Raw genomic sequence first — 57,671 nt, 5'->3', positions numbered from 1 at the left:
GTTGGCATAAGGGGCTCGCACGGTTTTGGTCGTGTTGATGCTCACGACCGACTGGGCTGCGCGTTGTGCAGCCGCTCTCAGGCTTGCAGGTGCATGGCTATGGTCGGCGGTGTCCGATTGCAAAGACGTATTCGCGTCAGCGAGTGCCAAAGCTGCTATGTGCGGCTTAAGCCATTGCGGTTGTAGCGTCGCAACGACAAAATAGATGGCCAATACCACGGTGACGGTTTGTGAAAAAAGTAGCCAATATCGACGCATAGGATTGAAGGTGCAGAGGCTGGGCGTTGTGCCTGCCATTCATGCCATTGTGACTCGGAATTGGACGTCGAGAGTCGACACTGTATATGCAAGCCAGCTGAGAGGGGGCAGAGTCGTTGCGCGGATTGTATGGAATTGGAGTATCTTGCTGCACAGCGCTTCAGGTGCGTCAAGTACAGGAGGGGAGGCAAGGAGGCTATTGTCAGGGTTTACCTAAGACCTGCATGCTTTTTTTTGCTCAAAAGGTAAAATGATTTCACACTTTTCAGTAATCTGGAGTGCAGTGCCTTTGGTTGTGAAAGCATCTCCAGCATCTTGTAGTCCGGTGTATTTCTTTGTTTGGAGCCCGTTCATCATATCGACGCAGCCGTGTTGGAGTCCAAAAGCTGCAATGCGTGGCAAAAACCGCAGCCGGGCTCACTGCCTGGAGAGGTTTTTAACAAAGCAGTGCGCCTTTGGGGCTTCAGCACTATGGTCAAGGCACTAAAAAGTGCATTGCGTCGTTGCCCGTTGTGCCCATGCAGAGGTATGGGCGGCAACAAGCGCCTTGCACTGCTTGGTTTTTGTGCTTTGCGCGACTGCGTGAAGATTTTTAACAGGCGCTTAGAAAACTTGGCACATGTTTGTGGATGGCTTGGCGCAGACTATTCCTAGACCACGCTGATGCACTCTGCAGTGTATTGGCACCGCTTACCTAGCTACTACCTTGGACTATCCAATTATGAACGATCCGCTGTCACCCTTGACGCGCCAGTTTGTCTCCCACTTTGGTGAGATGGGCAGCCGCTGGGGTATTAACCGCACGGTTGGACAAATATATGCATTGTTGTTCCTCTCAGAGAAACCTTTGAATGCTGAAGAAATCACCTTCAAGCTGGAGTTCTCGCGCTCCAATGTCAGCATGGGGCTCAAAGAGTTGCAATCCTGGCGTCTGGTGCAATTGCGCCATCAGCCAGGTGACCGCAGAGAGTATTTTCAGGCGCCCGAGGATGTCTGGGAAATTTTTCGGGTTTTGGCTGAGGAGCGCCGCCGGCGCGAGATTGAGCCGACGACCTCAATGCTCCGGGGGGCGTTGCTCGAAGAGGCGGTCAGTGATGAAGACCGCTACGCCCAGGAGCGCATGAAGCAAATGTACGAGTTGATCAACCACTTGATGAAGTGGTTTGACGATATCCAGCACCTGAAACCAGAGACTGCAATGCAATTGATGGGCATGGGAGCAACAGTGACCAAACTGCTCTCCCTCAAGGACAAAATCACCGGGGGAGGTAAGAAGGCATGAGCAATGGATCCGATGTGTCAGTTTCTCGCAGTGCACTGCTGCAGGCGTTTGATGCGCTGCTGTTGCCTGCGGAATTTGAGGACTATGGTCCCAATGGCTTGCAGGTCGAAGGCAAGGCTCAGATCCGCCGCTTGATCAGCGGAGTCACCGCCAGCGAAGCGCTCATTGATGCGGCCATTGAGGCGAGTGCCGATGCCATCATCGTCCATCACGGGCTGTTTTGGCGCGGTATGGACGGCACCTTAACCGGCTGGATGAAACGCCGGGTTCAAAAGTTGCTGGCACATGATATCAATTTGCTGGCCTACCATTTACCGCTTGATGCGCACCCTAGTTTGGGCAATAACGCCCAACTTGGGGTGCATATGGGGTGGGGCATGGGGCAGCCACTCAAGGAGCGCTCGTTGATTTTTCATGCCGAGGTGAACTATGCCTCTGGCCAACAGCTGGCAGCAGACCTTGCTGTCAAACTGGGGCGTGAGCCGTTGCTAATTGATGGCGGCAGGCCTATTCAACAATTGCACTGGTGCACAGGCGGAGCCCAAAGCTATTTTCAAAAAGCCATTGACGCTGGCGCAGATGCCTTTGTGACAGGCGAGATTTCTGAGCCGCAAGCGCATTTGGCCAAAGAGTGTGGTGTGACTTTCATTGCCGCAGGCCATCACGCAACCGAACGCTATGGTGCGCCCTGTGTGGCTGCGCGCGTAGCCGATAATTTAGGTTTGGAACACCGTTTCATTGAAATTGACAATCCGGCCTGATGCCAGATGGTGTCCCATAAAAAAACTGCTCTAAGGAGCAGTTTTTTTATGCGTGTGCAAGTGTCAAGTCCGACTCAGTCGGTTGTGCCTCACTTGCGCAGATTGTCGCGGATTTCGCGCAGCAGCAGGACTTCTTCAGGGGTTGCTGGAGGCTCTGCAGGAGGCGCTGCGCGCTTGAGCTTGTTGACTTGCTTGATCATCAAGAAAATGATGAACGCCAGAATAATGAAGTTCAGCGCGATTGTGATAAAGCTCCCATACGCGAAGACAGGCACTCCGGCATCCCGGTAGGCTTGCAGCGTATCCGCTGTCCCAGCAGGTGCTGTACCCAAGGCGAGAAATAGGTTGGAGAAATCCAGCTTGCCGAAAAAGAGACCAACGACCGGCATGATCAGGTCTTTGACGACCGAATCGACGATCTTGCCAAACGCGCCCCCAATGATCACACCCACAGCCAAATCAATCACATTGCCTTTGACTGCAAACTCACGAAACTCTTTCATAATGCCCATAGTGAAAGCCTTTTGGATGAAGAAAATAAGAAATATTCAATCAGTATCTATTGTGCTTGATAATCGCGCGCTGTGCTGCGCGATTCAGCTGGTTATGCATCAGATTTCTTGTTTCAATATCGAGTCATCATCTATGGTTTGATCATTGAGATAATGGGGCGATCAATGGTTTCCTGCCTGGCTTTCTGAGAGCTTTCATTGATGTTCCACTGGAAAATAGGCGTAGAAATGGCTTTGCGCACTGCATCTATCGAGATGCATCTGGCCACCAAACAGTAGTGAACCCTTGGCTTGTATCCAGCTAACGGCTGCAGATGGGTTCGAGTTGCTGATACTGCCCAACAAACTGAAGGCTTGCGCTAGGCGGCTAGGCGCATAGCCGCGGGCAGTATCACGCGCAGGAGACGGCGCATTTTCGACGTCTCAAGGACGCGTGACTCAGATGGCTTTGCTGGCGGCCCTTCAGGGTTAAGCACCAGGCCGACGCCAATCAGCTGTGCTGCTTGGTGTCGGCTGGCCTCAGGCCAAGCTTGCCAGCACTGTGCTGCCAAGCGTACATCGGTCTCGGTATTAATTTCTAAAGAGATCCATGATTCTGGCGCGCTCTTCACTCGATGGCGCTGTCACAGTGCCCGTCGCCTCGCCATACAAGCTCTCCATGCCCAGGCTGGCAATACCGCGGCCGCCCGAGTTCTCGGTGTAGGTCCAATCGCCGTCGGCGCGGGTAACGCCTGCTGGCGGTTTGATTTCGGCAATCGGAATGTCCTTGAGCGCATGCCGCATGAAGTCCACCCAAATTGGCAGGGCCAAACCACCGCCTGTTTCTCGGCTGCCCAAGTCTCTGGGGTTGTCATAGCCAACCCAGGCGACTGCAGTCAGTGATGGCTGAAAGCCTGCAAACCAGGCATCGTAGGCGTCATTGGTTGTGCCAGTTTTGCCATACAGATCGGGGCGTTTGAGTGCATTGCGCGCGCGCGCGCCAGTGCCCGCACGCACAACCTCTTGCAGCAAACTGCTGGTAATAAAGGCATTGCGCGGATCAATCGATTGAGGCATTTGCTCGATTGGCTTGGCTTTGGTTTCCGAAAGTACCCGACCACGGTAGTCGGTCACCCGCTCAATCAACCATGGATCAACGCGGTGGCCGCCATTGGCAAAAACTGCAAAGGCGGTGGCCATTTGCAAAGGCGTGGCTTCGCCAGAACCCAGTGCCATTGGCAGTACCGGAATAATGCGGCTGGCATCAAAACCGAATCTGGTCGCCCACTCTTGGGCTTTTTTAGGGCCTATGGCCTGCGTCAAGCGAACCGACGCAATGTTCTTAGAGCGTGCCAGTGAGGTGCGCATACTCAAAGGGCCGTCAAATTTGCGGTCGTAGTTGCGTGGCTCCCAGGCTTTGCTGCCGGTGACTGCTGCACTGAAAACAATCGGTGCGTCAGCAATGATCGTAGCTGGGCTGAAGCCTTCTTCAAGCGCTGCAGAGTAGATGAAGGGCTTGAAGGCCGAGCCTGTTTGGCGTACGGCTTGTGTCACATGGTTGAACTTGTTTTTGTTAAAGTCAAAACCACCTACGAGCGCACGAATCGCACCTGTGTCGGACTCCAGGGCAACAAACGCGCCTTCCACTTCAGGCAACTGAGTCAACTCCCAATCGTCTTTGGATGTTTTGAGAATCCGCACAATGGCGCCACGGCGAATTTTGATGTTGGCAGTGGCTTTGTCAGCCAGTCCAGATTGCACAGGTTTCAAGCCATCGCCAGTGATGGTAATGGTGGTGCCGTCTGCACGAATGACGGTGACCTTTTGGCGACTGGCTTCAAGCACTACAGCTGACAGCAACTGGCCATTGTCTGGGTGTGCAGCCAGCGCTTTGTCAATGACTTCTTCTTGCTCGGTCGCATCGTCAGGCAAATTGACGAAGTTTTCAGGCCCGCGGTAGTGCTGGCGCTTTTCATAATTCATGATGCCTGTACGCAGCGCCTGGTAAGCCGCTTCTTGGTCGGACAGCTGAATGGTGGTGTAGACATTCAGGCCACGCGTATTGGCTTCCTCACCATAACGCTCAACCATTGCTTGACGCACCATTTCTGCGACAAATTCGGCGCGCACAGGGAAGGTGCTGCCTGCGCGCCGCACATAAGGCTTGTCAGCATCTGCGCGGGCTTGTTGGGCTTGCTCGGCCGTGATGTAGCCATTCTCCAGCATGCGGTTGATGATGTGCAGCTGGCGAATACGCGCGCGTTCTGGCCTGCGAATGGGGTTGTACAGCGATGGTGCAACCGGCAGGCCTGCCAGCATGGCTGCTTCGGCAACGGTGATTTCTTCTAGAGGTTTGCCAAAATAGACTTCAGATGCTGCAGAGAAGCCGTGGGCACGGTTGCCCAGGAAAATCTGGTTCATGTAAATTTCAAGGATTTCATCCTTGGAGAGCAAATGCTCCATCTTGAATGTGAGCAGCACCTCATAGAGCTTGCGTGTGAAAGTTCGCTCAGACGACAGGTACATATTGCGTGCCACCTGCATCGAGATGGTGGAGGCACCTTGGCTGCGGAAGTCTTTGAGGTTCATCAGTGCTGCGCGCGCCAGACCTCGGTAGTCAATGCCACTGTGCTCATAGAAACGAGAGTCTTCGGCTGACAGCAGCGCATCCTTCATCACTTTTGGGATGTCTTCGATAGGCGTGAGCTTGCGGCGCTCTTCGCCAAACTCGCCGATCAAGGCACCTTCAGCGGAATACACCCGCAGCGGCAGTTTGGGGCGGTAGTCGGCCAGATCCGAGACGTCAGGTAATTGCGGATAGATGGTGGCTACTGCAACGACAACCACGGCTGCGGCAATCGCTGCACCAGCAGCGACCAAGCCAACAAGCCAGAATACGGCGCGAATCAGCCAATGTTTTTTTGGGGGAGATTCACCGCGCCTGGATGTGCGTGATGAACTGGAGCGCTGCGCGCCCCTGTTGCGTGGCGATTCAGAGGTCATGTTTCAAAAAAAGCGATCAAACGCACTTTGTTAATTTGTAGATTGTGCGACGTTTGATGAGATTGAATTGACTAGGATACATCACAATCGTTTCCTTCCAGAATAAACTTATGCGCGTCGGCTTTTGACAACAAGGCTGAAACTCATGCGGTAACTTATTCTTTTCATTCAGTTGGCATGCTGATACGATGCGCGCTAAAGTGTACATTTTGTTGCTCTATTTAACGAGTATCTAGGGAGGTAGAGTGGTTTCTCCGAAATCATTGTTCGGTTCAAAGCAGCAGCCATTGCTTGGAATTGATATCAGTGCATCCAGCTTGAAGCTTGTTGAGCTCAGTGGTGCGCGAGATGGGAAAATCACCGTGGAACGAGTCGCCATTGAGCGGCTGGAGAAGGGCTGGTTCAACGAAGGCAACATTGATAACTTTGACGAAGTGGCTGAAGCCATGCGCAGGCTTGTCAAAAAAAGTGGCAGCAAAACCAAGCAGGCGGCTTTTGCGTTGCCCTCGTCGGCAGTTATCACGCGCAAAATTGTTCTGCCTGCAGGTTTGTCTGAGGAAGAGCTTGAGATTCAGGTGGAGTCTGAGGCCAGCCATTACATTCCATTCTCGCTCGATGAGGTCAGCTTAGACTTTTGTGTCATAGGACCGTCAAAAAATTCCAGTGACGATGTGGAAATATTGATTGCAGCATCTCGCAAAGACAAAGTCCAAGACCGCCAAGGCTTGGCCGAAGCTGCTGGTTTAACAGCGGTGGTGCTGGATATCGAGTCGTTTGCGGCGCACCTGGCCGTCAACCAAATTGCCAAAGCCTGGCCTAAAACAGCTGAAGCGCCGCTAGTAGCCTTGATCGAAATTGGTGCCAATAGCAGCAGCTTGCTGGTGACGCAAGGCGACGAAGCCTTGTTTGAGCGTGAGCAGTCATTTGGTGGTTCGCAATTGACTCAGTCGATCGCCAGACATTACGGAATTTCGGCGGAAGAGGCCGAAAACAAAAAACGCGCTGGTGAATTGCCGGATGACTACGCAAGCGTTCTGCTGCGCCCCTATATCAGCAATATCACTCAAGAGATTGTGCGCGCTTTGCAATTGTTCTATACCAGCTCGCAATTCAATGCTGTCGATCGCATTTTGCTCGCGGGGGGCGGAAGTTCAGTGGCCGGTCTGGCTGCTTCGGTAACTCAGGCCACTGAGACAGCATGCCAGGTTGTCAGTCCGTTTGAGGGCCTTGAAGTGGCAGGCAGTGTGCGCATGCGCAACGCCAGCAAGGAAGCGCCTAGTTACTTGACCGCTTTTGGCCTGGCTCTGCGGAGGTTTGATTGATGATCAGAATTAACTTGCTACCGCACCGGGAAGAGGCGAAGAAGCTCAAGAAGAAAACCTTCATATCGACCCTTGTTTTGTCTGCACTGGTGGGGGTGATGATTATTGGGTTTGGGTATTTGTACTTTCAGTTTTTAATTGCCGATCAAAACAGTGCTAATAATATAATCAAAGCTGAAAATGCAAAGCTGAAAGAGAAGATTAAAGAGGTTGATTCCATTGAGAAAGAAATTGCGGCCTTAAAGGCTAGGCAGAAGGCTGTTGAGGATTTGCAGTCCGAACGCAATCTTCCTGTGGATTTGATGAATGAGGTGATCGGAAAAATTCCAAATGGAAGCTATATAACCTCCTTGAAGAAGACTGCGAATAAGGTAGCCTTGCTAGGTGTGGCTCAATCCAATCAAACGGTTTCAGATATGCTGAAGGTGGTTTCGGATGACATGCCATGGGAAACGAAGCCGCAGCTCGTCGAAACAAAATCCAAGGTGATGGATTTTGGCGGGGGAAGAAATGGTCGAGTTTATGATTTTTCAATAAATTTCTTGTTAAACCCGATTGAGAAAAAAGACAAGTAGATCGCGGTTTGATCTAATGAGTGGTTATTAAATGAAAAACTGGGCTTCACAATTTCAGCAAACAAGTGGCCGAGATCCTTGGTTATGGCCAATTGTTCCTCGTGTTGTTGTTTATATTCTTACGGCAATTTTTGTTGCTGTACTGCTTTGGTTTTTATGGTTGTCTGGCTTCGAGGAGGAGTTGGAGGCATCGCGCGCAACAGAAAAAACATTGCGAGATGACTTTAGTCGTGATTATAAGAAGGCGGTCAATCTTGAGTCCCTTTTGAAGCAAAAGGAGCAAGCTCAGGAATATGTGAATCTGCTGGAGAAGCAACTGCCCAATGAGGCGGAAATGGCAGCACTGCTCTCTGATATCAACCAGGCTGGTATTGGCCGTGGTTTGCAGTTTGATGTGTTCAAGCCTGGCGCTCCTCAGGTGAAGCAGTATTATGCAGAGCAGCCGATTGAGATCGTCGTTTCCGGTAGTTATGATGCGATCGCGCAATTTGTTTCGGATATAGCCAATCTCTCTAGAATTGTAACTATTGGCGATATTGATTTGAATAAAGCGCAATCCGGTAGTGATTCTTTAAGCATGCGTGCAGCAGTTAAAACTTACCGCTATCTGAGTTTGGAAGAGCAGCAGCAGAGAGCTGCGCAGCAAAAAGGGCAGCAAAGAAAGCGATAAATAAAGATTGATGTAACGAAAGTAAATTAGAGAATGGTTGTTATGAATAATTCTTTATTTCAGTCGGTGATTCTGCTGGTGATTGCGATTGGGGTTGCTGGTTGCATGGACTCGCGAGAGAGTGGTGTTGCTGAATGGATGGCCAGAGAAAAAAGTCAGGCGGCTCCAAAGGTTCAGCCTTTGGCTGCGCCAATTGTTTTTGTTCCAGCTTCTTATACGCCTACTGGTGCAGAGGACCCTTTTTCAGTTAATAAGCTGGCGCGAGTGTTCACACAAAACACAAAGAAAAACAATTCAAGCTTGATTGCAGCGCATGCCGACAGGCGCAAGGAAGCATTGGAGGCCTATCCACTGGATTCTATTAAGATGGTCGGTTTTTTGCAAAAAGAAGGCCGGCCTACGGCATTATTAGAGGTTGAGCAGCATCTGTATCAAGCCCATGAAGGGCAGTATTTGGGGCAAAATTACGGCCGAATTGACAAAATATCAGAGACCCAGTTGCAATTGCAAGAGATTGTGCAAGATGCGACAGGTGATTGGATGGAGCGATCTGCCACGATCGAGTTGCAAGAATAAAGGAAATGGAAAATGTGTGAAGCAACCAAGAAAACCAGCAGGCTTGCTACTCGAGTAGCATTGCTTGCAAGTGCAGCATTTTCTTTTTTGAATGCTTCGGCTGCCGATATTGTCTCGGTGACTGGAGCGCAAAGAAATGGACAGGAAATTGTTCAAATTGAATTGGATGAATCCATTGACTTTAGTCCTTCGGCATTCGTAGTCCAGTCGCCTGCTCGTATTTCTTTGGATTTTCCTTCTGTAGGGGTTAAGTCTGGAAGGCAAAATGTCGAGGTGAATCAGGGCAATTTGCGCTCAATTAATGTAGTTGAAGCAGGCGACCGCTCCAGGGTCGTGCTCAACCTTCGGGAGGCGACGGCATACCAAATCCAGCGTTCGGGCTCTTTGTTTACCGTTGTATTGAATCCAGTAATTCAAACGAGCGCCACAATTGATCGAAGCCATATAGGTAAGATCGATGGACATTCTTCAACTCCTGCGCAACAAGCCAGTGCTGCCAGTGGCTTGAAAAACATCGATTTTAGAAAAGGGGTGGATGGTGCTGGCCGGATCATCCTGTCCATGCCTAACGGGGTGGCTGAAGTCGATTTGCGTCAGGAAGGGCGTAAAATCGTTTTGGAAATTCCCAATGCAGCTTTATCCCCTGCACTCAGGAATCGTTTGGATGTGATGGACTTCGGCACACCAGTCCAGTTTATTCAGGCACGCCAGGTTGGCAATTCCACACTGGTCGAAGTGGAAACCGTTGGTGAATGGTCTCAAAGTGCTTATCAAGCGGATGGGCAATATGTACTGGAGCTGCGGGAAGTTGTTCCTGATCCAACTAAATTAACGCAAGGGCTTGGTTTCACTGGTGAGAAACTGTCCTTGAATTTCCAAAACATTGAGATCAGATCTCTATTGCAAGTCATTGCCGATTTCACCAACTTTAATATTGTGACGTCTGACTCTGTGCAAGGCTCTTTAACCTTGCGTTTGCAGGATGTGCCATGGGATCAGGCATTTCAAATCATTTTGGATTCCAAGGGGCTTGGCTACGAAAAGAATGGCAATGTCTTGTGGGTTGCTCCAAAACAAGAGCTAGATGCGCGTAGGCAACAGGACTACGAAGCGCAATTGGCGCTGCAGAAGTTAGAGCCATTGCGTACACAAATATTTCAGCTTAACTATGCCAAGGCGGACTATATTGCGCAGCAGTTAACCGGCTCAGGCAGCGGCGGCGGCGCGGATGTGAATAGCAACCGCTTTCTAACTGCGCGTGGATCGGCGATTGCTGAGAAGCGTACCAACCAATTATTTGTCACAGATACACCTTCTCGCCTGGAGGATGTTGCGCGCTTGATTGCAAGCTGGGATATTCCGGTGCGACAAGTATTGATCGAAGCCCGCATCGTTGAAGCAACAGATAACTTTGGACGCAATCTTGGTGTGCGTTTGGGGGCCAGTGATTTGCGCGCTGAGCGTGGCGGTGAAGGTGGTTACAACATTGGTGGAGGCAATAATGTTGTGTTTGGCGGCAGTTATGGCAACGTGTTGACTAGCTCTGGCGCTACAGGTGGAAGCAGTGCCAATGGGCAGTTTTTCAATTTTGGTGCTGGAGCAATCGGTGGTACTTCTGCTGCTACTTTTGCATTGTCGATCTTCAATTCTGCGGCCAATCGATTTTTGAATTTGGAGCTGTCGGCTTTGGAAGCCACAGGCCAAGGTCGCGTAATTTCAAGTCCGCGCATTGTGACTGCGGATCAGGTTGAAGCGTTTATTGAACAAGGTACCGAAATCCCTTATGCAACCACTTCGCCCAACGGCGCCTCAACTGTGGAGTTCAAAAAGGCGGTGATGCGCTTGGGCGTGACTCCTCAGATCACGCCGGAAGGTAATGTGATTCTGGATTTGGAAGTCAATAAAGACAGCCCAACGGTTTCAGCAGGCGCGGTAGCGGTGGATACCAAAAAAGTGACAACCCAAGTCTTGGTAGAAAATGGCGGCACTGTAGTCATAGGCGGTATTTTTGAGCTGATTGAGTCCACTGGCGAAACAAAAGTACCGTTCTTGGGTGACTTGCCAATTGCTGGGCATTTGTTTAAAAGCACGACCCGCAGCGTGACTAAAAGCGAGTTGATGGTGTTTATTACACCGAAAATTGTGACTGATCAAAATTCTATGCGCCGTTGATGCATAGTTGATCGCTGAAGTTTTTTTAGGAGTTTTGAATGAATTTTTTTGCAATGAAACGAGGCTGCACGATTGGTGCGGTGGCCTTGGTTGCTGCAGTGGTTGCCGCCTGTGGCGGTGGTGGTGGTAGTGCGGGCGAAAATCCCAATGCGCCTTATGACTTGCGGCTCACAGCCAATGCAGGTGGTGATGGTGTTCCTAAAACCGAATTGCCGTTGAATTTGAATAATGTTCCGCCTTCAATTGGCGGCCCTTACACGACAACTTTGGTGATCGATGCGGTTGCCAGCAATCGCCCGATTCCAACAGAGGACTTTGCTTGCTCTTTGAATGGTGGGGTGGACGTCGGCGGCTTGTATAAGTTGGATGGCACTGACGAGGAAGATGAGGACGGATCTCCGAAGCCAAGCCGCAGCATTGTGCTGGGCTCCAACTCAGGTATGGCGACCTTCCATTTTCATGCAGGAAGCCTGGCTGGTGATGCGATTATCCGCTGCACGATGGTGAACAACCAAAACCGTACAGCTGAGATCTCCATCAAAGTGGGAGACTATGGCGGCACTCCGTCTGGCGCCTATATCGCCACCACGACCACTGGCAATCGCGGTTTTGTGATTACTCAGAACGTTGTTGGCGGCACTGTAGGGCCGCTCAAGCAGTTGACCATGCAAGCTGCTGTTTTTGACGATTTTGGTCAACCTGTTGCGAAGCCCGCGGGTAACAACTTGCGTGTGAGCATTTTGCCCAATAGCCCTTCTAACGCACTGGCTGCTCAAGATGCTGAATTGCGCGCTGGAGGCAATACCTCTGGCAACAAAGTGTTGTCGGTACCCACTGTGAATGGTCTGGCTACTTTTACTATTGTGAGTGGTAATGCGACTGGTGCGATTGCATTGGAGCTGGTGGCGGATCGTTCAGACAACAACGTCGATAACGGCATTCAAGATCCTGTAAGCAATATCGCCGTTGTTTACGCCGTCACTGAAATTCCAAGCTCCGAAGCGCCAACACCATTGGTTTCGGAAAGCGCGAGCTTCACAGCGCCAATTGGCCGCGAATTCTTCCAAGCGCTGACTGCTTCTGGTGGTGTTCCAGGCTATACATGGTCGATTGTGTCGGGGGCACTTCCGAGCGGTTTGACGCTCAGCAGCAACGGCGTTATTTCTGGCACGCCTACTGCCTTGGGGAGCAGGACGGTGCAATTGCTGGTGCAAGATTCTGCTGCTTCTGCTTTGCCTCCTTCTGCTACACAAAGCGTACGCACCAGCGTCACTATTAATGTTCAAGCCATCAATAGTGGTTTAGGTATTGTGTGCTCGGGCACCACTATTTCGGCCAACGCATGCGATATCACCAATGCAACGGTAGGCTTGGGTTATAGCCATGCATTCAGTGCTCAAGGTGGTACTGGTACCTACGCTTGGGCCTTGCCCGATTTACCAGATTTCCTGACGTTTGACGCTACTAATCTGAATGTTTTGCAGGTTCGCTCCAATCGTTCGCTCACTTGCAATGATTTGAATGTCACCACCACTACTGAGGAGATCAAGGATGATCAAGGTGTCGTAATTGGCACGGAGACCAAGAGGACTTACAGCCCGCGCACATACGGCTTCCTCGTTTCCTTGACCTCAGGGGACGAGACAGTGGTGACTTTGGCGCGCATGACCGTTAGCCAAGGCAATGCAGTGTGCAATTGATCTAGTAACATCAATGCTGCCAAAAGTGGCTACCAGATGAGAAAAACCGGCAGAAATCGTTCTTGCCGGTTTTTTTTTGAACGGGCTTTCAGAGTGTCAACACATTTTTGAAAATTAGGCCACTCCTGGCTCAATACCCCCTCTGAAATGCTTCAAGCTGCATTTGTTTGCGAGGATCTTCGTGGCTTTTCGTAAAATACCCTCTTTCCAGACCATGGTTACTGCTGCAGGCAGCGCAGACCGTGGCATTGAGCTTTCCCACTCTCCCTTCTATTAGGCAAGTACGTGTCTTTGTCCATCACCCTGCTTGAAGGCGGCAATGCCTTAAGTGCATTCCGTATCCAGAAACTCCTGCCTTTGCTGCAGGCCATTCACCCTAAAATTGAACAAGTGCAGGCACGTTATCTGCATTTTGTCGTCACCGACGGGGCTGCAGAGGCGAGCACCATCGAGCAAGCCACGCAGCTGTTGCACTATGGTGAGCCGTTTACAGAGGCCGTCTTGCCGCTCGCACATTCAGCGCTGGTGCTGGTCACCCCGCGTGTGGGTACGGTCAGCCCCTGGGCCTCGAAAGCCACTGATATTGCGCACAACTGCGGTTTAGCGATCAAACGCATTGAGCGCGGCGTGGAATACCGCATTGGCCTGAAAAAAGGCCTGCTGGGTAAAAGCGAGCCGCTCACAGAAGCACAATGGCAAGCGGTGGCGGCCTTGTTGCACGACCGCATGACCGAGTCGGCCTTGCACAGCCGCGAGCAAACGCAGGTCTTGTTTGACAGCCTGCCGGCTGCGCCGATCGAGACCGTCGATGTGCTCGGTGGTGGCCATGCGGCACTGGAGGCGGCCAACCGCGAGTGGGGCTTGGCGCTGGCCGAAGACGAAATCGAGTATTTGCTGCAAGCGTTCACGCAACTGGGCCGCAACCCGACCGATGTCGAGTTGATGATGTTTGCGCAGGCCAATAGCGAGCACTGCCGCCACAAAATCTTCAATGCGAATTTCACCATCGATGGCCAAGCGCAGGACAAGAGCTTGTTTGCGATGATTCGCAACACCCACCAGCTGCGCCCCGAATTCACGGTGGTGGCTTACTCAGACAACTCCTCCATCATGGAAGGCAATCTGATTGAGCGTTTCACTGCACGTGCCGACAGCGGCGACACACCGCGCCAGTACAGCCGCGATCAAGCCTTGCACCATATTTTGATGAAGGTGGAAACGCACAACCACCCCACTGCGATTTCGCCTTTCCCTGGTGCATCCACTGGCGCAGGTGGCGAGATCCGCGACGAAGGTGCAACCGGCCGTGGCTCCAAGCCCAAAGCTGGCTTGACCGGTTTTACCGTGTCCAAACTGTGGGGCGGTTTGTCTGACCAAGCAGGCGGTAAACCTGAACACATTGCCAGCCCGCTGCAGATCATGGTCGAGGGCCCCTTGGGCGGCGCGGCATTCAACAACGAGTTTGGCCGCCCGAACCTGGCTGGCTATTTCCGCGAGTACGAGCAAGTCGTTGATGGTGTGCAGCGCGGCTTCCATAAGCCGATCATGATTGCCGGTGGTTTGGGGCAAATTGATGCCACGCAAACCAAAAAAATCGAGTTCCCGGCTGGCACCTTGCTGGTGCAATTGGGCGGCCCAGGCATGCGCATTGGCATGGGGGGCAGTGCCGCCTCGTCATTGGCTACAGGCACGAATGCAGCCAATCTCGATTTTGACTCTGTGCAACGCGGCAACCCAGAGATTGAGCGCCGCGCGCAAGAAGTCATCAACCAGTGCTGGCAGTTGGGTGCAGACAACCCGATCCTGGCCATCCACGACGTGGGGGCAGGTGGCTTGTCCAACGCATTTCCTGAGCTGACCAATGACGCAGGCCGTGGTGCACGCTTTGATTTGCGTAAAGTGCAACTGGAAGAATCTGGCCTGTCACCCAAAGAAATTTGGAGCAATGAAAGCCAAGAGCGTTATGTGATGGCGATTGCCGCCGACGCGATTGAGCGTTTTGACGCCTTGTGCCAGCGTGAACGCAGCCCCTATGCGGTAATTGGCGTGGCCACTGAGCAACGCCAGCTGGAATTGGTCGATGGTTTGAATCCTGACGCGCCGCAACCCGTTGATATGCCAATGGAGGTGCTGCTGGGCAAGCCCCCGAAAATGCACCGCGACGTAAAAACCGTGCAGCGCCAGTTCGAGCCGATTGACCTCAATGGCGTGGACTTGCAAAAGTCGGTGATCGACATCCTCAGCAACCCGACAGTCGCCAGCAAGCGCTTTTTGATCACCATTGGTGACCGCGCTGTTGGTGGACTGACCCACCGCGATCAAATGGTGGGTCCTTGGCAGGTGCCGGTGGCCGATGTGGCGGTGACCTTGGCGGACTTCAAGGGCTTGGCTGGTGAGGCGATGGCGATGGGCGAGCGCAGCCCTGTCGCCGCGATCAACGCCCCTGCCTCTGGCCGCTTGGCGATTGCCGAGGCGATCACCAACTTGTTGGCTGCACCGATTGAATTGGGCCGGGTCAAGCTCTCGGCCAACTGGATGGCCGCTTGCGGTGAGGCCGGTGAAGATGCCGATTTGTATGCGACCGTCAAAGCCGTTGGCATGGAGTTGTGCCCGGCCCTGGGCGTGTCTATTCCCGTCGGCAAAGACAGTTTGTCGATGCGCTCGGTCTGGCAACACGATGGCCAGCAACATAAAGTGACCTCACCAGTCACACTGATTGCCAGTGCCTTCTGCACCTTGCCAGACGTCACAGGTACGTTGACACCACAACTCAATACGGAAGAAGCCGACACCACCTTGGTCCTGGTCGATTTGGGCAAAGGCCAGCACCGCATGGGCGGCAGTATGCTCGCACAGGTGTTGGGCCAAAGCGGTGGTGACACACCGGATTTGGACGATGCACAAGACCTGGTGCGTTTGGTTGACGCCGTCAATGCCTTGCGCAAGCAAGGCCAGCTGCTGGCCTACCATGACCGCAGCGATGGCGGTCTGCTCGCTGCCGTGGCCGAAATGGCCTTTGCTGGCCACGTCGGTGTGGCATTGAACGTCGATATGCTGATCACCGAAGGGGATGGCATTTCCGATAGCCGCGCCGAATATGGTGACGCCAAAAACTGGGCGCAGCAAATCAGCGCACGCCGCGAAGAGCTGACACTCAAAGCCCTGTTTACCGAAGAATTGGGGGTGGTGTTGCAAGTGCGCACCGCTGAGCGCAATGCCGTGATGCAAACCTTGCGAGAATTTGGCTTGTCCAAGCACAGCCACTTTGTTGGCAAGACCCGTCCGCTGCAAGCGCCGCTGGACGACGGCAAAGGCCAGCTGCAAATTTGGCGCGATACGAAAAACGTCTTCTCGGCCGATTTGTATGACCTGTTCCAGGTCTGGGACAGCGTCAGCTGGAAAATCGCCCGTGAGCGTGACAACGCCGAATGTGCGGACCAAGAACATGCCGCCGCTGGTTTGCTCAGCGATCCAGGCCTGTCGGTCAAGCTCAGCTTTGATCCTAGCGATAACATCGCCGCACCTTACATTGGCAAATCCCAGCCCAAAGTGGCGATTCTGCGCGAGCAGGGCGTCAACTCCCATGTCGAGATGGCCTACGCGTTCAGCGAAGCCGGCTTTGACGCGGTCGACGTTCACATGACCGACTTGCAGACCGGCCGCGAAGCGCTGTCCGGTTTCCAAGGTGTGGTCGCTTGTGGTGGCTTCAGCTATGGCGATACCCTGGGCGCTGGTGTGGGATGGGCCCGCTCGATCACCTTCAACGCACGTGTGGCCGAGCAGTTTGCACAATTCTTTGCGCGCGGCGATACCTTCGGCCTGGGGGTGTGCAACGGTTGCCAAATGTTTGCTGAGCTGGCCTCGATCATTCCAGGAGCTGAGGCATGGCCACGCTTTACCACCAACCGCAGCGAGCGCTTTGAAGCGCGCCTGTCAATGGTTGAAATCTTGCAGTCGCCAAGCCTGTTCCTGCAAGGCATGGCTGGCAGCCAATTGCCAGTCGTGGTCGCGCACGGTGAAGGCTATGCCAACTTTGCCCGCCAAGGCAATCCGCAAGAGGTGATTGCCGCCATGCGCTATGTGGACAACCATGGCCAGGCCACCGAGCAGTACCCATTCAACCCGAATGGCAGCCCAGGCGGCTTGACCAGCGTGACGACTGCTGACGGGCGCTTCACCGCGATGATGCCGCACCCTGAACGCGTGTTCCGCAATGCGCAAATGAGCTGGACCGACCTGGCTGCCACCGGCGGTCTGGCGGCCAAGAGCCCATGGATGCGCGTGTGGCGCAATGCCCGCAAATGGGTTGGCTAATCGGCCGCTAGCTGGGCCTAGGGCGCTTTCTGCAAGCCTGCGCATGCACTGCTAGGCTTGTGGTTGGCGGGCCATCCTGATATGCCTTGTGCATGCTTCGATGGCTTTGATTTTTCCATGCAGTGGGCACAAGCCGACTGCTTTTATGACAGCAAAGGAATGCCACTATGAATACCGCAGAGCCACGCATGAGCAATCTGTTCAAGCAACTGGGTTTGGATGACAGCGACCAGGCCATTGCAGACTTTATTCTCAAGCACCAATTGCCCGCCGAGGTGGAGATTGCCGATGCGCCTTTCTGGGAGGATGCGCAGCGCCAGTTCATTTGCGAGCAAATCAAAGCCGATGCGCCTTGGGCTTTGATCGTGGACCAGCTCAATGAGTCCTTGCACGAAGACGCAACCAAAGCCAAAGCAGGGCATTGAGTGCCATTGAGGAACACTGAGCGGCAGTGTGGCCGCTTTGGCAGGCGAGTGCTTGCATGTCCAAGGGGATTTGTCAAATCCTGCACAATGGGTTGATGAACGTGTCTATTGTCACCAATGGTTCTTGGTTAAGTCATCAAGGTGTCATAAAGTTGTCGTTAAATTCTGGTATTCGGGCTGCTAGAGTGCCGCCCTTCCGTAATTGATAACAGACCTACAATGCCCATCAAAAAAGCCGCCGGTTCAGACTCCCCGTCCCAGCATGTCGCCACGCCCAGCACGACAGGTGTTCAAAAGACAGCAGCGGTCAAATCAGTGGCTTCAAAAGCAAAATCTGCCGTGAAAACGGCTGCCTCGCACACCGCCTCGGTGCAAGAAAATGCAGGCACGCACAAGCCCAAAGCCAAATCGCCAGCACAGCCGCCCAGCACCACCAATTCGACCAGCAAAAGCGCACCCAGCAGCGCCACTGCCTTGGTGCCTGCCAGAGCCAATGCCGTGCTGCTCAGCCGCTCGGATGCAGACAGTATGAAGAACGCGATGAAAACTGCCAAAGCGTTGCAAGCGGCCACCGGCTCCATTTGGAGCGTGAACCGCAAGCAAATCGAAGCCGAGAGCGAATTGATCATGCATTTGGCAAGGCCCTCGGACATTGCCTGGCTTGATCGGGACCACAGCATTCTGGCTTTTAATGAACGTGTGTTTGATTGGGCCTTGCGCCCGGAAGTGCCGCTGCTCGAACGCCTGCGTTATCTGTGCATTGTCTCGTCTAACCTCGATGAGTTTTTTGAAGTACGTGTGGCTGACCACATCGAAGCTGCCCGCGATGGGGTCGAGGACGATGAATTGTCTGTGCAAAGCTTGCGCCGCCTGGCCGACACCGCGCACACACTGGTGCAGCGCCAGTACGAGCTCTACAACAAGGTGCTGCTGCCGGCCTTGCTCGATCAGGGCATTCAAATCGTCTCGCATGGCAAACGCAATGCAGGCCAGCGTCGCTGGGTTAAGGAATACTTTGACCGTGAAGTGCGTCCATTGCTCACGCCTGTGGCCCTCGATCCTGCCCACCCATTCCCGCAGGTGGCCAATAAATCGCTGAACTTCATTGTCCGTCTGGAGGGGGAAGATGCATTTGGCAACAGCAATGAGATTGCGATTGTCAAAGTGCCGCGTGTCTTGCCGCGTTTTGTGCGCCTGCCTGACTCGCTCTCGGGCGGCAAGGGCAAGATTGGTGTGGTGAGCCTCTCCAGCATGATCCGCGCCCATTTGGCCGAAATGTTCATCGGTCGCCAAGTGCTGGAGTTCTTCCAGTTTCGCGTCACGCGCCATTCTGACTTGGCCGTGACCGAAGGCGAAATGCAAAATTTGCGCACGGCGCTGCGCAAGGGTTTGCAGCACCGCCATTTTGGCAAAGCCACACGCATTGAGGTCTCCAGCGGCACCTCGGAGCCAATTGCCAAATTGCTGTTGGCCGAATTCAATTTGCCGCCAGAGGCGATGTTCCGGGTTGAAGGCCCAGTGAACCTGGTGCGCTTGAACCAGGTGGTCGATTTGGTCGGTGATAACCGACCGCAGCTGCTGTTTCCTCGCTGGATTCCACAATGGCCGCGTTCTTTGAAAAACAGCGATAACCTGTTTGCGCGCATCCGCCAAAAAGACGTGGTGATCCACCAGCCGTTTGAGAGTTTTGATGCTGTGGTGGAGTTTTTGCGCCAGGCCGTTAAAGACCCTGACGTGCTGGCCATCAAACAAACGGTGTACCGCACCGGGCCAGATTCGGTCATGATGGAATTGCTGCGTGAGGCCGTGCGCAAAGGCAAGGAAGTAACCGCCGTGGTTGAGCTCAAAGCGCGCTTCGATGAGGAGGCCAATATCAACTGGGCCGAAACCCTGGAGTCGATTGGCGTGCAGGTGGTCTACGGCATTGTGGGGCTGAAAACCCACGGCAAAATGCTGCTGGTCACGCGCCGTGAAACGCGTGGTCTCAAGCGCTATGGCCATTTGTCCACCGGTAACTACAACCCCAAAACAGCCAAAATCTATACCGATTTGAGCTATCTGACGGCCAATGAGGCGCTGACGGCCGATATGGATGCGGTCTTCACCTTGCTGGCCAGCCAGGCACAACTGCCGCGACTCAACCGCCTGCTGGTGGCGCCGTTCTCTCTGCAAAGCACGATGATGGCCCATATCGCTGGCGCGCAAGCAGCGGCCCAGGCAGGGCACAGCGCCCGCATCGTGGTCAAGACCAATGCGCTGACCGATTGGAAACTGGCCGAGGCCTTGCACCGCGCAGCGCAAGAAGGCGTGCAAGTGGATTTGATCATCCGCGCCGCCTGTGTGTTGCCAGCCGTCAATGAGACCGCCAAGGGCGGGGCGATTCGCATCCGCTCCATCGTTGGGCGCTTTCTCGAGCATACGCGGGTCTTTTTCTTCAAATACGGTGAAGAAGAGCACTTATACCTCTCCAGCGCAGACTGGATGAACCGCAATATGACGCGCCGCATTGAGTTGGGCTGGCCGGTGACCGATCCTAGCTTGCGCCAGCGCATCATCGATGAGTGCCTGGTGTCGTATTTGATGGACGATCAAGATGCATGGGTGCTGCTGGAAAATGGCACTTACCGCCGCTTGGACGGTGACAATGTCGGCGCCAGTGCGCAGCAAATGCTGGCGCATTACTACTCCGCCCAGCCCACGACCCGCCAGGCGCCGCGTTCCAAAAACTCCGTGGCGAAAATCATCAAAAGCACGACCTCCAAGCGCAAATAAGCCCTGCACTCAGCCAGACGCAGCCAATAAAAACGCAGCCTGGGCTGCGTTTTTATTCATCGCCTTGTGCGGGATCTGGCCTGCACTTCAGGCCCGCAAAGTGGCGCCACCATCCACGTACAAATCACTCATCGCGATGTGGCCAGCTTGCTCTGACAACATGAACATCACGGCATGTGCAATGTCCTCGGGGGTGGCCAGCTTGCGCAGCGGAATGCCGGCTTTGTACTGCTCTGGCAGGCCAGCAATCACCCGTTCAGCGCCATGCGCATCGCTCCACATGCCAGTTTGCATCGGCGTGAGTGTGGAGCCGGGCGCGACAATATTGCAGCGAATGCCGTGTGGTGCCAGCTCAAGGCCCAGGCAGCGTGTGAACATGGTCGCTGCGGCTTTGGAGGCTGCGTAAGCTGCCATCGCATGGCGCGCCACACCTGCGGCGTTGGAGCTGACCGTGACCATCGCACCGCGCTGGCGTGGCTGCATGCGCTGGGCCAGCGCGCGGCACACATGGAACACGCCATCGCAGTTGACTGCAAACACCTGCCGCCAGGCCTCATCGCTGGTCTCGGTCACCACGGTGTTGCATAGAACACCGGCGACATTGGCGCCTAAATCAATAGGGCCAATGCGCTCTTCGACCAAATCCACCAGGGCGTTGACGGCATTGGCGTCACGCACATCCAGTACATGGGCATGAAAGCGGCTGTGCTTGTCTCGCAAGGCAGCTGGCAGCTGCGGCAGCCGCACGTCGCTGGCAACAACGATGCAGCCCGCCTCCAGCAAGGTGCTGGCGACGGCCAGACCAATGCCACGCTCGGCGCCGGTGACAAAGGCCACGCGGTCTTGAAAACCGGTCAATTGCATACAGCCTCCTTTTCCAATGCAAGAATGTCTTGGGTCAGCACCGCAGGGGCGCAAGTCGATGCCGCCCACTGCAGTGCCTGCAGATGGTGTGCCTGGCTGAAGTCGCCCAAGGCATCGGCCACCATGAAGGGCTCGATATCACGCTGGAACGCCTCAGCAGCAGTTAACTGGCAGCCAATATGGGCATACACGCCACAGACCAGCAGCTGGTTGCGACCACGCGCTTTGAGCAAAGGCTCCAAATTGCTGCGTTGGAACGCGCTGTAGCGGTGTTTGACCAGCACCTGCTCGCCCGCATGTGGGGCCAGTTCTGGAATGATTGCCTCGTGCTCGGCAGTCGCACGCATGCCTGGACCCCACAGCGCGGCTTGCAGGCCGCGATCCAACAGCAACTGATCGCCTTTTTGCGCAGTGAAGAACACCGGAACTTGGTGATGCCTGCAAAACTGCAGCAGTTGCGCAATATGGTGTTTGATGTGTGGCAGAGGCGAAGCATCGGCCTGAAATGGGCGTAAAAAATACGCTTGCATATCATGCACCAACAGTGCCAGACGCGCGATGTCCAGGGTCCAGGGGGCTCGTGAAGCAGGCAGATTCTCTGCGCTAGGCAGTGAGTAAGGCGAGATGGCAGGCAAAGTCATAGAGGCACGCTAAAGGTTGGCTGAGAATTATAATCACTCGCATAACTTTTTGTGACTTGTAGTTGTGTAACATAAATCTGACATTGTTTTTGCACCAAAGTCTGCGTTTGGCTTGCCAGATGGCGCTTGCTCAATCGGCTTGCAAGCTGGGGTAGGTGCTTTGCTGGCAGCAAACAAGACAATGCAAGGCTGCGCATTTACCCTGAGAACGTGTTTACGATCTTTTTGCAGTCGCGCAAGGCACAAAAAAAGGCAGTGCAAGGCGCCTGTTGCAGCTCATAAGGCGGTATGAGCACAACGGGCAACGCTAGTAATGCGCTTTTTTGCGCCTTGCCCTCTGGGTTGAAGCCCAAAAGCACGCTACTTCACGCATATGCACTGCAAACTTTCCAGAAACCCCTAGAATCGCGGCCATGATTGCTTACGCCGCTGTTGCTTTAGCCCTTGCTGGGTGTTTGATTGCTGGGTCCTTGCTGGTGCAATGGATTGGCTTGCCGGTCCCTGGTGCCTTGCTTGGCATGCTGGTCTTGCTGGCTGTTTTATTGTGCCTGCCGCGTGTACCGCTTGCCTTGGGGCGTGTTTCTGACTGGATGCTGCGCAACCTCGTGCTGTGGATTTTGCCTTCGGCTTTGGGGGTGATTGCATATGGCGCTGCCTTGCAAGCGCATTGGCTGCCGATTGTGCTGGCCTCGGTGATTGGCACGGCGCTGACCGCCGCTGTGACGGCCTGGGTTTTTGTGGCGATGCTGCGTTTGACGGGCAAAACCAAACCGCCAGCGGCTCAAGTCAATTCTGTGGATTCAACGAAGGAGCAGGCATGATCGATGCCCATTATTGGCAGTCCATCATGGCATCTGCTTGGCAGGCGCTGTCGTGGTCGTGGTTGCTGTACACCGTACTGTGGAGCGGCCTGACGATTGCGGTGTATCTGCTGGCGGTGCAAGTCTACCGCCGCTCTGGTTTCCATTCATTGGCGATTCCGGTTGTGACCGCTGGCGCCACGATGGTCGTGGTGTTGGTGGCCACTGGCACGGCTTACAACGATTATGCGCAATCAGTGGCCTTGCTCAAATGGATGCTGGTGCCCGCCTTGGTTTTGCTGGCCGTGCCGATGCGCCAGCAACTGCAGCGCTTGCGGGCCGTCTGGTTGCCGCTGACGATGGCGGTGCTCGCTGGCAGTGCGACTGCGATTGCCAGTACCTTGGGTATTGCGTTGTTACTCGGAGTAGACGAAACCACGCTGATCTCCATGTTGCCCAAATCGGCCACGATGCCTATTGCGATTCAAGGCGCGCAGGCATTGGGCGGCGTTGGCGGCATTGTGGCCTTGAACGTTGTGGCCACCGGCGTGCTCGGTGCAATGATGGTGCCCTGGTTGCTGCGCCAGCTGCGCATTGAAGACGAGGTGGTGCGCGCTGCGACCTCCGGGTTGGTCGCGCATGCGATTGGCACGGCACGTGAGATGCAGCAAAGCCCTGCAACTGGTGCATTTTCTGCGCTGGCAATGAGCTTGACGGCTTTGTGCACAGCCGTGCTACTGCCGCTGGCCGTGTGGTTGCTGCGCTTGTGGAGCCATTGAGCACCGCAGGTACGCAGTTTTACAGCTCGGCAGTCGCCTGCGAAACAATGGATAAGCACCATCCTTGAGCAGATTGTGAGCAGACGTTGGAATGCGCCTGGCACCGATCATCAAGTTGACATACGCGAAACAGATAATCGCACGCGTTTGGCGCCATACCTGCGCCACAAGTCCTTATCTATTGCCTTGGCCACTCGTATGTTGACTTCCAAAAGAACCCTCCCATGGCGCTACTCTGTCGCCACGCTATGCCTTGTTGGCTTTCTGAGTGCCTGCGGCAGCGGCAGTGACGATGCTTCTGAGGCGCCCACCGAGCCTGCACGCAAGACGGCCACGATCTCCATTCTCGCCATCAATGACTTTCATGGCCGCTTGGAAAATGGCGGCACTGCATTGGTCCGCGATCCTGCCAATCCTGCAGGCACGCGTGCAACGCTAGGCGGCGCGGCTTACCTGCAGACGAGGCTGCAGCAGCTGCAGGCGAGCAATCCGCAAGGCTCTATCGTCGTGGCCAATGGCGATCTGATTGGCGCCTCGCCATTGGTCTCGCGTGCGTTCAACGACGAGCCAGCGATTGAAGTCCTGAATGCTCTGGGCGTGCAAGTTTCATCGGTAGGTAACCACGAATTCGACAATGGCAAGCAAGAGTTGCTGCGCTTGATTAACGGCGGCTGCCGCGCTGGTGACGTGATTGGCGTGGAGACCTGCTTGCGTGAAGGCCAGTTCGAGGGCGCGCGCTTTGACTATCTGGGCGCTAATGTGATCGACACGGATACCAACGCGCTCTTGCTGCCTGGCCATGTGGTCAAGACCATTGATGGAGTCAAGCTCGGCTTTATCGGTCTGACGCTGCAAGACACACCTAGCGTGGTCGCTGCCGGTGGTACTGACGGCCTGGAGTTTGCAGACGAAGTCGCATCGATCAATGCGCTGATTCCACAACTCAAACAAGAGTCAGTAGCTGCCATTGCCGTGTTGCTGCACAACGGGGGCACGACCCAAGCGGCAACCATCAATGAGCAGCACTGCAATAATCTCTCCCCTGACTTTGCCGCATTGCTGGCAGGCATCAGTGCGGAGGTCGATGTGGTGTTCACTGCCCACACCCACCGTGGTTACCAATGTGTGTTGCCTGATGGCAAGCTGCTGATCAGCGGTGCCAGCTATGGCCAATTGATCAGCCAGGTTGAGCTGACCATTGACCTGGCTACCAATGGTGTGATTGATAAGCGCAGCGAAAACCACCCGGTGGTCAATGACATCGGCGCTCTCAATTCAGATGGTGTGGCGATAGAAGTGCCCGCCATGTATCCGGTGCTTGGCAAGGACCCTGAGATTGCGGCGATGGTTGATTTCTACCGCAATCTGATCAAGCCGATTACCGACCAGATCGTGGGGCAGATTGATCGCCCGATGGCTGTAGAGGCCAATGCCAGTGGTGAATCGGTGCTGGCCAATTTGGTCGCAGACATTTACTTGTGGGAGACCAGCGAGCGTCCAGCCTATGCCAGCAGGCCTGCGCAAATTGCACTGACCAATCTTGGTGGTGTGCGCGCGGACCTGCCGACGACCACCGTGACCTACGGACAGCTGTATGACGTGATGCCGTTTGGCAACATCGCTGTGACGCGAGATATGACAGGGGCGCAAATTTACCGCTTGCTGGAGCAGCAATGGGAAGCGCCACAACCGTCTGGCAACAGCCGCATGCTGGGCTTCTCAACGGGCTTTGCCTACAGCTGGGATGCTCGCCAGCCTGAAGGTGCGCCAGCGGGCACCGGCCAGCGCGTGGTGGCTGGCTCGGTCACACTGCACGGTGTGCCGATTGCGCTGGAGCAAACCTACCGTGTCACCAGCAATGACTACATCGCGGGCGGTGGCGACAATATGACCATCATGCGCGAGACCACTAACGGCCAGGATGGCAGACTGGACCTGGACTTCACGGTCGATTACTTTCGCCAGGCAGGACTTGTGGCTGCGCCTGCGCAAAATCGCATTACACGCTTGAACTAAATAACTGCAAGCCAGGCCCATGCACATGGACTGGCTGCAGGCGCCCAATAGCGCAGCGTATTTCTGAGGTGGTTTAAACCACAAACTCCAGGTTATCAATCAAACGTGTGCTGCCAAGCCGCGCAGCGCCCAGCACCACCAATGGCGCCAGCGCGCCCGCCTGATCCACTGGCAATTGCAAATCGCTGCGCTGGCGTACGGTGATGTAATCGGCCTGCCAGCCCTGGGCGTTGAGCTGGGCCATGGCATTGGCTTCCAGCTGCGCCCAATTGCGCTCGCCAGACTGGACCAGCTCGACCGTGGCTTTCAGCACGGCGGCCAGTTGTGTGGCGTGTTGGCGCGCGGTGTCGTCTAAATACTGGTTGCGCGACGACAAGGCCAAGCCGTCTGTCGCGCGCTGCGTTGGGCCGGCGATGATCTCAATGGGCATTGCAAACTGCGCCACCATGCGTTGGATCACAGCCAGCTGCTGATAATCTTTTTGGCCAAACACCGCATGGGTTGGTTGCACGGCTTGCAGCAGCTTCATTACGACAGTGCAGACACCGTCAAAAAAGCCGGGGCGGAAATGGCCCTCCAAAATATCGGCAATCGCAGGGTCTGGCTGGATGCGGAACGTTTGTGGCTCAGGGTATAGCTCTTTCTCCAGTGGCGCAAACACCACGTCGCAGCCTTCGGCGCGCAGCTTGTCGCAGTCCGATTCGAGCGTGCGTGGGTAGGTGTCGAAATCCTCATGCGGCAAGAACTGCAAGCGGTTGACAAAAATCGTCGCGACAGTCGTGCCGCCCAAGGCCTTGGCTTGGCGAATCAGGCTCAGATGGCCTTCGTGCAGATTGCCCATGGTGGGCACGATGGTGCGCGGTGTGGGCAAGCTGGCCAACGTGGCGCGCAACTCTGCCAAAGTATGAATCAGATGCATGGTCGGGGGAGAAGAAGGTGGGGGGTAATCGGTTGGGGGGCGCAGCGCCTCAGCAGCGCTCGGCAGGGGGGCGGTGCTTAGGACTGATCAACTCCAAGCGTGTTCGGCATCAACGGGAAACTGGCCTTGCTTGACTGCTTGCACATAGGCTTGCATCGCGCCGGCAATGCTGCCCTGGCCCTGCATGAAGTTGCGCACAAACTTGGGCATTTTGCCGATGTTCATGCCCAGCATGTCGTGCAGCACCAGCACTTGGCCGGCTGTGCCCGCGCCCGCGCCAATGCCAATCGTTGCGCAATGCGGCAATTCCTGGGTGAGGGCGCTGGCCAAAGCAGTCGGCACCATCTCCAGCACCAACAATTGCGCGCCCGCATCAGCCAGGGCCTTGGCCTCTTGGCGCAAGGTGCTGGCTGCACCATCGCCACGCCCTTGCACGCGATAGCCGCCCAGGGCATGCACGGTTTGTGGCGTCAGCCCCAAGTGGGCGCAGACGGGAATGCCGCGTTGCGTCAGAAAACGCACGGTCTCGGTGGTCCAGCCTCCGCCTTCGAGTTTGACCATGTGCGCGCCAGCCTCCATCAGCACAACGGCACTGGCCAAGGCCTGCTCAGCAGATTGCTGGTAGCTGCCAAATGGCAGGTCGGCCACGACCCAGGCTGTGCCTTGTACGCGCCGCACGCCTCGTGCAACGCAGGCCGTGTGGTAGCGCATTTCGTCCAGGCTGACGCCTACTGTGCTGTGGCGGCCTTGGCAGACCATGCCCAGCGAATCGCCCACCAGGATGCACTCCACACCCGCGCTGTCGGCCATGGCCGCAAAGGTCGCATCGTAGGCAGTGAGCATGGTGATTTTCTCGCCACGCGCATGCATGTCCATCAAGCGCGGCAAGCTGATGGGTTTGCGCACGGCGGGTGCAGCTGCAGGGGGGAGGGTGCCATACGGGCTGGCAGTCAAGTCGGTGGGGGCCGAGTTGGGGCTGGACATGGTGAGCGTCTCCGTTATTGTGTGGTGTCAAAAGCGGCATCATGCGCTGCAGCGGATGCGAATGCTGCATTGCATCAAAGGCATGAATCGCGGCGATTGTGACATGTATTGGTAAAAATGCACAAGCCGCCCGCGCTGCAGGCGGCTGAGGCCGTGGCAAGAATTTGCTTGCTGGCGCGCTGCAGTCCGACCCGGCCAAGGCTATGATGTAGCCCGGCAGTGGCCATCCAGCATGTGCTTTGGCCTGCCAAACTCTTGTGATAACAGTGAATTCAGCCATGTCCACATTGCACTTTGCACAGCGCCTTCAAAATGTCGAAACCTCGGCAATTCGTGAGATCTTCAAACTCCTGGGCACTCCCGGCATCATCAGCTTCGCCGGTGGTTTCCCGGATGCGGCCCTGTTTGATGTGGAAGGCATCAATGCCGCTTCGCAGCAGGCCTTGAGCCAGCATGCCGGGCAGGCCTTGCAATACGGGCCCACTGAAGGTTATATGCCTTTGCGCGAGCAAATCGCCAGCACGTTGCGAGCGCAAGGCGCTGCTGTACAAGCCCAGCAACTGATTGTGACTACCGGCAGCCAGCAAGCCTTGGATTTGCTGGGCAAAACCATGGTTTCTCCGGGCGATAAAGTGCTGGTGGAAGGCCCGACCTTCTTGGCCACGATCCAGTGTTTTCGTTTGTATGGCGCTGACGTGGTTTCCGTGCCGATTGACCAAGATGGGGTGCAAGTCGATGTGCTGGAGCAGCAAATCAAGGAGCACCGCCCCAAGCTCATTTATTTGATTCCAACTTTTGGCAACCCCAGCGGCGCGATGCTGACGCTGGAGCGTCGCAAACGCATTCTGGAGCTGGCGGCGCAGTACAAGGTGCTGGTGGTCGAAGACAATCCCTATGGTGAGTTGTATTTTGACGCGCCACCACCGCCCACTTTGCTGACCTTGAGCGAGCAAGTGCCTGGCAGCCGTGACTACCTGGCGTATTGCGGCAGCTTCTCCAAAGTGGTTTCTCCAGGCTTGCGTTTGGGCTGGATGGTGGCGCCCGATGCCTTGCTGGCGAACGCTGCGATGTGCAAACAATTCAGCGATGCCAACAGCAGCATGCTGACCCAGGTCACGGCCAGCGAATACCTGGCAAGCGGACGTTTGCCTGCGGCCTTGCAGCGTGTCCAAAAAGTGTATGCCGAACGCGCCCGTGTGATGATGCGCCATTTGGATGAATGTTTGGGCGATGCCTTGCAGTACACCGCCCCACAAGGGGGCATGTTCATTTGGGCCAGCTTGACCGGAGCTGGGGGGGGCAGCCGCGATGCCGCAGCGTTTGTCAAACGCGGCGTCGAAAAAGGCGTGGCGGCTGTGCCCGGCGCGCCATTCTTTGCGACCCATGTGGACCATTCGACGTTCCGCATGAGCTATGCCAGCGTACCCGAAGACAAAATCATTGAAGGTGTCAAACGCCTGGCGCAGGCTTTGTAAAAGCGCGAGGCATTGGTCATCCCTGCGCACATCAAGTTGTGCGCAGCCCTGCTTAAACCGCTGGTGTTAGGCAGCGTGGGCGTTCAGTGCGCTGTTGGCAGGCAAGGTGGCACTTTGACTGGGGTGCGGCACCAAAAACAGAAATGCCACCGCGGTGTAACCGGCGCCATCGTCGTCATACAAACCCGACAGGCTGAGCGCTTTCAGCAGCTGACAGCTGACAGCTGCTTTTGGCGCAGCTGTGGCAGCTAACCAGCACAGGGCTTAAGGGCTTCAGACTGCGGTGGAATAGATCGGTTGTGCGTGAATTGGCAGCATGCTTGGCTTAGAGCCTGAGCAAACCGCTAGGCGCTCACCAGAATTTCCACCAGCTGGAAGACTTGGTCGTCGCTGTACTGCCTGTGCCTTCGGGGAACGAGGCCTGAATCACACGGCGCGTGTCGTCGCGCAGTTGGGTCATGCCCAGCTTGTCGTACGAGCTTTCAATGATTTGCAGGGCCTCTGCCAATGCGGGCGCATCTTGGTAGTCTTGCAAGGCCAATTGGGCGCGGTTGATCGCCGCCACATAGGCGCCACGTGAGTAGTAGTAGCGCGCGACATGGACTTCGTAAGCGGCCAAGGCGTTGACGATGTACACCATGCGCTGGTGGGCGTCAGCCGCGTAGCGTGAATCAGGGAAGCGCTCGACCAGTTCTTTAAAGGACTCAAACGACTCCTTGGCCGCCCGTTGATCCCGCTCAGACAAGTCCTGGCGCTGCAGCCAGGAGAACAGGCCCAGGTTGTCGTTGAAGTTGATGATGCCCTTGAGGTACAAGGCGTAATCCAGCGCTGGGCTGGCTGGGTGCAGCATGATGAAACGGTTGAGCGTGGCAATCGCTTGCGCAGGTTCGCCGTCACGGTATTGGGCGTAGGCTTTCTCAAGCTGTGCCTGTTGCGCCAGCGGGGTCCCTGCGGCACGGCCTTCCAAGCGTTCAAAGATTGGAATGGCTTTGGTGTAGTTTGCCGAATTGACTTCGCTGCGCGCTTCGTTGTAGAGCTGGTCAGGTGTCCAGTTGGCTGTGCGGTCCTCAGTCGTGCTGGAACAAGCGGCCAAAAAAGCGGTGGTGGCTATCACAGCCCAGAGGTGGCGTTTGGAAGATGTCATGCGTGCACAGATCAAGGCGCGAAGCCTCTCCAATAAAACAACTGACACGCATTGTAATGGTGTCGAGTGCAAAAGCTCATTTGTACAGCATTTTCCAGCATGGGAATCGCATGCCATCGGCATATTTGATTCTCTGTGAGTGACTTGTCAGGCTCTGCCGAGTGTTCCTCATCAGGCTCTAAAATACCCGGCTATGTTTGTACACCTGCGCTTGCACACTGAATTCTCCGTTGTTGACGGAACGACCCGCATTGCCGATGCGGTCTCTAAAGCCGCTAAAGACGGTCAGCCCGCCTTGGCCATTACCGACTTTAACAATCTTTTTGGCGCGCTCAAGCTCTATACCAAGGCCCGTGGCAAAGGGGTTAAGCCTATTTTGGGCGCCGATGTGGCGGTTGCAGGCGCTGCAGGCGAGCCCACCAGCCGCTTGCTGCTGCTGGTGCAGGATTGGCAAGGGTATTTGAGCTTGAACGCTTTGCTGTCACTGGCCTGGACCGACAACAGCCGAGAATGGGGTGAGGCCAAGATCAGCATGGCGCAGCTGGAGCAATACAACGAGGGGCTGATTGTCCTGTCCGGTGCGCACCAGGGCGCAATCGGCCAGAGCTTGTTGCGCGGTGATTTCCCGCAGGCGTTTGAGCGCGCGATGGCCTTGGCGCGCATCTTCCCGCAGCGCTTTTATATGGAAGTGCAGCGTGCTGGCCGCAAAGAGGATGAGGCGCATCTGACGCAGGCTGTGCAATTGGCCAGCAAGGCTGGCTTGCCGGTGGTGGCCACGCACCCGATACAGTTTCTCAAGGCCGATGATTTTGAGTCGCACGAGGCGCGCGTGTGCATTGCTGAGGGCGAGATTTTGGGCGACCAAAAACGCCCACGCCGCTTTACCCGCGAGCAATACTTTACAACCACGGAGCAAATGCAGGCCTTGTTTGCTGATTTGCCCTCGGCGCTGGCCAACTCGGTAGAAATTGCCAAGCGTTGCAACATCGACCTGGTGCTGGGCAAGCCGCAATTGCCTGATTTTCCGATTCCCGATGGCATGACGGTGCCCGAGTATTTCCGCCATGTCTCGTTTGCCGGGTTGGAAGACCGCTTGGCTTTGCTGTATCCAGACACTGCCAAGCGCGACGCCGAGCGGCCGCGCTATGTTGAGCGCCTGGAGTTTGAGCTGACGACCATTCTGAACATGGGCTTTCCCGGCTATTTTCTGATCGTGTCGGACTTTATCCAGTGGGCCAAGGAAAATGGTTGCCCGGTTGGGCCGGGGCGTGGTTCGGGAGCAGGCTCGCTGGTTGCTTATGTATTGCTGATTACCGATTTGGATCCGCTGCAATACAACCTGCTGTTTGAGCGCTTCTTGAATCCAGAGCGGGTCTCGATGCCCGACTTTGACATTGACTTTTGCCAGTCCAACCGTGACCGGGTGATTGACTATGTCAAACAAAAATACGGCCGCGATGCGGTCAGCCAGATCGCGACCTTTGGTTCACTGGCAGCACGTGCAGCGATTCGTGACGTGGGCCGGGTGATGGACATGGGCTATGGCTTTTGCGATGGCATCAGCAAGCTCATTCCGAACAAACCCGGCAAGCCGGTCACGATCCAGTACCCACCGGCGGATGTGTCCGAAGCAGACAAAGAAAAATACGCGATTGCTGCTGAGCCGATGCTGGCCGCGCGCATTGAGAACGAGGAAGAGGTCAAAGCGCTGGTGGAAATGGCGCAAAAACTCGAAGGCCTGACACGCAACATCGGCATGCACGCCGGGGGCGTACTGATTGCGCCAGGCAAGCTGACGGACTTTTGCCCGCTGTACCAGCAGCCTGGCAGCGAATCGGCGGTGAGCCAGTATGACAAGGACGACGTGGAGGCGATTGGCCTTGTGAAGTTCGACTTCCTGGGTCTGGCGACGCTGACGATTCTGGAGTTGGCGCGCCAGTTCATTGTGGCGCGCCATCCAGGGCAAAAAGACTTTGCCTTTGAAAAGCTGCCGCTGGACGATTGGCCAACCTACAAGCTGTTCCAGGACGGTAAGACCGAGGCCGTGTTCCAGTTTGAAAGCCGCGGCATGCAGGGCATGTTGAAAGAGGCCAAGCCCAGCCGTTTGGAAGACCTGATTGCGCTCAACGCCTTGTACCGACCAGGGCCGATGGATCTGATCCCGTCGTTTGTGGCGCGCAAACACGGCAAGGAAGACGTCGAGTACCCGCACCCGCTGGTCGAGCCCGTGCTGTCAGAAACCTACGGCATCATGGTGTACCAAGAGCAGGTGATGCAAACGGCGCAGATTTTGGGGGGGTACTCGCTGGGCGGCGCCGACTTGCTGCGCCGCGCGATGGGCAAGAAAAAAGCCGAGGAGATGGCCAAGCACCGCCTGATCTTCCGCGAAGGTGCGGCCAAAAACGGCATTGAAGAAGCCAAGGCCGATGAAATTTTCGACTTGATGGAGAAGTTCGCGGGCTACGGCTTTAACAAGTCGCACGCCGCTGCTTACTCGCTGCTGGCCTACCACACTGCATGGTTGAAGGTGCATTACACGGCCGAGTTCTTCTGCGCCAACATGACCATCGAGATGGACGACACCGACAAGCTCAAGGTGCTCCTGGAAGATGCGCAGAAATTCGGTATCCGTTTTGATCCGCCCGATGTCAACCACGGCGCTTACCGCTTTGAGCCCATCAGCGACAAGCAGATCCGCTACGGCCTGGGCGCGGTAAAAGGCACGGGCCAGGCGGCGATTGAAGCGATTGTGGCTGCGCGTGAAGGCCGCGGCGAGAATGACAAAGGCAAGCAAGCTGGGCCCTTCAAGAGCCTGTTTGATTTTTGCCTGCGCGTGGACAAGCACAAAATCAACAAACGCACCGTGGATGCGCTGATCCGTGCTGGCGCGTTTGATTCGATCAATCCGAACCGGGCTTCGCTGTCGGCTACGCTGGACACCGCATTTGAATGGGCGGCCACGCAGCATGCGAATGCCAACCAGGGTGGCTTGTTTGACATGCTCGGCGACGATGCGGTTGGCGCCAGTGCGCAAGAGCCTGACATGGCCCAGGTCATGCCCTGGGGCATTCGCGAGCAGTTGCTCAATGAAAAAGCCGCATTGGGTTTTTTCCTCTCCGGCCATTTGTTTGACGAGTATGAGTCCGAGGTGCGGCAGTTTGCCAAAGTGCCGATTGCCGATTTGGAGGACACGCGCGACACGCAGCGCGTCAGCGGCATCATCAGCGGCCTGCGCTCGATCAATGGCAACCGCGGCAAGATCCATATCTTCACGCTGGATGACAAAAGCGCCAGCATCGAGGCGACGATGGACGACGCGATGATGACCGCCTGCGCTGACCGCATCAAAGACGATGAATTGGTGGTGCTCAATGTGCGCTACCAGGCAGGCCGCAATGGTTTTGAGCCGCGCTTGAATGTGCAGGAAGTGATGGACTTGGCGGCCGCACGCTGTGCATTTGGCCGCTGGCTGATGCTCGACTGGAGCCAGGCCGACCCAACGCAGCAACAGCAGAGCATGCAGCAACTGAGCCAATGGTTGGACAACCACCGCCCGCCGCCAGCGCCTGACATTGATGAGCAAGCCCAAAGCGATGGCACACCGCCGCGCAAAACCGGTGTGCGCCTGCGTTTGCACCTGAACTGCCAAGCCGCACAAGGCTCGGCCAAAGTCGATTTGCTGATGCCGCCCAACCAGGCCATTTACCCCAGCGATGCCGCCTTGCATGCCTTGCGCGTAGTCAATGGGGGGGCCGGTGTCACAATGGTCTACCCCTGAAGCCCGCTTGTTTGTCTTCAGTTACCTTGTATCAACACGCCACGCATGCAGGCTGGCAAGCCCAGCGATGGCATCAATCAGCCACGATTGCCCCACATGACCACTATGTCTGACGCAGAGTCTTCTTCCAATTTGCCGCAGCCCGAGGCCGCCAGCACCGAGGCGATGGTGCAAGCCACCCGCCATTGGGTCGATACGGCCGTGATCGGCCTGAATTTGTGCCCGTTTGCCAAAGCCGTACAAACCAAAGGCCTGGTGCATTACACCGTTAGCCAGGCGCAAGATACACGCAGTTTACTCAAAGACCTGGCCAAGGAGTTGATCACCTTGGCCGATCTGCCGCCTGAGCAGCGTGACACCACACTGCTGATCGTGCCCTATGTGCTGCAGGATTTTCTGGATTTCAATGATTTTCTCGACGATGCCGACGCCTTGCTGGAGCACCTGAACTTGGCGGACCAGTTGCAAATCGCTGACTTCCATCCGAACTACCAGTTTGCCGGCACTGAGGCGGGCGATGTCAGTAACTACACCAACCGCGCCCCATACCCGACCTTGCATTTGCTGCGCGAAGACAGCATTGACCTGGCGGTTGAAGCCTTTCCCGATGCCAGTGCGATTTTTGAGCGCAACATCGACAAGCTCGAAGAGCTGGGTCTGGAAGGCTTGCGCAAACTGGGCATCGCCTATGGAGCAGACAAAGCATGAGCCAAGGCAAACACAAGGGGGCAGCCGGCAAGCCACGCGCTGCAGCCAAGCCAGCCCAAGCCAGCAACCCGTTGGCCGATTTGGGTTTGGACGAAGGCGTTTCAGTGGAGTTGCTGCAGGCATTGCATATCCTGACGCGCGAAGGCAAGCTCAACCAGGACTCACGCCGCAAGCTCAAACAAGTGCTGCACCTGGTGCGCTTTATCGAGCCCTTGATTGAGGAAATGGCCTGCAACGGCCAATGCCCCACCTTGGTCGACCATGGCGCTGGCAAATCGTATTTGGGCTTTATGCTGTATGACCTGGTGCTGCGGCCACTGGGGCGTGGGCGCGTGGTGGGCGTGGAGTTTCGCCCTGAGCTGGTGGCTCAATCGCAATCCCTGGCCCAGCGCCAAGGGTTTGAGCGCATGGACTTCTTGCCCATTGCAGTTGCCGACAGCGTCGAGCACCCGCTGCTGCCTGCGCAAGTGGACATTGTCACGGCGCTGCATGCCTGCGATACCGCCACCGACGATGCCATCGCTTTTGGTTTGGCCAAAAACGCCAAGGCCATGGTCTTGGTGCCCTGTTGTCAGGCTGAGGTAGCCGCGCACATGCGCACGAACAAGGCGATGAATCTGGCCAGAACCCCGCTGGCTGAGTTGTGGCGCCACCCCTTGCACACGCGTGAACTGGGCAGCCACCTGACCAATGTGCTGCGCTGCCTGTATTTGGAAGCCTGTGGCTACCAGGTGACCGTCACCGAATTGATTGGCTGGGAGCACAGCATGAAAAACGAGTTGATCATTGCCCGTAAAACCGGCCAGCCCAAGCGCAGCGCCAGGGAGCGGATGCACCACATTGCCGAGGAAATGGGTTTGCAGGAACTGCTTGCGCGCCGCTTTGCCGCTATTGTCTAAATCTTGATACTGCACTGAGGATGTCATGGCACGATTGCCGCGCTTGGTTATTCCCGATCTTCCCCACCATGTGGTGCTGCGCAGCATCAACCGGCAGTCGGTGTTCCTTGACAGTCAGGACTACGAGTTTTTTTTGGATGCGCTACAAGAGCAACTGCAGGGCCAGGCCATCAAGCTGCATGCGTATGTCCTGCTGGACCACAAGATCCATTTGCTGTTGACCCCGCAAACCGACGCGGTGCTCAGTCGCCTGATGCAAGGCCTGGGCCGGCGCTATGTGCGCTATTTCAACCAACGCTACCAACGTTTTGGCACCTTGTGGGAAGGGCGGTTTCGCGCCGGCCCGATGCAGCCTTCGCCCTATGTGCTGGCGGTGATGACCTTGCTGGACTGGATGCCGGTGCGTGCAGGCCAGGCGCAGCAACCCAAAGACTATGCATGGTCCAGCCATCGGCACTGGAGCGGTTTCGAGCACCGCAAACTGCTCAGCCCGCACCCGCTGTACTGGGAATTGGCCGACACCCCGTTTGGTCGCGAAGCGGCTTACCAGGCCTTGGTCGGCGCTGGTATTGGCAGTACCTTGACTGAGAGCATCGAGCACAGTGCCATGGGCGGCTGGCTGCTGGGCAGCCCGCATTTTGTGCAGGACATGTCCGAGCGGGTGGAGCGCCGGGTTGGGCCGGGCAAACCCGGCAGGCCTCGAAAGTTGGCGGACTCGAAAGCCTGAATCTGTTGTATTGCGGCGCTGGGCAAATAGTGTCAATATCCTGCCAGGCATCGGCGCTTTGGGCACGCTTTGAGATTGCGCATGTGCAGGCCAAGCGCCAACCGCTGGCAGCTGGCAGCTCTAGCGGTGGCTGAACCATATCGCTTGTGACGCTGATGCTGCTCAAGCCCCCACCAAACGTTTATAGCGCTACACCAAGACACCCAAACACTGGGTTGCAGATACCTGTGCCAATAATGCCAAATGTTGCTAATTTGTGTATTTATTGCATTATTTGACTTTGAGATACTTTGTGAATTGCATAAACTCCAATAGTTACCAAGTCAGTGTGTAGCAGTGCCGTGACCAGAGGCACAGAACAAGAGGGTAAAACTTCCGTTGCATGTACGCATAACTAGGTGGGCGCTTGTTGGCCTCGAAGGTGGGCAACTGGCTTTGCTTTCGCTAGTAATTGGCAGTGCCATAGGCAAGGCATTGGCACTGTGCAGTTCATTACATCCCAGCTGTGATGCGATTCATGCAGACGACTTCATGTTTGTTTAGCAAGTGAGGAGCGTTCAGATGTTGTTTCATTCCAAAGTGCCCAGAGCACGCCCCCCATCGCAAGCACCGGCGGCACTCAAGCTGCGTCGTTGGGGCAAGATGCTGAAAACCGCGGCCAGCCATTTGGGCCTTGCCTTGGGCTTGGCGGCCAGTCTTTATTCCAGCCAAGCTGCGGCGCAAGAGACGCCATTCACTTGCAGCTCGGTATATGGAGTGACCAACGGAGGGGATCTTTACTCTATAGATGATCAGGGAAATACGGAGTTTGTACGCAGTATTGGCTATGCCGGCGTCAACCCTTTGGGAATTGGTCCAGGGGGAAGGTACGCGTACATTGCCAGACAAACGACGGCCAGCGGCCCACAGGGGTCGGTGATAGTTTATGACTCGCTATTGGATGAAGTCAGCTCCAGCTCTGCTGCACCCCAACTCCAGCCTGGTATGGCTCGATTCATTGCAGGCGCTGTTAATCCTGTCAATGGTTGGTTTTACATTGCAGCGCCAAACACAGCTGGCAATGTATTTTTTTTATACGCTTACAACCCGGATACACCCGCAATCGCTGCCGTTTAAGTTGGCAGGATCACCAATATTTATGGTGGAAATGGTGATATTGCTTTTGACAGTTCTGGCAACCTGTTTTTAGTGGCAGGTGATCAGAATCTACCGCCACCCAATAACCGTATTTATCGGGTTGGGCAAGTACCAACTAGCGCCGGCGATGTGGAATTGCCAGCAACCATCATCTCAGAGTTGAATTCAGATCTCGCGGTGAATAGCAATGGAATTGCATTCAGCGCTAACGGAACGCTGCTGGTTAGCGCATCTCCTCCCGGCAGCGCGACAGGAGGTGTGTTGCGGTTTATTGACCCATTGACAGGAGAAGAGCTTGATATCAAAGAAACCCACCCTTCAAGGGGAGGTGTTATTGTCGATTTGGGCTCATGTGCAGGGGGCAATACCATTAGCCTGCGCAAGGATGTGCCAGAAGGGCGCTATTCGGCTTCTGATCAATTTACGCTGCAGCTCACAGGAGGCGGGCTGCCGAGCGTCAATCTTGAAGAGTACCAAGTCGCCACGACCAGCGGCGTGGCCACAGGGATTCAGACTGCCATGGTTGGCCCGCTCCTGGCGATTGATGGCACGCAGCTAACGCTCAACGAAGTGTCCTCAGGCACCACTGATTTTGCCAATTACACGCGCAGTTGGCAGTGCGTGGACACTGCCAATGGCGATACGCCTGTAGGCAGCGGCACCAGCTTGCCTGGGACGATCACCATGCCCACCCCTTCGGCAGAGCGCGGCTCCAGCGTGGTGTGCACGATCGCCAACACACTCAATGCCAGTTTGACTGTGCAAAAACGACTGCCAAATGGCCGCATCCTGCCTGGTGACCAGTTTTTACTGGATATTTCGCGCTCGGGTACCAGCCTAAATGCCGCGACCACTACCGGCAATACCAATGCGCCGGTGCAACAAGCCACGATCACAACGGCAGATTTGAGTGAGGTGTTCACTGTCTCAGAAGCGGCCCGCGGAACTACCAATCTGGCCGATTATGTAAGCACCTACGCATGTACCAATAGCCTGCCAGGCGGTCAAACGCCCTCCGGTTTTGGCACCACATTCGAGGTGGATTTACAGCCCGGTGATGGCCTGCTGTGTACCTTCCGCAATGAGCTGCAGCCCAAAGTGAACCTGAGCAAAACGGCAGCGCCTGCATCAGGCATTGCGGTCAATAAAGGCGAGGTGCTGACCTATACGCTGGCGGTGGAAGTCATCAACGGCCCCACGCTCAGCGATATTGTGCTGACAGATAACCTGGGCCAAGGCTTGGAGTTTGGTGGCTTGGTCGGCGATTTCCGTCCATTCATTGCGGGCCCGACGCCCAACTCTGCGATTTTGCCTGCGGGCACGGGCAGTGGCACCTACCGTATTAGCTACACCGCCACGGTGCTCGATGATGCGGTTACATCGGTAAACAACAGTGTCTCTGGCATTGGGGGAGGGCACCCTGATGACCCAGGCGCCACCAACCCGGTCTGCGCGCCTGGTGCTTGCACCACCACCCACCCGCTGGACTATGCGGTGTTGATCAACAAAGATGCCGATCCAGACTCTGGCACTCCGGTCGAGCCTGGTGATGTGATCGGCTACAGCATTCGCGTGGAAGTGGTCAACGGCCCGACGTTCAGTGATGTTGAGGTCGTAGACAGTCAAGGCCCTGGTTTGACCATGGTCGCAGGCAGTGAAGTACTGGATTCGCCATTTGAGCCTGGAAGCACGCCAGGCACATACATATTGCCTGAGGGCACTGCTACCGGGTTCTACAGCATCCGCTACCAAGCCGAAGTGGATTCCAATGCGACAGGTTCTGTGTCGAATGCTGTCGAGGCCACAGGCGGCGGCTCACCATTGGTGCCTGACTATCCGGGGCCGGAATGCGAGACAGTCTGCGAGACAGAGCACCCAATCAAATTTGCTGTGTTGCTCAGCAAAGACGCGACACCCGCGCCCGGCACTGAGGTCAAAGCTGGCACTACTCTCACCTATACGCTGACTGTCAATGTGGTGTTCAGCGCGACTCAAAGCGATGTCATCATCACTGATGTGCTGGGCGAGGGCTTGACTTATACCGGTGTCGTTGGTGATTCATCACCATTTACCGATATCCCTGCGGACGGAGCGGGGCCTGAGTTGCGCTTTACCTTGCCGGCTGGAACTCCTAGCGGCGAATACACCATCACCTATGCAGCGAGCGTTGGCCAAGACGCCAGTGTTGCGGTCAATAACAGTGTGACTGGAGCAGGCGGTGGCGTACCTGGTGACCCTAATTATCCTGGGCCGATTTGCATGCCAGATGAGGACCATTACTGTGAAACCCGCCACCCCGTTGAGCCGCAGGTGTTGCTGCGCAAAGAAGCCGCACCGGTTTCAGGCACACCTGTTGTCGCTGGCCAGATGCTGACTTACACCCTGACAGTAGAGGTTTTGCACGGACCAACTCAAACGCCGGTGGTGCTCACGGATACCTTGGGAGAGGGTTTGACATTTGTGCAGGTCAATCCTGGCAGTGACTTTATCTTTAATCCTCAGGACAGAACATTGACCTTGCCGACTGGGGCTGAGACAGGGGTTTACAGCGTCAGTTACACGGCCAGTGTGGATGCGGATGCCGAGGTATCAGTCAATAACACGGTTGCAGGCACAGGTGGGGGCAATCCAAACTCACCTAACCCAAGTGTGCCGACTTGCGCACCTGGAGATTGCACCACTGGCCACCCGGTCGAGCCAGAGTTGTTGCTGAGCAAAACTTCGGTGCCAGAATCATGGACGGAAGTGGTGCCAGGCGATACCTTGACCTACACATTGACGGTGGAAGTCCTCAATGGGCCAACACAAAGTGACGTGGTTCTTACCGATACCTTAGGCCCTGGCCTGGTCTTTGATGAGGTGACCAGCGCTGGAGGCTTTACACACGATCCGAGCGCGAACACCTTCACTTTGTCTGCGGGTGCCGCCTCTGGTACACACAGCGTCACGTACACCGCTAAGGTGGAGGCTGGTGCCAGTGTGTCAGTGCACAACAGCGTTCTAGGAACAGGCGGTGGCAATCCCAACCGACCAGGCTCCAGTGACCCCAGCTGTGCACCCAATGCATGCGATACCACCCACTTGATTGAGCCAGAAGTGCATCTGTCCAAAACTGCTTCACCCGTTACGGGCACGGCAGTGGCTGCAGGCCAGACCGTGACCTACACCTTGAGTGTGGTGGTGATCAATGGCCCGACGCAAAGTGATGTAGTGCTCACAGACACGCTTGGCAATGGCCTGAGCTTCGATGCCGTGGTGCCTGGTAGCGACTTTGAGCACGACGAGTCTAGCAATAGTTTCACCTTGCCTGCAGGTGCAGCTACTGGCACCTATAGCGTCAGCTATACGGCAACAGTAGATGCAGATGCCTCAGTGAGTGTGAACAACAGCGTCGACGGGACAGGCGGGGGTAATCCAGATGATCCGAACCCAAGCAACCCGGTTTGCGCGCCAGATGATTGCGAGACCCGCCACCCGGTGAATCCCGAGATGCTGCTGAGTAAAACGGCCACGCCAGAGCCTGGCAGTATGGTCAAGCCCGGCGATACGCTGGAATACACCCTCACGGTCGAGGTGACCAACGGTCCAACACAAAGTCCTGTGGTGCTGACCGACCAGTTGGGCACTGGCCTGACGTTTGTCGAGGTCACTTCAGCCGGTGGTTTTGTCCACGATCCTCAGGACAATACCTTCACTTTGCCTGCAGGTGCTGTCGACGGGGTGCATACAGTCAGCTACACCGCCACTGTGGACAGCGGAGCCAGAATCGAGGTGAACAACAGCGTCAGTGGTACGGGTGGTGGTGATCCTGGCCAGCCCAACCCTGTTGCGCCCTCTTGCTCGCCAAGTCCTGAGGATTGTGAAACCACACACCCACTGGTGCCCCCTGTGCTCACGCCTGTGCCGCTGGGGTCGCTGCCATGGAATGCCTTGTTGGCGGGGTTGATGGGTTTGTTGGCAATCGGTTTGGGAGCACGCAAACTGCACCGCGCCTAAAATCCTCGACTATCTTGAGGTTGCAGGGGCCTTGATTGGCCCCTCTGACAAGTGCCAAGCCCTCCCGTCAAACGGAGGGCTTATTCATTGCCAGCACCGGTATTGCTTGTGGCTGGCAGCCAATTTCACACGCTACACGCCACACGCAGGGTTGGTGTGCGACCAGGAAAAAAAATAACCCCCAGGCTGTTTGCCTGGGGGTTATGCGTTATGGCAGATTGGCGGCTGGGCGTTTACAGCACTTCAAAAATGCCGGCAGCACCCATGCCACCGCCAATGCACATGGTCACGCAGACTTTTTTGGCACCACGGCGTTTGCCTTCAATCAAGGCATGGCCGGTCAAACGCTGGCCTGACACACCATACGGGTGACCCAAGGCAATCGCACCGCCGTTGACGTTGAGTTTGTCGTTCGGAATGCCCAGCTTGTCGCGGCAGTAAATCACTTGCACGGCAAAGGCTTCGTTCAATTCCCACAGGTCGATGTCATCAATGCCAAGGCCCAGTTTTTTCAGCACCTTAGGAATGGCGTATATCGGGCCAATGCCCATTTCGTCTGGTTCACATCCGGCCACCGCAAAGCCTAAAAAGCGACCCAGTGGTTGGAGGTTTTTGCGGCTGGCATAGTCTTCGCTGACCAGGGTGCAAGCGCCTGCGCCGTCAGAGAACTGGCTGGCATTGCCGGCCGAGATCAAACCACCTGGCAGGGCTGAGCGCAAACCGGCAATGCCTTCCTTGGTCGTGCCTTCGCGAATACCCTCGTCTTGCGAGGCCGTCACTTGCTTGCTCATCAAACCACGCACTTTGTCGGCCACGCCCATGATGGTGGTGATGGGCACAATCTCGTCGACAAATTTGCCCGCTTGTTGCGCGGCAAAGGCTTTTTGCTGACTGGCTGCGCCGTACTCGTCCATGGCTTCGCGGCCGATGTTGTAGCGTTTGGCCACTTGCTCGGCCGTTTGCAGCATGTTCCAGTAAATCTCTGGCTTCATCGCCATCAGTTCTGGATCGACTGCCATGTGCATATTCAGATTGGTTTGCACGCAGGAGATGCTTTCCAGGCCACCAGCGACCAGCACATCGTTTTCACCTGCGATGATGCGCTGCGCGGCCAAGGCAATGCTTTGCAGGCCCGATGAGCAAAAACGGTTGATGGTCAGGCCCGAGGTGGTCACTGGCAGGCCAGCGCGGGTGGCAATCAGGCGCGCGACGTTGCCGCCGGTGGTGCCTTCGGGCAGCGACATGCCCATGATCACATCTTCGACTTCAGCGCCTTCGATGCCAGCACGCTCGACAGCGTGTTTGACAACGTGGCCGCCCATGGTCGGGCCATAGGTCATGTTCAGTGCACCCTTCCAGCTCTTGGTGAGGGGAGTGCGCGCGGTGGAGACGATCAATGCGGAGGTCATGAATGAATTCCTTTGTTACGAGCCGCCGGCCATGGCTGGCATGTGTGCATTTGCGCAGGGCCGGTGGCGGGAATGGATGGGTTTACTGGAACTGCTTGCCTTCGGCGGCCAACTGCTTGAGCAGCGGCGCGGGCTGCCAGAAATCGGCATCGTCGTGCGGATTTTTGGCAAAGCGTTTCATGGTCTCCACCACATTGAAGAGGCCAAATTCATTGGCGTAGTTCATGGGGCCGCCGCGGTAGAACGGGAAGCCGTAGCCGTACAGGTAGACGATGTCGATGTCGCTGGCGCGCTGCGCAAAGCCTTCTTCCAGAATGTGTGCGGCTTCATTGACCAGTGAGAACACCAGGCGTTGTACGATTTCATCGTCGCTGATTTTGCGCGGTGTGATGCCTGCGTCCTTGCGGTATTGATCGATCATGTCCAGCACTTCCTGGTTGACAATCGGCTCCCGCTTGCCTGGTTCGTAGTCGTACCAGCCGGCACCAGTCTTTTGGCCGTAGCGGCCTTTCTCGCACAGCAGGTCAGCGGTTTTGCTGTAGCGCAGATCAGGCTGCTCGACTGCGCGGCGTTTGCGAATCGCCCAGCCGATGTCGTTGCCGGCCAAGTCGCCCATGCGAAATGGACCCATTGCAAAGCCAAATTTTTCCACGGCCTTGTCGATTTGTTGTGGCGATGCGCCTTCGTCGAGCAAGAAGCCGGCTTGGCGGCTGTACTGCTCGATCATGCGGTTGCCGATAAAACCATCGGTCACACCGGCGACGACTGCGACTTTCTTGATTTTCTTGGCCAGCGCCATCACGGTGGCCAGCACGTCTTTGGCCGTTTTTTCGCCGCGCACAACTTCCAGCAATTTCATCACGTTGGCCGGGCTGAAGAAGTGCATGCCCACCACGTCTTGCGGACGCTTGGTGAAAGACGCAATCTGGTTCAGATCCAGTGTCGACGTGTTCGAAGCCAGGATCGCGCCTTGCTTGATTACGCTGTCGAGTTTGGTGAACACCTGCTCTTTCACGCCCATTTCCTCAAACACGGCTTCAATCACCAGGTCGACGTCTTTGAGGTCGTCGTAGCTCAGCGATGGCGTCAGCAGCGCCATGCGCTCTTCGTATTTGTCTTGCTTGAGTTTGCCTTTTTTGACTTGCGCTTCGTAGTTTTTGCGGATTGTCGCGATGCCGCGGTCCAGCGCTTCTTGTTTGGTTTCCAGAATCGTTACTGGAATGCCGGCATTGAGGAAGTTCATCGAGATGCCGCCGCCCATTGTGCCTGCGCCAATCACGCCGACCTTTTTGATCGTGCGCAGTGGCGTATCGCTTGGTACGTCGTCAATCTTGGATGCGGCACGCTCGGCAAAGAACAGGTGCTGCAAAGCGCGTGACTCGGGCGTCCACATCAGGTTGATGAACAGCTCGCGCTCTTTTTCCAGACCGGCATCGAACTTCAGCTTGGTGGCCGCTTCTACAGCTTCCAGGCATTTGAGCGGAGCTGGCAGGTTTTTGGCCATTGCGCCCACCGTTGTGCGTGCAAAGCCAAAATAGGCTTCTGCCTGTGGGTGTTTGCAAGGCAGATTGCGTACTTTGGGCAGGTCTTTGACGTGCGCGACCGACTTGGCAAAACCCATTGCGGTTTGCAGCAGGTCGTCATCGGCATCGACCAGCTCGTCAAACAGTTTTTGGCCAGGCGCGCTCATCAGCAGCTCGGCTGGCACGGTTTCGCCGCTGACAATCATGTTCAGCGCAGCTTCCACGCCAATCACGCGTGGCAGGCGTTGTGTGCCGCCAGCGCCAGGCAGCAGGCCCAGCTTGACTTCAGGCAAGGCGACCTTGGTGCCCGCAGCGACTAAACGGTAGTGGCAAGCCAGTGCCAGCTCCAGACCGCCGCCCATCACCACGGAGTGAATCGCAGCGACCACCGGCTTGTTGGCGTTCTCTATGACTTGAATGACGCCGTGCAAATTCGGCTCACGGAACGCAGCTTCTTTGCGGAATTCGGTGATGTCTGCGCCGCCACTGAAGGCTTTACCAGCGCCTGTGATGACGATGGCTTTGACGTTGGCATCATTGAGGGCCTGTTCGACCCCTTCGACAATGCCTTTGCGCGTGGCAAAACCTAAACCGTTCACAGGTGGGTTGTTCAGAGTGATGATGGCGATGTCATCATGCACTTTGTATTCAGCCGTCATGAGGTCTCCTTGAGTGGTAATGGATGTCAGTGTGTTCAATGGCGAAGCAGCAAACGCACGAGATGGTGGTATTGAATAGAACGATCGTGCTATTTCACCAAACGATTCTATAGGACATCGCTGGCTGCTCACAATCGCCTATGGGACATAAGTGATTGGTGTTTACGCCAAGGCGTCAGCCAGCCAGTTTTTATTGAACATTTCAGCTAAAAGCCAGTTCATCGTCTCCACGCAGCCGCGTTGGGGCTCCAAAAAAGTGCATTGCGGCGTTGTTTGTTCGGCGCATGCCGACGTATGGGCTGCAACAGGCGCCTTGCAATGTTTTTTTTGTGCCTTGCGCGACTGCAAAAAGATCGTAAACAAGTATTTCGACAGGCTGGATTGACAAGTCCAAACCGCCAAGTAACGCAAAGCGCAAATGAAAAGCGCAAATGAAAAGCGCAAATGAAAAGACCTGTTTGATCCATTCAAACAGGTCTTTTTTGCAGGTGTGTTGCATCTGGTGCTGTTGGGGCTTGCTCTGCCGCTGGCCCCTTTGCGGGCCGCTTGGGTTTATTCAAGGCTTTCGTCGTGCAATAGAAATTGGCCTTTTTTGCGGTCGGCGAAGAAATGCTCCAAAGTCACGCGGGTGGTGTGAAAGGCCAGTTCTTCCCACGGAATCTCATGCTCGCCAAACAATTGCGCTTCCTGAGTCTCTGGGCCAGGGGCGACCTCCGGGCTGTGCATGTGCGCCAAGTAGAACAAATGCACCTGGCCGACGCGCGGCACGCTGACCATGCTAAAGAGCGCGCCCATCTTGACCTCAATGCCTGCCTCTTCGCGCGTTTCGCGGGCGGCGCCTTCGGCGGTGGTTTCATCCAGTTCCATGAAACCTGCTGGCAATGTCCATTTGCCCATGCGTGGCTCAATATTGCGCTTGCACAGCAAGATCTTGTCTTGCCACACAGGCACCGTGCCTACGACATTGAGCGGGTTGACGTAGAGGATTGTGTGGCACGAAGGACAGACAGCGCGAACACGTGTGTCGCCATCATCGGGGATGCGGTGCTCTACGGCATGACCGCAGACGCGGCAGAAATTGATGAAATTGCGTGGTTTCATGGGGGCTCAATATAGCAGCACTGCCTGCCTGTTGGGCTATGCAGGCCGTCAAAATTGCACAGGCTTAGTCGTTTGTTGCCAGGTTGTAGGGTGATTGGCGGCCATACAGAGCCATCGCCTGCTCGGGGATGGTTCAAGCGGCGGTGGCTTGCCGCACCGCATGGTCCCATTGTTGCATATGTTCTTGCGCACGCGCACGGCCCATTGTGGGCAGAAACTGCCGCTCGGGCTGCCACAGCTGGGCCAGCTCGTCGGTGTTGGCATAAACCCCTGCCTGCAAACCAGCCAACCAGGCAGCTCCCAGTGCGGTGGTTTCGGTTATGCGCGGGCGCAGCACGGGGATGCCGAGCAAGTCAGCCTGGAATTGCATCAGCAAATTGTTCACGCTGGCGCCGCCATCGACCCGCAGTTGCGAGACGGGTTTGGCGCCGGCCTGGCATGCGTCGCGGCTCATCGCATCGAGCAGTGCCGTGCTTTGGTAGGCAATGCTCTCCAGCGCTGCGCGGGCAATATGGGCGATGCTGGTGCCACGAGTGATGCCAGTGATGGTGCCGCGCGCTTCAGGCTGCCAGTAGGGCGCGCCCAGACCAGTGAAGGCCGGCACCATCATCACGCCGCCGCTGTCAGGCACGGATTCGGCCAGGTTTTGTACATCACCGCTGGTGTGAATGGCATTGAGGCCATCGCGCAGCCATTGCACGACGGCGCCGCCAACAAAGACACTGCCTTCGAGTGCGTATTGCACTTGTTGGCTGGTTTGTGCTGCGCTGGTGGTGATCAGGCCGTTGCCCGAGAGCTCGAATTGCGCGCCGGTCTGCATCAGCATGAAACAGCCTGTGCCGTAGGTGTTTTTGATCATGCCGCTGTCAAAACAGGCTTGGCCAAACAATGCGGCTTGCTGGTCACCGGCGACGCCGCCAATCGGCAAACTGGCACCCAGCCATGCTGGATGCACCTGGCCAAAATCGCTGGAAGAGGGCTGCACTTGCGGCAGGACCGACGAGGGAATGCCCAGCAAGTCCAGCAGCTCCTGGTCCCAGGCGTTGCGCCGAATATCAAATAGCATCGTGCGTGCGGCATTGCTGACATCGGTGACGTGCTTGGCGCCTTTGGTCAGATTCCAGATCAGCCAGCTGTCCACGGTGCCAAACGCAAGCAGCCCTTGCTCTGCCAGCTGGCGCGCGCCTGGTAGGTGTTGTAGCAGCCATTGCAGCTTCGTGGCGGAGAAATACGCATCAATGCGCAGGCCCGTGCTGTGTTGAATACGTGCTTCATGCCCTGCTGCGCGCAAGGCCGCACAGGCAGGTTCGGCGCGGCGGTCTTGCCAGACGATCGCGTTGTGCAACGGCTGGCCGGTTTGTTTATGCCAGAGCACGGTGGTTTCGCGCTGGTTCGTGATGCCTACGGCGCTGATTTGTGCAGCAGTCAGGCCCGATTGTTTGAGCGCCTGCTGGGCGGTGCTCAGCTGCGTTTGCCAGATCAGTTGCGGATCATGCTCAACCCAGCCGGGGCTGGGGTAGATTTGCGGCAACTCTTGCTGCGCCAACGAATGGATCTGGCCTTGCCGGTCAAACACGATGCTGCGTGAGCTGGAGGTGCCTTGGTCCAAGGCCAGGAGGTAGGTGTCGCTAGGCATGGCAAATCATTCAGTAGAAGGGTGAAAAGTTGGCAGTGCCGCCGCTGTGGTGTGTTGGTTCTGGCCAGCGCGGCTTCAATACTTCAATCTTTCAGTTGGATCGGTGTTTCGCGGCCAATCGGCACGGCGGTGACGCTGTTTTGTGGCGAGCCATCGATGAGCTTGTCCGAGTAGGTCAGGTAGACCAACGTATGGCGCTCGATGTCGACCATGCGCACAACCCGCAAACGCTTGAAGAGCAAAGAAATGCGTTCGCTGAACACTTGCTCTTGCTTGGGGATTGCCTGCGTAATTTGAATCGGGCCGACTTGGTGGCAGGAGATCGAGGCCTCGGCGCGGTCTTCGGCCAGTCCCAGACTGCCTTTGATGCCGCCGGTGCGCGCACGTGAAACATAACAGGTCACGCCTTGCACGGCAGGGTCGTCGTAGGCTTCGACAATGATGTCGTGGTCACGCCCCAGCAGTTTGAAGGCCGTGTCAACGGTTCCGATGGTGTCGTTTTTGGCCCAGACGGAGGTGGTGGTCAATAGGGCACAGACCAACGCCCCAGTCATGCAAAGACCAGAGCGCTGGAGCATGGAACGCCAGACGTTAGAACAGGGAGAGAGTAAATGCTTGCAGCGGATAGGCATGGCGGGGCAATAAGAAATGCATTGACTGCGCAGCATACACAAGTGGCGTGGCTTTGGCGCATAGGCGTTGTGGATGCGCAGCGTATGCGGTTTGTACTCAGTTCGATTTATAAATGCGTATGATTGTTATTAGCGTAAAATCCATGATTTTTAACATTTCTCTGGATGGACACCGTGGCTGCATTGCAAAAACAAGATCGCGCGCAGGCTGTAATGACTCAGATCGCGCTGGCTTCGGCCATCGGGTTGCTTGGCTCGACGGGCTGGGCGCACACCACGGCGGCTGAGGTCGCCGAATTGTCTGAGGTGCAGGTACTGGGAACGGCTGAGGACGCTATCAAGCAAGCGCCTGGGGTGTCGATCATCACTGCCGATGATTTGCAAGATCCGCCCATCAAGGATTTGTCCGACATTGTGCGCAAACAGCCGGGGGTGAACTTGACCGGCAATTCCAGCAGTGGCCAGCGCGGCAATAGCCGCCAGATCGACATCCGCGGCATGGGGCCAGAGAACACCATGATCCTGGTCGATGGCAAGCCTGTCTCCAGCCGCAACTCCGTGCGTTATGGCTGGCGCGGCGAGCGCGATACGCGTGGTGACAGCAACTGGGTGCCGATTGAGGCGATCGAGCGCGTCGAGGTGCTGCGTGGCCCAGCCGCTGCACGCTATGGCAACGGCGCAGCCGGCGGTGCGGTCAACATCATCACCAAAGGTATTCCTGACCGTTTCCAGGGCCATGCCAGCGTGTATACCGAAATTCCAGAATCCTCGGTCGATGGAGACACACGCCGCGCCAGTTTGGGACTGGCCGGCCCGATCTCTGAGCAGTTGGGCTTTCGCATCAATATGAACGCGGCCAAAACCGATGCCGATGCCTGGGATATCAACAAGGGCCACGCGTCGACCCGCACCGGAATTTATACCGGCACTTATCCTGCAGGGCGTGAAGGTGTGCGCAACCGCGATGTCTCGGGGCGTTTGAGCCTCAAGCCGGCTGCCGGCCATGTGATCGACTTTGACGCTTCGTTCAGCCGCCAGGGCAATATTTATGCAGGCGATACGCAAAATACCAATAACTACACCGTCAATGCGAATGGCGAGCTGGTTGCCACTTCCCAGCGCGTACTCGACAACCTGGGCCATGAAACCAATACGATGTACCGCCAGACTGCGGCGATTACCCACAAGGGCACGTATGCGCTGGGCTCGTCGCTGGCCTTTTTTCAGGTCGAGAAAACCCGCAATAAACGCCTTGACGAAGGCTTGGCAGGCGGCACCGAAGGCTTGTTCTCTAGCGACAATTACAGTACTTCGGACTTGGACAGCTACACCGCTCACGCCGAGTTGAGCCGCCGCGCTAATCTGGCTGGCATGGAACATGTGTTCACTGTCGGAGGCGAGTGGGTCAGGCAGCAGCTCAATGACCGCAACTCGGTCACACAAACCACGACCGAGGGGGGCAGTGTGCCTGGCTTGGACAATACGGGCCGCAGCTCCAAGTCCTCTGCAACGATTGCCTCGGTGTTTGTCGAAGACAATATTGCGCTGACGCAAAACACCTTGCTCACGCCCGGTGTGCGGGTGGACCACCACAGCGAAGTCGGAGTCAACTGGAGTCCATCGCTCAATGTCTCGCACTTCCTCAGCGAGCAGTGGTCGATCAAGGCCGGTGTCGCGCGGGCCTACAAGGCCCCCAACTTGTACCAAAGCAATCCCAATTACTTGTTGTATAGCCGTGGCATTGGCTGCTGGGGCGGTGGTGGAGCCTGCTATTTGCAAGGCAACCCTGACTTGAAGGCCGAGACGAGCCTGAACAAAGAGCTGGGCATTGAGTACGCAGGCGAGCGCTGGCTGGCGGGGTTGACGTATTTCCACAACGACTACCGCAACAAGATTGAAGCCGGTAAAACCGCCTCTGGCACCGCCACTGGCGGCACGGGGGCGTACGCTGGTGCGGATGTGTTCCATTGGAGCAATGTGCCCAAGGCGGTGATTTCCGGCCTCGAAGGCACGCTGAATTGGCGGATCAACCCAGCCTGGGAGTGGAGCAATAACTTCACCTACATGATCGACTCTAAAAACAAGAGTACCAATGAGCAGCTCTCCATCATCCCCAAATACACCGTCAATTCGCGCCTGAACTGGACTGTGAACTCGACTCTGAGCTTGCACGCCAGCACCACCTTGTTTGGCAAGCAAAAGCCCAACCGATATGATTTCCAGGGCTTGCTGCTCGAGGGGGAAGAAGCCCGTGCACGTGGCGCTTATGCGCTGGTGAATGTTGGTGGCTACTACGCACTGAGCAAGACTGTGCGTTTGTCGGCCGGTGTCAATAACCTGTTCGACAAGCGCCTGTACCGCGAGGGCAATGCGGTAGGGGTGAATAATCCGCGCACCATTTATGGTGCTGGTGCCAATACCTACAACGAGCCCGGTCGCTCTTACTACCTGTCTGTGAGCGCCGACTTTTAAGCCAGCGTGAGGGAGACGCTGCAACACCTTCGTGGCAGGGATGCGTGCGTTTCGGGATGGATTGCGAGGCGTCTTTTTCGCCCATAGCCGTTGCCATGGGCGAAAAAGACTGGCAAAGCAGATCGGTCGAGGCTGCGCACAGGCGACAATAGGCAGTTGCGCAGCGTTCGCTAAGATTGGAAACAGGTTCTTAGCGTGCTGTAACTATGAGTTTTTTTCTTTTTGTCGATCGGGCCGGCGTGAGGGAGGATGCGGGTTACCCAAGGGTTTTGCTCCATTTTTTTGAAGGTCTGCATCGTTAGAATCGAACCATTAAAAATATTCAACAGGATGGGCCTAAGGCATGGTGACTCGCAAGAAAACGGAATCGGAAGACAGCCACTTCAATGGACGAGTCATTAAGAAATACCCAAATCGTCGGCTCTACGATTTGTCTACCTCGACCTACATCACCCTGGCCGATGTCAAGCAATTGGTGATTGACCGCCAGAACGTGCTGATTGTTGACGCCAAAACGGGCGAAAACCTCACGCGCAGCATTTTGCTGCAGGTCATTTTGGAAGAAGAAGTGGGCGGCACGCCGATTTTCAGCGAAACCGTGCTGGCCCATTTGATTCGTTTTTATGGCCACACCATGCAAGGCTTTATGGGCGCTTACATGGAAAAGAGCATCCAGGCGATGGCGGAGATGCAGTCACAATGGGCTGAGCAAACACGCCAAATGCCACCTGAATTGTGGGGCCAGTTCCAAGCCTTTTCGCAGCCCGTCATCCCGCCAGCGATGGCGCCTTCGATGGAGGCCTATACCGAGCAAAGCCGCCAGACCTTTGTCAAAGCACAAGAGCAAATGCAAGAGCAGGTGCGCCAGCAAACTGAGCAATTTTTGCAATTGTTTGGAATCAAGAGTGGCAAATAAAACACAAGCTTCCCTAGGGAAGCTTGCATCGTCTGCTGTTCTTTGACTTCTTGGGCTATTGGTTATTGGCTATTGCTGGCAACACGCATCGATTCTTCGGGGATCACGCGTCTTGCGCCATTGAATCGTTTTTGCCAGTACGAGCTGCTCATGCTTTCGATGCGAATCGATGCGCCTGCACGTGGCGAGTGGATGAAGCGGCCCTCACCAATGTAGATGCCGACATGGCTGAACTGGCGTCTGAGGGTATTGAAAAAAACCAAATCGCCCGGCTCCAGGTCACTGCGGGCGATGGTGTTGGTGGCGCTTGCTTGCTGGGCAGCCGTGCGCGGCAGCGTGTGGCCCATTGAGCGTTCGTACAGTGAGAGCACAAAGCCGCTGCAATCAAAGCCACCATCCAAAGAGCTTTGGCCATACACGTAGGGTTTGCCAAGATAGCCCATCGCAGTCACCACCACATCCGACATCATCAGCGTGCGCGAATCTATGCGCATAGAGGGTTTGCTGTAGCTGACCACTTCTTGCGAGGTGGCCTCGTTCGCTGGCAACTTCTGGTTGGCACCCAACAAGCTCAAGCGGGGCTTTTCGTCCTCCAGCAAGGCCTGCATGCTGGCCTTGTGGCGGGCACCTAGCAGAGCGCCTGATGGCGCGTCTTTTTGAAACAGAATAAAACTGCCCAATACATCATCGGATTGCGGATCAGCCCATGAAGCTGGGTGGCAAAGCAGCGCCAAAGCGCAGGTGAGTATGGGCAGGTGCAAACGTTTCATGGGCAGCGAGCGTAGCAGTAAAGATGCCAAATTAAATGAAAGAGGCAGTGTAATCCACTGATTTTTCAATTTAGCGTCAAAATTGTATGTACCTGAATCCAGCGCAACAGCAGGTGTTGGGCCTGCATGGCTTCGCTGGTTCATCTTGGCAAGCAGCTATAAAAGGGTGCTTTATTGGCAGCATGCAGGCCTGTGGCGCAGGCCTGCGCCTTCATATTGAAACAGATTTATTTCACTACGAAGTAATATCCAAATGTGCATTAAACCATAAGCTGCGCAGCATTCATAATGAAACTAACGGCCTGCGCATGAGCGTTTGATGCAGGCAGTGATCAAAACTGGTCTATAAAGCATGCCTATGACTGAGAATCAACCATTGGCCCCTATCCACTACTGCATTGCCCCAAGCGATCTGCATGGCCACCATTTCGACGTGACGGTGACCATCGGGGAGCCTGCGCAAACGCAAACCTTGTCTTTGCCAGCCTGGATTCCAGGCAGCTATTTGATTCGGGAGTTTGTCCGCCATCTCAGTGGCCTGGATGCACAGCAGAACGGCCAGGCATGCCTGGCCGAGCAAATCAATAAAAATACCTGGACCATCACGTGCCAGCCAGGAATGCCCCTGCAAGTGCACTACCGTGTGTACGCGTTTGACAATTCTGTGCGAGCGGCTTGGCTGGATGTGCAGCGCGGTTTCTTCAACCCGACCAGTTTGTGTTTGCGCGTGCACGGCGCAGAACATCTTACGCATGGGCTGCAATTGCAGCCCCCGGCCAAGCATCCGCATTGGCGACTGGCCACGACGCTGACACCTTGGCGCGTGGATGCTCAAGGTTTTGGCCAATACACCGCCGCCGATTACGATGAGCTGGCCGACAATCCGGTCGAGATGGGGGAATTCTGGTCTGGCAGCTGCGAGGTGTATGGCATTCCCCACCATTTTGTGGTCGCTGGCGCAAGTCCATCATTCGATGGTGAGCGCCTTTTGCGTGATACGCAGCGCATTTGTGAAGCCGCGATGGACTTCTGGCACCCACAAGCGCAGGGTGACGCCAGAGGTACGGCACCACACAACCATTACACCTTCATGCTCAACGCGGTTGACAACGGCTATGGCGGGCTGGAGCACCGCCACAGCACGGCCTTGATTTGTAATCGCAATGATTTGCCACGGCTTGGCCAGTCCGAAGCCTCGGTTGGCTACCGCACCTTACTGGGTTTGATCAGCCACGAGTATTTCCATACCTGGAATGTCAAGCGATTGCGTCCGATCGAGTTCACGCGCTATGACTATGACCAGGAAAACTACACCGAGCTGCTGTGGTTCTTTGAAGGCTTTACCAGCTACTACGATGACTTGCTGCTGCGCCGTGCCGGTTTGCTCGATGATGCGCAGTACTTGCAGGTGTTGGCCAAAACCATCCACCAAGTCGCGCAAACACCTGGGCGCCATGTGCAAAGCGTGGCGCAGTCGAGCTTTGATGCCTGGGTCAAGTATTACCGGCAGGACGAAAACACAGCCAATGCTACGGTCAGCTACTACACCAAGGGTGCGCTGATTGCGCTGTGCTTGGACTTGCATTTGCGCCAGCACACAGCAGTCAGCCTCGATGATGTGATGCGCAGCTTGTGGGCCCGCAGCAGAGGTGGGCCCATCAGTGCCCAGGACATTGCCGCCGTTTTGCAGGATTTGACCCAGACGACGCAAGCCTTTGAATCCTTGATGGCGTGGGTCCATGGCGTAGGCGATCTGCCATTGGCGCAGTATTTGCAAAGCCAAGGCATTGCGCTGGCATACAAACCGGCCAGCTGGCCGCAGCGCCTGGGCGTATTAGTGCAAGAGAATGCTGCCGGTATCACGCTGCGGCGTGTGCAATCGGCCAGCGTAGCCGAACAAGCGGGCTTTGCTGTGGGCGACGAGTGGCTGGCAATTGAGGTGGCAAGCACGCCCGAAGTGCAGGCTGGCAAGGCCATGCAGGCCCGTCCAGATGCAGTGGCGAGCAGCGCATGGCGCATCAAGAAGCTCGATGATTTGGATGCACTTGTGCCATGGGCCAACCAAGCTGCGGTGGTGCGTGCTCTGGTCGCTCGCGATGGCAGTTTGCGTTGGTTGACGCTGCAATGGCCTGACAGCGCTGTTGCACAGGGAGAGCCGTTGTTAACCGTTTGTGCAGACGCGGCTTTGGGGCAGTGGCTGGATGCTTGAATTCTTCCCTGCAAGGCCAAACCAGACCCGATAGCCAGGCATAAAGCGTCTAGGATAGAGGGCGCTGTGGTGTCGCGGTATCTGCCGCATCGATTCACTTAGCCCGCGTGTGCATCTGGCACACGCGCTACCAATAAAGGAGATAGTAAGACATGGCATACGAAACCATTGAAGTGCGCGTTGAAGCCGAAAAAGTCGGCGTTATCACGCTCAATCGTCCCAAGGCCCTCAATGCCTTGAACGACCAATTGATGACTGAGTTGGGCCAAGCCCTCAAAGCCTTTGATGCTGACGAGGCGATCGGCTGCATCATCTTGACGGGCAGTGAAAAAGCCTTTGCTGCGGGTGCTGATATTCCTGCCATGGCCAAGTACAGTTTTGTCGACGCCTACAAAGGCGACTACATCACGCGCAACTGGGAGACCTTGCGCAGCATTCGCAAGCCGGTGATTGCAGCCGTTGCCGGTTATGCACTGGGCGGTGGTTGTGAGCTGGCCATGATGTGTGATTTCATCATTGCCGCTGACAACGCCAAATTTGGCCAGCCCGAAATCAAGCTGGGCGTGATTCCAGGAGCAGGGGGCACGCAACGTCTGCCCCGCGCTGTCGGCAAAGCCAAGGCCATGGACATGGCGCTGACTGGCCGCATGATGGATGCGCAAGAAGCCGAGCGCGCCAGCCTGGTCAGCCGTGTCGTGCCATTGGATCGGTTGATGGAGGAAGCGCTGGGTGCAGCACTGACGATTGCCGGCTACTCCCAGATCGCCAACATGGCGGCCAAAGAGTCGGTCAACCGCGCGTTTGAGAGCGGCTTGTCTGATGGCGTGATGTTTGAGCGCCGCTTGTTCCATTCGCTGTTTGCCACGCAAGACCAAAAAGAAGGCATGGATGCATTTGTGAACAAGCGCTCGGCGCAATTTAGCAACCAATAAGGGGCGCGCGCACGAGCCTTGCTGCATCGTTTAAAAGTCTGGTCGCAGTAGTTGTACTGCCTGAGGTTTGGCAGCTGGTCTCAAACGCAAGCCTCCGGTTTGCTGGGGCGAGCCAGACGCTCCAAGTACCTGCATTGGCCGTCAGCGTGTGCTTTGCCGCTGGTTGCCTTGCAATAAGCCAGTACCAGGACTGCTGCGCCTAAAGGCCAGCAGTCTTTTTACTTTTAGCCAATAGACACAAGCACTTAAAGTCAAGCTCAAGTCTTGTAAGTGACAGTTTGCTGCAGTGCACTGGGGGTTTCCCGCTGCGAGTTATATGGATCGGTCTATACCCTTGCGCATGTTTGAAACACTTTCAAAATACCAGCAAGGAGACAGCATGCAGCGATTTTTCATTCCTCATAACTGGCGTCAATTGGCCGCAGCGACTGCGATGGTGCTGACCGCAGGTACCCTGCAAGCGCAGCAAGGCGAGGTCGTTAAAATTGCTTGGATTGATCCACTCTCGGGCATGATGGCCTCCGTTGGCAGCAACCAGCTCAAGAGCTTTCAATACACAGCCGACTACTTCAATACGCAAAGCCAAAACAACCCAGCGGGCGTGAAGTTTGAAATTGTTGGCTTGGACAACAAACTCAGTCCGCAGGAGACGGCCAGCCTGGTGCGCAGTGTGATTGACCAGGGCATTCGCTACATCGTGCAGGGCAATGGTTCGGGCAACTCCCTGGCCATCATGGAGGCGCTGGAGCGCCACAATGCACGCAATCCTGGCCAGGAGGTGATCTTCCTCAACCATGCCGGGGTGGACTCTGACATGACCAACGAGAAGTGCAGCTTCTGGCACTTCCGCCTGGATGCCGACAACACCATGAAACTGCAGGCCATGACGCGCTTTATTGCCGATCAGCCTGAGGTGAAAAAGATCTACCTGATCAACCAGAACTACGGCCACGGCCAGCAGGTTGCCCGTTTGGCCAAAGAGTATTTGCAAAAGGTGCGCCCCGATATCGAGATCGTAGGTGATGACTACCACCCGCTGGCCCAGGTGCGCGATTTCGCCCCTTATGTGGCCAAGATTCGCCAGTCCGGAGCGGATGCGGTGATCACCGGCAACTGGGGCTCGGATTTGTCCCTGCTGATCAAAGCGGCCAATGACTCGGGGCTGAAAAACGTCGACTTCTTTGTCTACTACGGCACCGCCAGTGGCGCGCCAACCCAGTTGGGCGCTGCTGCTGAAGGCAAGGTCTACGAAGTGTTTTACAGCCACATGAATTTGCCCGGAGAAATTGGCGAAGTAACCCAGGGCTTCAAGGCCAAGTTCAATGAAGACATGTACACCACAGCCGTCTACAACGGCTTGGCAGCACTCTCGCACGGCATGGCCAAAGCCCAGTCCACCAATGCATTGGCGGTTGCCAAAGCCATGGAAGACATGGAGTTTCCTGGAGCTTATGGCACCGTCAAAATGCGCAAGGACGACCACCAGTTGCAGCAAGGCCTGTTCATCACGCGCTGGAGCAAGGCCAGCGATGCGCTGCCTTACTCGCAAGAGAATACGGGCTTTGCGTTCCAGCCCGTGAAATATTATGCGCTTGAGGAGGCTGCCACACCGACCACCTGCCAAATGAAACGCCCCTCGTAATGAGGATTTGCATGACTTTTCACTACAGGTAGATCACGCATGAGTTTCGAGTTTTTCGTTATTTCATTGCTCAATGGATTGAGCTATGGCTTATTGCTGTTCATGCTGAGTTCAGGCTTGACCCTGATTTTCAGCATGATGGGCGTGCTCAATTTTGCGCATGCCAGTTTTTATATGCTGGGTGCATACCTGGCCTATGTCATCTCTGACACGATTGGCTTCTGGGCAGCTTTGGTGGTTGCGCCTCTGCTGGTGGGCGCGCTTGGTGCCGCGTTTGAGCGCTATAGCCTGCGCCGGGTGCACAAGTTTGGCCATGTGCCAGAGTTGTTGATCACCTTTGGCTTGTCCTACCTGATCTTGGAGGTGGTGCAACTGATCTGGGGACGTGCGGCCGTGCCTTATGGCTTGCCGCCGTTCCTGCAAGGCCCGCTTTTTACCTTGTTTGATACCCAGTTCCCCAAATCACGGGCGTTCATCATGTTGGTGGCGGTAGTCATGCTGGTCTCGATTTGGCTGCTGCTGACGCGCACGCGCATTGGCCTGGTGATTCAAGCCGCGCTGACCCATCCGGACATGGTCGAG

Annotated in this window: 43 protein-coding genes (2 of these 43 running past the window's edge); 28 read left to right on the top strand and 15 right to left on the bottom strand. The window is 55.9% G+C overall.

What is annotated here, in order from left to right; genetic code table 11:
• Positions 1 to 258 carry the 5' portion of a trypsin-like peptidase domain-containing protein gene (locus tag E8K88_RS01200; protein WP_136404801.1) on the bottom strand. The gene continues 888 nt to the left of window position 1, outside the view, so only the first 258 of its 1,146 coding nucleotides appear in the window; its start codon is at positions 256 to 258; its stop codon lies beyond the left edge, outside the window.
• 721 nt (positions 259 to 979) lie between these two features.
• Between E8K88_RS01200 and E8K88_RS01195 the strand changes: the two genes are divergently transcribed.
• The gene (locus tag E8K88_RS01195) at positions 980 to 1,540 is read left to right on the top strand and encodes a GbsR/MarR family transcriptional regulator (protein ID WP_136404800.1); all 561 of its coding nucleotides are present in this window, start codon (positions 980 to 982) and stop codon (positions 1,538 to 1,540) included.
• On the top strand, positions 1,537 to 2,301 hold the full coding sequence (locus E8K88_RS01190; protein WP_136404799.1) for a Nif3-like dinuclear metal center hexameric protein: 765 nt from the start codon (positions 1,537 to 1,539) through the stop codon (positions 2,299 to 2,301). The genes E8K88_RS01195 and E8K88_RS01190 overlap by 4 nt, the downstream gene beginning before the upstream one ends.
• 89 nt (positions 2,302 to 2,390) lie before the next feature.
• Here E8K88_RS01190 and mscL read toward each other — a convergent pair whose 3' ends face one another.
• Together mscL and E8K88_RS01180 are read right to left on the bottom strand one after the other, a co-directional pair.
• Complete coding sequence (mscL, locus tag E8K88_RS01185) at positions 2,391 to 2,813, bottom strand: large conductance mechanosensitive channel protein MscL (protein ID WP_136404798.1); 423 nt, start codon at positions 2,811 to 2,813, stop codon at positions 2,391 to 2,393.
• A gap of 570 nt (positions 2,814 to 3,383) precedes the next feature.
• Positions 3,384 to 5,795, bottom strand: a complete 2,412-nt coding sequence (locus E8K88_RS01180) for a penicillin-binding protein 1A (protein WP_136404797.1) — start codon at positions 5,793 to 5,795, stop codon at positions 3,384 to 3,386.
• Between the two features lie 245 nt (positions 5,796 to 6,040).
• Here E8K88_RS01180 and E8K88_RS01175 point away from each other — a divergent pair, with 245 nt between their 5' ends.
• From E8K88_RS01175 to ppk1, 9 genes are all read left to right on the top strand, one after another.
• Positions 6,041 to 7,117, top strand: a complete 1,077-nt coding sequence (locus E8K88_RS01175) for a pilus assembly protein PilM (RefSeq protein WP_136404796.1) — start codon at positions 6,041 to 6,043, stop codon at positions 7,115 to 7,117.
• Positions 7,117 to 7,692, top strand: coding sequence for a PilN domain-containing protein (locus E8K88_RS01170; RefSeq protein WP_136404795.1), 576 nt, complete (start codon positions 7,117 to 7,119; stop codon positions 7,690 to 7,692). Before E8K88_RS01175 ends, E8K88_RS01170 begins: the two co-directional genes overlap by 1 nt.
• Positions 7,693 to 7,723: 31 nt before the next feature.
• On the top strand, positions 7,724 to 8,362 hold the full coding sequence (locus tag E8K88_RS01165) for a type IV pilus inner membrane component PilO (RefSeq protein ID WP_136404794.1): 639 nt from the start codon (positions 7,724 to 7,726) through the stop codon (positions 8,360 to 8,362).
• Positions 8,363 to 8,404: 42 nt separating this feature from the next.
• A complete protein-coding gene (locus tag E8K88_RS01160) occupies positions 8,405 to 8,938 on the top strand; it encodes a pilus assembly protein PilP (RefSeq protein ID WP_168797211.1) in 534 nt (177 codons plus the stop codon).
• A gap of 12 nt (positions 8,939 to 8,950) precedes the next feature.
• Complete coding sequence (locus tag E8K88_RS01155; protein ID WP_136404792.1) at positions 8,951 to 11,110, top strand: type IV pilus secretin PilQ; 2,160 nt, start codon at positions 8,951 to 8,953, stop codon at positions 11,108 to 11,110.
• A 161-nt stretch (positions 11,111 to 11,271) separates the two neighbouring features.
• Complete coding sequence (locus E8K88_RS01150; RefSeq protein WP_168797210.1) at positions 11,272 to 12,810, top strand: Ig domain-containing protein; 1,539 nt, start codon at positions 11,272 to 11,274, stop codon at positions 12,808 to 12,810.
• Between the two features lie 285 nt (positions 12,811 to 13,095).
• On the top strand, positions 13,096 to 17,124 hold the full coding sequence (purL, locus tag E8K88_RS01145; RefSeq protein ID WP_136404790.1) for a phosphoribosylformylglycinamidine synthase: 4,029 nt from the start codon (positions 13,096 to 13,098) through the stop codon (positions 17,122 to 17,124).
• Positions 17,125 to 17,291: 167 nt separating this feature from the next.
• Entirely contained in the window at positions 17,292 to 17,549 is a 258-nt protein-coding gene (locus E8K88_RS01140) for a DUF2789 domain-containing protein (RefSeq protein ID WP_136404789.1), read from the top strand.
• A 627-nt stretch (positions 17,550 to 18,176) separates the two neighbouring features.
• Positions 18,177 to 20,321, top strand: a complete 2,145-nt coding sequence (gene ppk1, locus E8K88_RS01135) for a polyphosphate kinase 1 (protein WP_240754259.1) — start codon at positions 18,177 to 18,179, stop codon at positions 20,319 to 20,321.
• 87 nt (positions 20,322 to 20,408) lie between these two features.
• Here the strand turns inward: ppk1 and E8K88_RS01130 are convergent, their stop codons facing one another.
• Both E8K88_RS01130 and E8K88_RS01125 read right to left on the bottom strand, forming a co-directional pair.
• Positions 20,409 to 21,185: a 2,3-dihydro-2,3-dihydroxybenzoate dehydrogenase gene (locus E8K88_RS01130; protein WP_136404788.1), complete on the bottom strand. Its 777-nt coding sequence runs from the start codon at positions 21,183 to 21,185 to the stop codon at positions 20,409 to 20,411.
• A complete protein-coding gene (locus tag E8K88_RS01125) occupies positions 21,176 to 21,826 on the bottom strand; it encodes an isochorismatase family protein (RefSeq protein WP_136404787.1) in 651 nt (216 codons plus the stop codon). The genes E8K88_RS01130 and E8K88_RS01125 overlap by 10 nt, the downstream gene beginning before the upstream one ends.
• 413 nt (positions 21,827 to 22,239) lie before the next feature.
• On the opposite strand from E8K88_RS01125, the gene E8K88_RS01120 reads away from it, so the two are divergent.
• The 3 genes from E8K88_RS01120 (at position 22,240) to E8K88_RS01110 (ending at position 25,421) form a co-directional block, all read left to right on the top strand.
• Positions 22,240 to 22,647: a CidA/LrgA family protein gene (locus tag E8K88_RS01120; protein ID WP_136404786.1), complete on the top strand. Its 408-nt coding sequence runs from the start codon at positions 22,240 to 22,242 to the stop codon at positions 22,645 to 22,647.
• The gene (locus tag E8K88_RS01115) at positions 22,644 to 23,405 is read left to right on the top strand and encodes an LrgB family protein (RefSeq protein WP_136404785.1); all 762 of its coding nucleotides are present in this window, start codon (positions 22,644 to 22,646) and stop codon (positions 23,403 to 23,405) included. The genes E8K88_RS01120 and E8K88_RS01115 overlap by 4 nt, the downstream gene beginning before the upstream one ends.
• A gap of 198 nt (positions 23,406 to 23,603) precedes the next feature.
• Positions 23,604 to 25,421, top strand: coding sequence for a bifunctional metallophosphatase/5'-nucleotidase (locus tag E8K88_RS01110; RefSeq protein WP_136404784.1), 1,818 nt, complete (start codon positions 23,604 to 23,606; stop codon positions 25,419 to 25,421).
• A 73-nt stretch (positions 25,422 to 25,494) separates the two neighbouring features.
• Here E8K88_RS01110 and panC read toward each other — a convergent pair whose 3' ends face one another.
• On the bottom strand, positions 25,495 to 26,340 hold the full coding sequence (gene panC / locus E8K88_RS01105) for a pantoate--beta-alanine ligase (protein WP_136404783.1): 846 nt from the start codon (positions 26,338 to 26,340) through the stop codon (positions 25,495 to 25,497).
• A gap of 87 nt (positions 26,341 to 26,427) precedes the next feature.
• On the bottom strand, positions 26,428 to 27,324 hold the full coding sequence (gene panB, locus E8K88_RS01100; protein ID WP_136404782.1) for a 3-methyl-2-oxobutanoate hydroxymethyltransferase: 897 nt from the start codon (positions 27,322 to 27,324) through the stop codon (positions 26,428 to 26,430).
• A 287-nt stretch (positions 27,325 to 27,611) separates the two neighbouring features.
• Between panB and E8K88_RS01095 the strand changes: the two genes are divergently transcribed.
• Positions 27,612 to 28,799, top strand: coding sequence for an aminotransferase-like domain-containing protein (locus E8K88_RS01095; RefSeq protein WP_136404866.1), 1,188 nt, complete (start codon positions 27,612 to 27,614; stop codon positions 28,797 to 28,799).
• A gap of 352 nt (positions 28,800 to 29,151) precedes the next feature.
• Here E8K88_RS01095 and E8K88_RS01090 read toward each other — a convergent pair whose 3' ends face one another.
• Entirely contained in the window at positions 29,152 to 29,943 is a 792-nt protein-coding gene (locus tag E8K88_RS01090) for an outer membrane protein assembly factor BamD (protein ID WP_136404781.1), read from the bottom strand.
• A 193-nt stretch (positions 29,944 to 30,136) separates the two neighbouring features.
• On the opposite strand from E8K88_RS01090, the gene dnaE reads away from it, so the two are divergent.
• The 6 genes from dnaE to E8K88_RS01060 all read left to right on the top strand — a co-directional run bounded on the left by dnaE (position 30,137) and on the right by E8K88_RS01060 (position 41,188).
• Positions 30,137 to 33,721: a DNA polymerase III subunit alpha gene (dnaE, locus tag E8K88_RS01085; RefSeq protein ID WP_136404780.1), complete on the top strand. Its 3,585-nt coding sequence runs from the start codon at positions 30,137 to 30,139 to the stop codon at positions 33,719 to 33,721.
• A 105-nt stretch (positions 33,722 to 33,826) separates the two neighbouring features.
• Positions 33,827 to 34,429 carry a DUF1415 domain-containing protein gene (locus tag E8K88_RS01080; RefSeq protein WP_136404865.1) on the top strand — a complete coding sequence of 201 codons (603 nt, stop codon included), beginning with the start codon at positions 33,827 to 33,829 and terminating at the stop codon, positions 34,427 to 34,429.
• Complete coding sequence (locus tag E8K88_RS01075) at positions 34,426 to 35,328, top strand: class I SAM-dependent methyltransferase (RefSeq protein ID WP_136404779.1); 903 nt, start codon at positions 34,426 to 34,428, stop codon at positions 35,326 to 35,328. The genes E8K88_RS01080 and E8K88_RS01075 overlap by 4 nt, the downstream gene beginning before the upstream one ends.
• A gap of 25 nt (positions 35,329 to 35,353) precedes the next feature.
• Positions 35,354 to 36,055, top strand: a complete 702-nt coding sequence (locus E8K88_RS01070) for a transposase (protein WP_136404778.1) — start codon at positions 35,354 to 35,356, stop codon at positions 36,053 to 36,055.
• Positions 36,056 to 36,616: 561 nt separating this feature from the next.
• Positions 36,617 to 37,171 (top strand): hypothetical protein, encoded by a 555-nt coding sequence (locus tag E8K88_RS01065; RefSeq protein WP_136404777.1) that lies wholly within the window; start codon positions 36,617 to 36,619, stop codon positions 37,169 to 37,171.
• Positions 37,172 to 37,453: 282 nt separating this feature from the next.
• Positions 37,454 to 41,188 carry a DUF11 domain-containing protein gene (locus E8K88_RS01060; protein WP_136404776.1) on the top strand — a complete coding sequence of 1,245 codons (3,735 nt, stop codon included), beginning with the start codon at positions 37,454 to 37,456 and terminating at the stop codon, positions 41,186 to 41,188.
• Positions 41,189 to 41,421: 233 nt separating this feature from the next.
• Here E8K88_RS01060 and E8K88_RS01055 read toward each other — a convergent pair whose 3' ends face one another.
• From E8K88_RS01055 to E8K88_RS01030, 6 genes are all read right to left on the bottom strand, one after another.
• Complete coding sequence (locus E8K88_RS01055) at positions 41,422 to 42,597, bottom strand: acetyl-CoA C-acyltransferase (RefSeq protein WP_136404775.1); 1,176 nt, start codon at positions 42,595 to 42,597, stop codon at positions 41,422 to 41,424.
• A gap of 82 nt (positions 42,598 to 42,679) precedes the next feature.
• Entirely contained in the window at positions 42,680 to 44,779 is a 2,100-nt protein-coding gene (locus tag E8K88_RS01050) for a 3-hydroxyacyl-CoA dehydrogenase NAD-binding domain-containing protein (RefSeq protein ID WP_136404774.1), read from the bottom strand.
• A gap of 202 nt (positions 44,780 to 44,981) precedes the next feature.
• Positions 44,982 to 45,278, bottom strand: a complete 297-nt coding sequence (locus E8K88_RS01045) for a hypothetical protein (protein ID WP_136404773.1) — start codon at positions 45,276 to 45,278, stop codon at positions 44,982 to 44,984.
• Positions 45,279 to 45,331: 53 nt separating this feature from the next.
• Entirely contained in the window at positions 45,332 to 45,880 is a 549-nt protein-coding gene (locus tag E8K88_RS01040; RefSeq protein ID WP_136404772.1) for an NUDIX hydrolase, read from the bottom strand.
• Between the two features lie 133 nt (positions 45,881 to 46,013).
• Entirely contained in the window at positions 46,014 to 47,516 is a 1,503-nt protein-coding gene (gene glpK / locus E8K88_RS01035) for a glycerol kinase GlpK (RefSeq protein ID WP_136404771.1), read from the bottom strand.
• Positions 47,517 to 47,599: 83 nt separating this feature from the next.
• Positions 47,600 to 48,070 (bottom strand): CreA family protein, encoded by a 471-nt coding sequence (locus tag E8K88_RS01030; protein ID WP_136404864.1) that lies wholly within the window; start codon positions 48,068 to 48,070, stop codon positions 47,600 to 47,602.
• Positions 48,071 to 48,361: 291 nt separating this feature from the next.
• On the opposite strand from E8K88_RS01030, the gene E8K88_RS01025 reads away from it, so the two are divergent.
• Complete coding sequence (locus tag E8K88_RS01025; RefSeq protein ID WP_136404770.1) at positions 48,362 to 50,620, top strand: FepA family TonB-dependent siderophore receptor; 2,259 nt, start codon at positions 48,362 to 48,364, stop codon at positions 50,618 to 50,620.
• Positions 50,621 to 50,963: 343 nt separating this feature from the next.
• Positions 50,964 to 51,536 carry a polyhydroxyalkanoate synthesis repressor PhaR gene (gene phaR, locus E8K88_RS01020; RefSeq protein WP_136404769.1) on the top strand — a complete coding sequence of 191 codons (573 nt, stop codon included), beginning with the start codon at positions 50,964 to 50,966 and terminating at the stop codon, positions 51,534 to 51,536.
• 62 nt (positions 51,537 to 51,598) lie between these two features.
• On the opposite strand, the gene E8K88_RS01015 is transcribed toward phaR, so the two are convergent.
• Positions 51,599 to 52,306 (bottom strand): C40 family peptidase, encoded by a 708-nt coding sequence (locus E8K88_RS01015; RefSeq protein WP_240754252.1) that lies wholly within the window; start codon positions 52,304 to 52,306, stop codon positions 51,599 to 51,601.
• Between the two features lie 86 nt (positions 52,307 to 52,392).
• Between E8K88_RS01015 and E8K88_RS01010 the strand changes: the two genes are divergently transcribed.
• From E8K88_RS01010 to E8K88_RS00990, 5 genes are all read left to right on the top strand, one after another.
• Positions 52,393 to 52,626: a hypothetical protein gene (locus E8K88_RS01010; RefSeq protein WP_136404768.1), complete on the top strand. Its 234-nt coding sequence runs from the start codon at positions 52,393 to 52,395 to the stop codon at positions 52,624 to 52,626.
• A 38-nt stretch (positions 52,627 to 52,664) separates the two neighbouring features.
• Entirely contained in the window at positions 52,665 to 54,515 is a 1,851-nt protein-coding gene (locus tag E8K88_RS01005; RefSeq protein ID WP_240754251.1) for a M61 family metallopeptidase, read from the top strand.
• Between the two features lie 152 nt (positions 54,516 to 54,667).
• The gene (locus E8K88_RS01000; protein WP_136404766.1) at positions 54,668 to 55,447 is read left to right on the top strand and encodes an enoyl-CoA hydratase; all 780 of its coding nucleotides are present in this window, start codon (positions 54,668 to 54,670) and stop codon (positions 55,445 to 55,447) included.
• A 379-nt stretch (positions 55,448 to 55,826) separates the two neighbouring features.
• On the top strand, positions 55,827 to 57,089 hold the full coding sequence (locus E8K88_RS00995; protein WP_240754249.1) for a branched-chain amino acid ABC transporter substrate-binding protein: 1,263 nt from the start codon (positions 55,827 to 55,829) through the stop codon (positions 57,087 to 57,089).
• Between the two features lie 39 nt (positions 57,090 to 57,128).
• On the top strand, positions 57,129 to 57,671 hold the 5' portion of the coding sequence (locus E8K88_RS00990; RefSeq protein ID WP_136404765.1) for a branched-chain amino acid ABC transporter permease. It continues 411 nt past the right edge of the window; the window shows 543 of its 954 coding nt (coding positions 1-543); its start codon is at positions 57,129 to 57,131; its stop codon lies beyond the right edge, outside the window.

This window comes from Lampropedia aestuarii (assembly GCF_004803635.1).
Lineage (GTDB): Bacteria > Pseudomonadota > Gammaproteobacteria > Burkholderiales > Burkholderiaceae_C > Lampropedia > Lampropedia aestuarii.
The sequence above is the reverse complement of the archived record's forward strand: the minus strand, read 5'-3'. Positions and strand labels throughout refer to the sequence as shown.

Excerpts from the sequence above, each read along its gene's own strand:
- E8K88_RS01040 (WP_136404772.1), bottom strand. The coding sequence starts at position 45,880 with ATGAAACCACGCAATTTCATCAATTTCTGCCGCGTCTGCGGTCATGCC.
- E8K88_RS01015 (WP_240754252.1), bottom strand. The coding sequence starts at position 52,306 with ATGAAACGTTTGCACCTGCCCATACTCACCTGCGCTTTGGCGCTGCTT.
- E8K88_RS01055 (WP_136404775.1), bottom strand. The coding sequence starts at position 42,597 with ATGACCTCCGCATTGATCGTCTCCACCGCGCGCACTCCCCTCACCAAG.
- E8K88_RS01165 (WP_136404794.1), top strand. The coding sequence starts at position 7,724 with ATGAAAAACTGGGCTTCACAATTTCAGCAAACAAGTGGCCGAGATCCT.
- E8K88_RS01045 (WP_136404773.1), bottom strand. The coding sequence starts at position 45,278 with ATGCAACACACCTGCAAAAAAGACCTGTTTGAATGGATCAAACAGGTC.
- E8K88_RS01155 (WP_136404792.1), top strand. The coding sequence starts at position 8,951 with ATGTGTGAAGCAACCAAGAAAACCAGCAGGCTTGCTACTCGAGTAGCA.
- E8K88_RS01065 (WP_136404777.1), top strand. The coding sequence starts at position 36,617 with ATGTTGTTTCATTCCAAAGTGCCCAGAGCACGCCCCCCATCGCAAGCA.
- E8K88_RS01125 (WP_136404787.1), bottom strand. The coding sequence starts at position 21,826 with ATGACTTTGCCTGCCATCTCGCCTTACTCACTGCCTAGCGCAGAGAAT.
- E8K88_RS01000 (WP_136404766.1), top strand. The coding sequence starts at position 54,668 with ATGGCATACGAAACCATTGAAGTGCGCGTTGAAGCCGAAAAAGTCGGC.
- E8K88_RS01090 (WP_136404781.1), bottom strand. The coding sequence starts at position 29,943 with ATGACATCTTCCAAACGCCACCTCTGGGCTGTGATAGCCACCACCGCT.
- E8K88_RS01115 (WP_136404785.1), top strand. The coding sequence starts at position 22,644 with ATGATCGATGCCCATTATTGGCAGTCCATCATGGCATCTGCTTGGCAG.
- E8K88_RS01160 (WP_168797211.1), top strand. The coding sequence starts at position 8,405 with ATGAATAATTCTTTATTTCAGTCGGTGATTCTGCTGGTGATTGCGATT.
- E8K88_RS01130 (WP_136404788.1), bottom strand. The coding sequence starts at position 21,185 with ATGCAATTGACCGGTTTTCAAGACCGCGTGGCCTTTGTCACCGGCGCC.
- E8K88_RS00995 (WP_240754249.1), top strand. The coding sequence starts at position 55,827 with ATGCAGCGATTTTTCATTCCTCATAACTGGCGTCAATTGGCCGCAGCG.
- E8K88_RS01075 (WP_136404779.1), top strand. The coding sequence starts at position 34,426 with ATGAGCCAAGGCAAACACAAGGGGGCAGCCGGCAAGCCACGCGCTGCA.
- E8K88_RS01050 (WP_136404774.1), bottom strand. The coding sequence starts at position 44,779 with ATGACGGCTGAATACAAAGTGCATGATGACATCGCCATCATCACTCTG.
- E8K88_RS01195 (WP_136404800.1), top strand. The coding sequence starts at position 980 with ATGAACGATCCGCTGTCACCCTTGACGCGCCAGTTTGTCTCCCACTTT.
- E8K88_RS01170 (WP_136404795.1), top strand. The coding sequence starts at position 7,117 with ATGATCAGAATTAACTTGCTACCGCACCGGGAAGAGGCGAAGAAGCTC.
- E8K88_RS01025 (WP_136404770.1), top strand. The coding sequence starts at position 48,362 with ATGACTCAGATCGCGCTGGCTTCGGCCATCGGGTTGCTTGGCTCGACG.
- ppk1 (WP_240754259.1), top strand. The coding sequence starts at position 18,177 with ATGCATTTGGCAAGGCCCTCGGACATTGCCTGGCTTGATCGGGACCAC.
- E8K88_RS01070 (WP_136404778.1), top strand. The coding sequence starts at position 35,354 with ATGGCACGATTGCCGCGCTTGGTTATTCCCGATCTTCCCCACCATGTG.
- E8K88_RS01030 (WP_136404864.1), bottom strand. The coding sequence starts at position 48,070 with ATGACTGGGGCGTTGGTCTGTGCCCTATTGACCACCACCTCCGTCTGG.
- glpK (WP_136404771.1), bottom strand. The coding sequence starts at position 47,516 with ATGCCTAGCGACACCTACCTCCTGGCCTTGGACCAAGGCACCTCCAGC.
- E8K88_RS01005 (WP_240754251.1), top strand. The coding sequence starts at position 52,665 with ATGACTGAGAATCAACCATTGGCCCCTATCCACTACTGCATTGCCCCA.
- mscL (WP_136404798.1), bottom strand. The coding sequence starts at position 2,813 with ATGGGCATTATGAAAGAGTTTCGTGAGTTTGCAGTCAAAGGCAATGTG.
- E8K88_RS01080 (WP_136404865.1), top strand. The coding sequence starts at position 33,827 with ATGTCTGACGCAGAGTCTTCTTCCAATTTGCCGCAGCCCGAGGCCGCC.
- E8K88_RS01010 (WP_136404768.1), top strand. The coding sequence starts at position 52,393 with ATGTACCTGAATCCAGCGCAACAGCAGGTGTTGGGCCTGCATGGCTTC.
- panC (WP_136404783.1), bottom strand. The coding sequence starts at position 26,340 with ATGCATCTGATTCATACTTTGGCAGAGTTGCGCGCCACGTTGGCCAGC.
- dnaE (WP_136404780.1), top strand. The coding sequence starts at position 30,137 with ATGTTTGTACACCTGCGCTTGCACACTGAATTCTCCGTTGTTGACGGA.
- E8K88_RS01120 (WP_136404786.1), top strand. The coding sequence starts at position 22,240 with ATGATTGCTTACGCCGCTGTTGCTTTAGCCCTTGCTGGGTGTTTGATT.
- phaR (WP_136404769.1), top strand. The coding sequence starts at position 50,964 with ATGGTGACTCGCAAGAAAACGGAATCGGAAGACAGCCACTTCAATGGA.
- E8K88_RS01140 (WP_136404789.1), top strand. The coding sequence starts at position 17,292 with ATGAATACCGCAGAGCCACGCATGAGCAATCTGTTCAAGCAACTGGGT.
- panB (WP_136404782.1), bottom strand. The coding sequence starts at position 27,324 with ATGTCCAGCCCCAACTCGGCCCCCACCGACTTGACTGCCAGCCCGTAT.
- E8K88_RS01180 (WP_136404797.1), bottom strand. The coding sequence starts at position 5,795 with ATGACCTCTGAATCGCCACGCAACAGGGGCGCGCAGCGCTCCAGTTCA.
- E8K88_RS01190 (WP_136404799.1), top strand. The coding sequence starts at position 1,537 with ATGAGCAATGGATCCGATGTGTCAGTTTCTCGCAGTGCACTGCTGCAG.
- E8K88_RS01110 (WP_136404784.1), top strand. The coding sequence starts at position 23,604 with ATGTTGACTTCCAAAAGAACCCTCCCATGGCGCTACTCTGTCGCCACG.